This window comes from Haloferax chudinovii, assembly GCF_042663345.1.
Lineage (GTDB): Archaea > Halobacteriota > Halobacteria > Halobacteriales > Haloferacaceae > Haloferax > Haloferax chudinovii.
This window is the reverse complement of record NZ_JBHTAB010000005.1, coordinates 163264-218644: the sequence shown is the minus strand read 5'-3', so window position 1 is coordinate 218644 and position 55381 is coordinate 163264. Positions and strand designations below refer to the sequence as shown.

The window sequence follows — 55381 nt, the reverse complement described above, 5'->3', positions numbered from 1 at the left end:
AGATGGCGGTGGGCCTGTGGGCCGAGCGTCGAACGTGTTTGCTACTCGTGCGGCGCTGTATCCCCTCCCTACTCGCTCGCTCCGCTCGCTCGTTGAGGAAGGGGCCTTAGCGCCTCAATTCAGGTAAGCGGGGGTGACAGTCCGGCGTAGTCCTTCGATTTTCGACGACTCGGAGTCGTCGTAGGAACTAAATAGGGGTATGCCATATCATACCATGTATGGCCTCAGCACCCAGTGACGACTTGTTCGACCAGTTCTTGACCGACCGCGGTCACGAGACAGAACCGGCACGCTGGGACCGATCCTATAACAAACTGCAGTGCCCCGACTGCGGGGCCCTGCACGACATGGGCGCGGCGACCTGCTCCGTCTGCGAGTGGGTCCCGGAGGCCTGACGCGTCCGAACTGACCAAGCCACGAGCACCTGTTCTCGACGGTTTTCACCCGCTCGGTGAGCCGTTCGCGAACGCCCGGCGAGTACGCAACTCCGGGCGCGTTCGCCCTCGTCCGAAGCACGTCGCTTATCACCGATAAGACCGTGAACGTGCACAATGAGCGAATCCGACGTGACCGTCACCCGGCTGTTCGGCGGCCCGGGAAGCGGGAAGACCACGGCCTTGCTCGACAAGGTCGAGGAGATTCTCGAACAAGACGGCGTCACCATCCGCGACATTCTCGTTGTCTCTTACACCCGAGCCGCGGCGGCCGAGGTCCGCGACCGGCTCGCGGAGCGACTCGACATCAACCCGCGCTCGCTGAAGGGGAACGTCTCGACGATGCACGCGAAGGCGTACGAACTGCTGAGCCTCTCGCGGAACGACGTGGTCGGCGAGAGCGACAAACAGGAGTTCTGCGAGGAGTACGGCGTCGAGTTCGAAGACGAGTACGGCGGCGCGGGCCGCCGGACCGCCCGCTCGACCACCATCGGAAACAAGGTCATCGCCACGAGCCAGTGGCTCCAGCGCACCCGCCGCGACGTCTCCGACTGGTACGACGTGCCGTTCCAGTGGAACGTCGAGGAGGTCCGTCTCCCGCCGGAAGTCGACCCGAACGCCCAAGAGGGCAACAAGTACACCCCGACGTGGCCCTCCGACGACGACCGCATCGACATCCCCGAGGCCATCCGCGCGTGGCGCGCCTACAAGGGCGAACACGGGCTCGTCGGATTCGCTGACATGCTCGAACGCGTCAAACAGCGCGCGCTCGTCCCCAACGTCGACTACCTCGTCATCGACGAGTTCCAGGACATCACGACCCTCCAGTACGACGTGTACGAGGAGTGGAAGCCCCACATGGAGGGCGTCCTCATCGCCGGCGACGACGACCAGGTCGTCTACGCGTGGCAGGGCGCGGACCCGAACCTCCTCCTCGACGCGGAACGCGACAACGACGAGATTCTCCCGAACTCCTACCGGCTCCCGTCGAACGTCCTCAACGTCGTCAACCGAGAGATTCGCCACATCGACAAGCGACAGGAGAAGGACCTCAAACCTCGCAAGGAAGGCGGCGCGGTCGAGGCCGTCGAGAGCCCGTCGATGCTCGAACTCGCCCGGAACGTCCGCTACACCGTCGAGAAAGACGAGGGCACCGTGATGGTGCTGTTCCGCGCGCGCTACCAGATGTTCCAGTTCATCGACGAGTTCCTCCCGTCGGGCATCCCCTTCTCGACGCTGACCGACCAGCGCATGTGGACCGACCGGCTCACGCAGTACGTCCGCGCGGTCGAGGCGCTCGACGCCGAAGAGCCCGTCGACGGGCTGGAGGCGCGCCGCCTCGCCGACATGCTCCAGGACTCCGCGTTCGGCACGAACGACCGCGACGACCTCTTCGACGCCATCGACGACAGACAGGAGGAAGTCGGCGTCGACGACATCACGAACATCGAGTTCACGCCGAAGGAGATCAAGAACTTCGCGCCGTTCGCCCCGGACAGTTCGTCCGCCAGCGACATGGTTCGCAAGGTGACGAGCTTCCAGCGCAAGTCCGTCAACGCGTACTTCGGCGGCGACTACGAGGGGATGGACCCCAGTCGCGTCCGCGTCGGCACCATCCACTCCGCGAAGGGTCGCGAGGCCGACCACGTGTTCATGGCGACCGACCTCACCGAGAAGGTCGTCGAGCAGATGGCCGCCTCCGTCTCCGACGAGGAGCTCGAAGCCCGCGGCATCGAGGAGTTCACCGCGACGACGAGCCCCGTCCCGCTCATCACCGACAACGAGCGCCGCGTCTTCTACGTCGGGATGTCCCGCGCCCGCGAGCGGCTCATCGTCCTCGAAAACCTCGTCACCGGCGCGCCGACGCTCCCCATCAGCGTCCTGCTCCACAACGAGATTCGCGAGGCCCCCGCGCAGGACCTCGTCGACGACGCGCAGGAACCGCCCGCGCCCGAACCCGAGGCGTAACGTCCCGTGCGGAGCGGTCCGCGCGGTGGCGACGCCATCGACGCCGCCGTTTCAGCGCGAGACGCCGTCGGCTTCGTCGCCGTCTCCAGCGGCTCCGACCCGACGAGTCGCTACCTCACCGGCCGCGAGTTCGACTGCGACCTCGCGTACGTCCGCGTCGACGGCGAGACGCATCTCCGGGTCCCCTCGACCGTCGAACCGCCGGCGCTGTCGGTCGCCTCGGTCCGCGTCGACGACAGGCCGCCGGGGAAGGCCGCCGCGGCCGTCCTCGCGGAACACGGCGCTCCCGGTGGGACCGTCCTCGCGCCCCGGACGGTTCCGCACGACGCCGCGCTCCACCTCGAATCGGCGGGTTACGACCTCGCGTCGACCGCGGCGGTCGAAGCCGCCCGCGCGGTGAAAGACGCCGCCGAGCGCGACGCGGTCGAGGCCACCCAGCGCGCGGCGACTCGCGGCGTCGGTCGCGCGGCCGCGATACTGGCGTCGACGGTCGAAGGAGCCGACGAGGGCGACGGCGACGGCGGCGACGGTGACGGCGAACCGCCCGTCCTCCACTGGGACGGCGCGCCGCTGTCGACCGAGCGACTCCGTCGGCAGGTGAACGCGAGGCTCGCGGCCGAGGGCGTCGATTCCGCGGGCGCGACGGCGGTTCGCGCGGGGACCCGAGGCGACGCGGGCGAGCCGGTCGAACTCCGGCCGGGAGAGCCGATAGTCGTCTCGGTCGGCCCGCGCGGGCCGACAGGCTACCGCGGCGCGCTGGCTCGCACGTTCGTCGTCGACCCCGACGGCGGGTGGGAGCGCCGGGCGCACGTCGCCTGCGACGCCGCCAGAAAGGTCAGTCTGGTCGAGGCGGACCCCGGCGACGACGCCGGCTTCCTCGGGAGCGAACTCCGCGCGGAGACCGCCGCGTTCGGCTTCTCGATGGCCGACGAGGTGACGAGAGACGTGGGCGGCGGCATCGGCCTCGCGGCCCGTGAGGACCCGCCGCTGGACGGCGACTGCGAACTCGTCGCCGGCAACGTCCTCCGGGTCCGCGCCGCGGTCACCCACCCGGACCACGGGCGGGTCGAACTGACCGACGTGCTGGTCGTCGGCGACGACGGCCCCCGACTGCTCGGCGACGCGCCGACCGGTCTCGACCCGAGTCGCTGGTAGTCGGCTCGCGTCCCGCGGGGCCGGTCACTCCTCGTCGTCCGGCTCTTTCGCGACGCCGCCGACGACTTTCTCGGCCGCGAGCGAGGGGATGTCCTGCGGCATGGTGAGGAACTTCGGGAGTGCGACCATGAGCACCGCGAGAAGGAGCATCGCGCCGCCGAAGACGGTCCGCCCGTCGGCGAGGAGCGTGAGGCCGAAGCCGCCGACGGGGATGGCGAAGATGAGGGTCGCCGCGAGACCGACCATCTCCAGGATTCCGAGTCGCATCGCCCGAGGCTACACCACGGGCGAGTAAAAGCGTCGCGACCGGCGGGCGGACGAGCGCGTCGTTCGGGCGGTGGGAGCGGGGCGACCCGTCGCCGCCGCCGACCGTCGGGCGAGGTAGCATTAAGCCGCCTCCGAATCGACTGCCCGCATGGTCACCGTCACCTCCGGGATGCTCGTCGTCTTCGCGCTCGTCGTCGTCACGATGGCGCTGTTCGTGACGGAGGCGGCCCCGCCGGACGTGACGGCCATCGGCGTCATCGTCGCGCTCGTCGTTCTCGAACCGTGGACGCGGGTGGACCTCCAGACGGGGCTGTCGGGGTTTTCGAGCGCCGCGACCATCACCGTCCTCTCGATGTACGCCCTCAGCGAGGGAGTTCGACAGACCGGCGCGATTCGCGTCCTCGGCGACGCGGTCGCCTCGTTTACGAACGGGAGCGAGAGCCGACTGCTCGCCGCGGTCGTCGGCCTCACCGGCCCCATCGCGGGCGTCGTCAACAACACGCCGGTCGTGGCCGTGTTCGTCCCGATGGTCTCGGACCTCGCCGACCAGGCGAACGTCTCGCCGTCGAAGCTCCTCATTCCCCTCTCGTACGCCTCGATGCTCGGCGGCACGCTCACGCTCGTCGGGACGGCGACGAACCTCGTCGCCAGCGAGGCCTACGCCGAGGCGACGGGACTGCCGCCGTTTTCGATGTTCACGTTCACGCCCCTCGGTGCGGTGGTGTTCGTCGTCGGCGCGGGCTACCTCCTGACGGTCGCACCGCGGCTCCTGCCCGAGCGAATCGAGCCCGGAAACCGAACCGGGAACTACGGCGTCGAGCCGTTTCTCGCCCGCGTGCTCGTCCCCGCGCGGTCGCCCCTCGTCGGCAGCCCGGCGGGAGAGGTCTCGGACGACACCTACCGCGACCTCAACGTCGACATCCTCGACGTGCTCCGCGGCGGTGAGCACTTCATCGCGGCCGACTCCGACCGCGAGGTGACCGCCCGCGACATCCTGACCGTCCGGGGCGACCCCGCGACGATTCGGCGCTTCTGCGACCTCGCGGACCTGCGGTTCCTCCCGCACGCGTCGGTCACCGACGCCGAACTCGACCGCCCCGAGCGCGTGGCGCTCGTCGAACTCGTCGTCCCCCGCGAGTCGGGCCTCGTCGGCGAGACCATCGGCGGCGCGCGACTCCGCGAGCGCTACGACGCGACGGTGCTCGCGGTCCGTCGGCGCGGCGGCGACCTCATCCGCGAGCACTTCAGAGACGTGGACCTCCAAGTCGGCGACTCACTGCTCCTCCAGACGACGGACGAGACGGCGCGGTATCTCCGCGACAGCGGCGACTTCGTCGTGACCAGCGAGGTCGCAGACGAACTCATCGAGGACGACGGCGGACTGTCACCGACGGCGCTCCGGGCGTTCGCCGTCGTCGCGGCGGTCATCGGACTGGCCGCGCTCGGGGTCGTCCCCATCGCCATCGCCGCGCTCGGCGGGGTCGCCGCGATGGTCTCGCTCGGCTGTCTGTCCGCGAGCGACGCCTACGACGCGGTGAGCTGGAACGTCATCTTCCTCCTCGCGGGCGTCATCCCGCTGGGCCGGGCGCTCCAGCTGACCGGCGGTGCCGAGCTCATCTCGGAGTTCGTCGGCGTCGCCGCGACCCACCTGCCCGTCATCGCCGTGATCGCCGCGTTCTACCTGCTCACGGGGCTGTTGGCGAACGTCATCACGCCGGTCGCGAGCGTCGTCCTCCTGCTCCCGGTCGCCATCGACACCGCGTTCGGCCTCGGTGCCGACCCCTTCGGCTTCGCTCTCGCGGTCACCTTCGGCGGGAGCACGGCCTTTATGACTCCCATCGGCTACCAGACGAACCTGATGGTGTACGGACCGGGGGGCTACCGCTTCACCGACTATCTCCGCGTGGGCGCGCCGCTCCAACTTCTTCTCACGGTCGTCACGACGGCCGGTATCGTCCTCATCTGGGGCGTCTAGGGGTCACTCGGCTCGGCTCTCGCCCGCGTTGCGACGCTGGTCAGTCTCCGCCCGGACGCCGTCCTCGCCGTTCGAGGGGTCGTAGGCCGCCGGCCCCGAGGGAAGCGTCTCTGGGTCGTCGACACTCAGGCCCGTGGTGACGAGCAGACGGAGGCCGCGGCGGACCGGCATGTCGAGTTCGCGAATCTCGTCGGAGGAGACCATGATGAGCGCCCCGGCGGTCGGGTTCGGGCTGTGCGGGACGAACACGGTAAACAGGTCGTCGTCGGAGACGTCTGAGACCGACGGCGGAGCCTCGTTGGTGACGAAGCCGATGGAAAACAGCCCCTCGCGCGGGTACTCGACCAACACCACGCGGTCGTAGCCGGCGGTCGGTTCGGTGAGCGACTCCGACACCTGCCGGACGCCGAAGTAGATGGTTCGGACGAGCGGCAGGAGCCGAACGCCGCGCTCGAAGCTCCCGAAGAGCCGCTGGCCGAGGCTCATCGACGCGAGGTAACCGAGAAGCGAGATGGCCACGGCGATGGTGAGCGCCGACAGCACCTGCGAGATGATGGCGATGTCGCCGGAGTAGTTGAGCGCCCCGGCGAGGAAGGGCGTCACCTGGCGGACGACCGGGCGGAGCGCGGCGGTGATGCGGTTGAACACGAACTGGAGGACGAACACCGTCACGGCCAGCGGGGTGACGAGGATGAGGCCGGTGACGAAACTGCTCCGCAGTCGGGCCAGAACGTCCATACCGACTCTCCGGACGACGACGGTAAAATTGTATGGGCGAGAGAGTCACGAAACCGTGATGGGAAACGGAAACGGTAGGGATTAAGTTCAGCCGACCGAAGCCGCGGGTATGTTCACGGGAATCGTGGAGGGGCCGGGCGAAATCGTCGACGTGACCGACGCCGACGGCGGTCGCCGCCTCCGCATCCGGACCGACCTCGCGTTCGACGACCTCCACCACGGCCAGTCGATAGCGGTCTCGGGCGTCTGTCTGACCGTCGAGGCGTTCGGCGACGACTGGTTCGAGGTGTTCCTCGCGGCGGAGACCGTCGAGAAGACCTACCTCGGCGACGCCGTCGAGGGCGACCGCGTCAACCTCGAACGCGCCCTCGCGGCCGACGACCGCTTCGACGGCCACATCGTCCAGGGCCACGTCGACGGCACGACGACGGTCACGAACGTCGAGCGCGTCGGCGACGACTGGTTCTTCGAGTTCGACCTCCCCGAGTCGCTGGCGAAGTACGTCGTCCAGAAGGGCTCGGTCTGTCTCGACGGCATCAGCCTCACCGTGGCCGACCGCCGCGAGGACTCCTTCGCCGTGGCCATCATCCCGACGACCTACGACCTGACGACGCTCTCCGAAAAGGAGGTCGGCGACTCGATTCACGTCGAGGTCGACGTGGTGGCGAAGTACGTCGAATCGATGCTCGACGGCTACGCCGAGCGGTTAGTCGCCGAGTAGCGGGGGCGACGCGGTTCGTCTCGGCTCGCGGTTTCGGCCGTCGTCACGGCCTCAGTCCTCGAACTCCGTCCGTTCGGAGCTGAACGACGCCGCGCTCGGGCCGGGGGCGTGGGCGCGGTGGTACGCCTGACTGTAGCGGCGGAGCTTCCCGATGAGATAGAGCCCGAAGACGCCGTCGTAGATGATGACGTAGACGAGGAAGGCCGCGAGACCGCCGAGGCCGGTTATCCCCGCGATGACGGTCGAGCCGAGGCCGACCGTCGAGTTGTACGTCGCGTGGACCAGCGCCGCGAGGACGAGGCCCTTGATGACGATTGGGCCGGCGTTCTCCTTGTTGAACTTGGCGAGGCCGAGGTAGTAGCCCGCGATGGCCGAGTAGATGACGTGACCCGGCCCGGCGAGCGCCCGGACCGCGGTAATCGTCCCGCCGGCGGCGATGATGCCGACGCCGCCGGAGCCGACGTCGAGCCCCGACGAGGTGAGGTTGCGGGTGATGTACAGGGCGTTTTCGATGGTGGCGAAGCCGAGGCCGGCCATCGCGCCGTAGACCGCGCCGTCGATGACGGCGTTGAAACTGTCGTGGGAGTAGGCGTACAGCCTGACCGCGAGGAGCTTGACGGTCTCTTCGACCGGGCCGACGACGAGGAAGTAGAACACGGCGCTTCCGAGAAAGCCGAGCGCCAACTGGAACTCGCCTGCGATGGTCTGGCCGACATTGCTCAGAATCGAGTTGAGAATCGCGGCGAACGTGGCGGTGAGGACGCCGAGGAGGAACGTCACCACGAGCATCGACAGCGGCTCGTTTTGGGTCACGTCGGAGTAGTAGACGTAGCCCGCGAGCGCGAGCGCCGGGAGCGCCGAAAGCAGGGTGAGCGCGCCGACCTGCGGGTCGGTGAGCGCCGAGAGCCCGCCGATACCGACGAGGATGAGGAGCGCGGCGAGGACGACCAGCGCGCGGGTCGACGCGACCAACACCCGGTAGAGCGCGACCGCGAGTCCGTCAACCGAGGTTCGTTCCTCCCACGTGGCGATGTCGTAGAGGTCGTCCGAGCCGTCGGACGCCTGCTCGACTGGGTCCTGCTGGTCCATCACGTGAGATAAAGGGTATTGCATCTGGTAATAGCTTCGGCCACGACGTCCCGCGACCGGTCGAAGGGCTGGCAGTCGAATGGCCGACGGCCGACCGTACGACGTTAATGCCTCCGCTCCGAAGGGCGGGTATGCACTTCGACCCCCGCGAACAGGCGGCGCTCCGCGAGGTCGGCCTCGACACCGACGACCTCCGGGCCGCGTCGGGCCTCGTGAGCGACGCAGTCGAATCGGACGCAGACGCCATCGCCGCGTTCTTCGGCGACGGCGGTACGGTCTACTCGGACATGGAGCTGGCCCACAGCGCGAGCGACGTGCAGGAACACGCCGTCGACCACGTCGACCTCTACACCCACGGCGCGGACCTTCGGGGCTACCTCAAGTTCGACTCGTGGGGCGTCCCCATCGAGGGCGGTCGCGCCCTCTCGGAGGGGAAAGTCGAACTGACGCTCGGCCCGACCGTCGACGACCGCGTCACCTTCGCCCGCGACGCCGACGAGCTATGAGGGTCCGCGTCCGCGGCATCTACGCCACCGCGCTCACGAGCGCCTTCCTCGACGCCGGCCACGACGTGGTGCAGGCGTCCGGCCCGATTCGCGAGCGCTTCGACGCCGAGTTCGACTCGTCGGACCACGACGTATCGGTCGAGACGACGCGGAACCGACAGGGCGTCGGTGCGACCGGCGCGCCCGAGGCGGTCGCGACCGCCACCGAGCGACTCACCGACCTCGGCGTCGACACCTTCGCGTGGGACGACCCCGCGCCGACCGGCGCGGTGTTCGACGCTCGCGTGACGGACACCCTCGGCGGCGGCGCGGTCTGCGACCTCGGCGAGACCGAGGGCTACCTCTCATACGGCGACATCGACGGCCGCGTGGAGGTCGGCGACGAAGTTCGCGTGCAAGTCGCCGAGTCGGCCCCGCCGTGGGCCTCCCGCCGCGCCGAGCTGACCGGCGACATCCGCGCCGTCGCGGGGCTGGCGACGCTCGACCCCGATTCGGAGGGCGTCCGCGTCGACACCCGCGACGAGGCCGCCGCCCGCGAACTGGCGGGCATGACGGACCTCCTCGGTGGCGACCCACCCGACGGCTGGGGCATCCGCTGGCACCGCGACGCCGTCGACGCCGACATGAGCGCCCTGAACGACGCGCTCGACCGGGCCGCCGAGGTGGCCGCGGAACTCGACGACGCGCTCTCGGACCCCGTCGACGCCCCGCGGGCGGTCGCGGCTCCCACCGCGACGACGTGGGTCTGGTTCGGCCGCGAGACGCGTTTCGAACTCGACGCCCAGCGCCGAGGCGTCGAGACGACGATGCCCGGCCACCACCGGACGAAGGCCGCCTCGCCGAAGGCCTCCGCCGGCGTCGACCTCGCGGAGGCGCTCTGCGAGTCGGCCGGCGACGGCGAGTTCCCCTTCGACGTGGTGACCGCGCAGTTCGGCCCGCTCGAAGGCGACGACGTGGAAATCGGCCACGGCAAGCCCGATGGCCGACTCATCACGCTCGGCTCCGGCGAGGTGACCGAACGCGACCCCGAAGGGACCGTCGAACTCCGGCGCGGCATGACCGGCGGCGGCACCTACGACGCCCTCGGCGTCGACCGCGAGGCCGGCGACGTGGCGGTCACGAAGTTCCGGGAGGGCCGGTGGTGGTACCCGACGGTGTACCGCGAGGCCGACGGCGGTGTCAAGGGAACCTACGTCAACATCTGCACGCCCGTCGAGTGCTTCCCCGACGAGATTCGGTACGTGGACCTCCACGTCGACGTGGTGAAACACGCCGACGGGACGGTCGAACGGGTCGACGACGACGAACTCGACGCGGCCGTCGAGGCCGGGCACATCTCGGAAGAACTGGCCGAGAAGGCGCGGTCGGTGGCGTCGAGTCTGGAGTCGGCGCTGTCGGGGTAATCAGGAGCACTCAGAGAGATGGTAGTTACTGTTGAGAGCTGGTTTCGACTTGCGACTCCAGCCGTTTGAACATACCAAATGAGTTGAGTGCCGGTGCAGGTGCACCTGAGACGGTCCGCGAGCCGGCGGTCACAAGTTCGTGCGCATTGATAGCCGTGGTTTCGGTGTCGACGTCTGCTTTGCTGAACACCCCGGCGAGGGCACCTGCGACGACAGGTGCCGCGTAACTACTACCTTCGTACAGTTCAACGCCGCTGATATCAGCCGTGTCGCGAGGGCTAGGCATGTGTGCGGGCGCAAGAATATCGGGCTTCCCATCAAGCGGCCGTGTGTTGTCTGGCCACTCGCGCAGTGTCTTACTCCGTACGCAGGAGGGCGAATCATCACAACCGTGATGGCCGCAAAAACTCCGCTCTCTCGTGTCGCCCTCAAAACAGTACGGTCCTTCGTCCGTCGTATTATCGACCGGTGACGGGACGACTGGACACAGCGCCTCAAAACCACCGACTGCGACCGCTTCCTCAGCGAGGGCGGGGCTAAATACGTACTGCTTCGGGCCGTCATCGACCTCTCGATTTCCCGCAGCAGCAACGACGATTACGTCGTTTTCGACGGCGTGCTTGACCGGGGGATACTGTGGAGAGCATTCCACCGGAATCCCGTTTGGTGCACCCCACGAGAGATTGAGGATATCGACACCATCGTCAACGGCCTGATGAATTGCCCGAGTGAACGAATCCGTCGGGAGGCGCTTGTCGGAGTCTATCGCCTGATAGAAGCTGAAAGTCGCCTGCGGCGCAACGGCACTCAGCAGTTCAAAAATGGCGACACCGTGGATATGAGTGACGTGGTCGTCCACCTCCAAGAAATTTCTTCGATGTTCGATGTGAGCCGAGCGGGCGAGTGCGGCTGGCGGTGATTTGCACGAATCGACGATTCCGATGTGGACACCGTCTCCGGAACAATCGACCGGGCTGTGGTCGACACTCTCACAGATGGCGTGGAAGACACGGTCTCGAAATGCACGAACCTCATCCTGCCCCGGCACGGTTAGGCGAGCGCACGTGCGTCTCGGTCGGGAGAGACCGACAAGATGTAGTCGGGACGAACGAGCGCAGAGAGGTTCCCAACTGTAACCGAAGCCACGACGACGTCGCCGGGGAGTTCAGAAGAGACCTCGTCGCCGAGTTCTTCGATAGCGCTGGAGACATCTTCGGCCCGATTGTCCTCGCACACGAAGACCAGATTCACGGTCTTCGAACTGTCGAAGCCCTCGATCATCGCTTCGACTTTCGGGTGAATCTGTTGGGCCATTGCTCAGCAGTGAATAGGCGCATAGAATATATCAATCCACCGGAAAAATGAGTTTCGAGCGGTTCTGATTCGAACGAGGTGCACTAGCCAGACCACCCGACGGAGGTCAAACGGTTACTAAAAGTGCCCCGGTCCCTCGTCGCCGTACTGCAGTTCGCCGCCGCGGCCGCCCTCGACGGTGCTGCTGCCGTGGTCGCCGGAACTGGGGACCTTGACCTGCACGTCGGTCACCTCGTCGAACGTCATGATGAGGTCCGACTGGATGTTCTGGGCGGTGATGTTCGAGATGCCGCACCCGGCGCACGCGCCCCCGAGTTCGACGACGACTTCCCCCGATTCCGCATCGGCCTTTCGCACGACGCTGTTGCCGCCGTGCATCTGGATAATGGGCATCTGGCCGACCATCCACGTCTCGACGCGCTCTTTGAGGCTCTCCGACTCGTCGCTCATACCCCAAGGCTTCGAACCCCACGGATTAGAATGAAACGGTTCTCCCACCGCGCCGGCCGGCGAGAGAAAGGCTGTCTCGGACGTTCGTGATAGATTCGACCGGGGAACCACGCGAGTCGGTCACGACCCGACGAGCCGGTGATGCAACGGGCGTCGGTCGACGCGTCGGGCGCTGGAGTCGCTCCCTCAGTCGCGCCGCCCGCGACGGCGGGCCAGCCAGCCGGCGACGCCGAGTGCCGCCGCGCCGACGCCGAGCCCGAAGCCCGGCGCGTCGGTCGCCGAGGTCGACGAGTCGGTGTCGGACGCGGACGGGGGCGTCCCGCTCGCGGTCGGCGTCGGCGTATTGACGAGGGATTCAGTGGTCGTCTCCGGGCCGAGAGACGGCGGGTCGAGCTGGTCGCCGGCGTGGTCGGGGAACGTGTAGAGCGCGGGCGACGCGTCGCCGACGCCGCGGCTCGACGCGACGAAGACGCCCTCGTCGGCGAACGGATAGGCGTACTGCGCCGACCAGAAGCTCGCGCGGTCGGGGTCGCGCCACCACGCGAGTTCGACGGGGTCGGTCGCGTCCGACACGTCGTGGCGCTTGACGCCGCCGCGGTACCACGAGGTGTAGAGCCTGTCGTCGCGGAAGTCGAAGTTGTGCGCCGTGGTCCAGACGCCGCCGAGCCTCGGGTCCGGGCTGGCCGGCGGCTCGATGGTCGAGAGCCTCGTCGGGGCCGCGGGGTCCGACACGTCCCAGAGTTGGACGCCGCCGGGGCCGCCGACGAGTTCGGTCGTGCCGTCGTCGCGGTCGACCTCGACGGCCCACGACTCGACCCCGACGCCGAGGAGGTCGCCGGCGTCGTCGGTGGCGACGTAGTGGTGGTTGCCGGGCGGCGTCCGTCTCTCGCGGTGGCGGCCGCGAGGGGTCAGCGCGGCGAGTTCCTCGGGGTCACCGGGCGAGACCGCGCCGAGGACCGACGGCGACGCGGGGTCCGAGAGGTCGACGAGCCACGTCCCGGCGTCCCAGAGGGCGACGTGCGCGACGCCCTCGCGGACCCACACGTCGTGGACGGAACGAACCGAGGGGGACACGTCGGTCCAGCGGTCGTCAGCGGCGACGACCGACCAGCGGCCGAGTTCGTCACCGGAGTCGATGTCGAGGACGACGAGCGGGTTTCGGTCGCCGTCGTTGGCGGTCAGATACGCCCGGCCGTCGGCGGCAAAACAGTTGTGGATGGGAAATCCCGTCTCGTGGAACGCGATTTCGTCGGGGTTGGCAGGGTCGGACACGTCGACGACGAGAACGCCCGCCGGCGCGCCCGGAATCGGATTGGCCGGGCCGACGACCAGAAGCGTGTCCCCGTCGAGTTTCGCGTCGTAGAGGCCGCGGAAGGGGCCGTCCTCGCGGTCGGAACGCGGGTCGCGGCGGTCGGCGAGGAGTTCGGGGCGGTCGGGTGCGGAGATGTCGACGGCGGCGTAGCCGTCGGTCGCGGCGACGAAGACGGTCTCGCCGTCGGCCGACACGACGGCCTCTTTCGCGCCGTCGATGTCGATTCGGCCCAGCGGCTCGAACGGGCCGGGGTGTGCGGTAGCGGGACGGGAACCGGCGACGGAGGCAGTCGAGGCGGCGAGCGCGCTCGCACTGACGGTGCGGAGGAACTGGCGGCGGTCCACGGTGAGTCTGCGAGTGCCGAGGAGAAAAATCGGACGGAGGCGCGGAACCGAACTGAGCGGGGACCGCTCAGTCTGCACTGGGTTGCGTGAGAACTGAAGCGACGCCGGTGGGGATGGGTGGGTGGGTGGGTGGGTGGGTGTGGGATATCCCCGCCGGCGTCGGTCGGTCGACGATGGTGGTGGGGGGTGTCGACCGGTCCCGTTCTAGGCTTCCGGTGGAACGCCCGTGCACCGTGCGGTTCGACGAGAACGGGAACGCGCCGACCGATGCGCCGAATAACTCGGCGTCGTCGGGTGCACGTCATCGCGTTTCTCGACCGGGCTTATAAGACTGCGCCACCGAGTATCAATCGAGATAATTCGCTGACAGCGGCGCGGACTGCCGTGTTGCAATCGCGGGCGGTCACCGGCCCCGCCTGCGCCGAAACTGGCGAATCCTCGCGGCCTCACAGCCGCGAGCGGTCGCCAGTTCCACCTGCGCGGCCACCGGTGAGTCGTCTCGACATCACAGTCGAGACCGGTCACCGGTGCCACCGGTCATCGCGCTCGCCAACGCCCCCTCGACCACGACCTCGTCGCCGAGTGTCGTCAGTTGAATCTCGGGGATGTTCGACATGACCATCTCGCTCATCTGCTCGCGGATGGGTGCTAACACGAGGTCCGGGTTGTTGAGCGCGACCGCGCCGCCGACGTAGATGATGAGCGGCGCGTACGCGTGGACGATGTTGGCGACACCCATCGCGTTCCAGTGGCCCAGTTGGCTGATGATGTGGTCGGCGAACTCGTCCTCGCCGGCGTGTTCGAACACGTCGACCGCGGAGAAGTCGGGGTCGGAGACTGGAAGGGCGGTGTCGACCGGGTCCTCCTCGTGGAGTTCGCGGGCGTACTTCGGGATGTTGTTGCCCGAGCAGTAGCCCTCCCAGTGACCGTTGTGACCGCACCCGCACGTCATGAAGCCGTGCGGGTCGAGCGTCAGGTGGCCGACCTCGCCGGCGTTGCCGTCCCAACCGGCGAGAACGTGCCCGTCGACGCAGACGCCCGCGCCGATACCCGACGAGATGGTGAGATACACCATGTCGTCGGGGTTGCGGTCGGAGTGGAACCGCTCGCCGATGACGCCGGCGTTCGTGTCGTTGTGCAGGTACACCTCGTCCGTCTCCAACAGCACCGAGAGGGGACCGGTCAACGGGATGCGGTCGATGGTGTCCGGGAGGTTCGCCGGGTTCTCGACCGCGCCTTCGGCCAAGTCGAGCGGGCCGATTGCGCCGATGCCGGCCGCGACCGCGTCGCTCGGGTCGATGCCCGCCTCGGCACACGCCTCGCGGACGACGCCGAGGACCGCCTCGGTGACCGCGATTCCCGTCGGGCCGCGCGGAGTGTTGTCACGGGCCTCTCCGAGGATCGTTCCCTCGTCGTCGCCCACCACGGAGCGGACGTTTGTCGCCCCCAAGTCGACGCCCACGTAGTACGCCATCGTTCCCATAGGGATGCGCCCATCACTTAACTAAGCGGGATTTTGGGCAGATTTACTCGCCGCAATGTAACTCCCGGCTCGGGGTCACGCGGAGTTGTTGGTCGGGAGTTTGGGGATGAGCCACGAGAGGAACGAGTCCATGCTACGCGACTGCGTCCAGACGGTCCCCGGTCCGGTGAAGGTACAGACGAGTCCCTCGCCGCTGAACAGGGTGGACTTCAGGCCGCCGACGCGCTCGACCGAGAAGTCCGTCGTCTCGTCGAAGGCGACGATGTGACCGGTGTCGACCGTGTAGCGCTCGCCGTCGTCGAGTTCGACCTCGTGGATGGCCCCGTAGCTCGACAGGAAACAGTCGCCGGTGCCGGTCAGTTTGAGCAGGAACAACCCCTCGCTTCCGAAGAACGTCTTCGCCCCGCCGAAGGAGGTATCGAGGTCGAGCGCGGGGTCCGAAGCGAGGTACGACCCGGACTGGACGTACAGCGTCTCGTCGGCGAGGCCGTGATGGACGATGTCGCCCGGAAGCGGGGGCGCTAACGAAATCTCGCCCGCCTGTCGCGCGCTGAACGTGTTCTGGAAGAACGACTCGCCGCCGAGGACGCTCCGCTTGAGCGACCCGAAGAGACCGCCTTTCGCGTTCGTCTCGATGTCGATGCCGTCTGAGTAGCTGACCATTGCGCCGGCCTCCGACCGGACCGACTCGCCCGCGTCGAGCGAGACGGTGAGGAGAGCGAACGACGGGCGGTACTCGATGGAGTGGTCCATGCGGAAGCTGACGGCGCGCTAAGATATGTAGTTGCCTCCGAAAATCGGGAATCGGGGGTCGCGCCGCCCGCGACCCGTCACTTCGTGTCCGCGCGGACGAACGTCACGGGGCACGGTGCTTCGAGCATGACCTCTTGGGCGACGCTCCCGAAGACGGCCTTGCCGGCCGGCGAGCGCTTCCGACCGCCGACGACGAGTCGGTCGGCGTCGACCTCGCCCGCGAGCTCGACGAGTTCCTCGCCGTGGTGGCCGACTCGGCCGTGGACGATGTAGTCGACGTCGGCGTCGTCGAAGCGGCGCGTGAGTTCGCGGACGGTGGCGTGTCGTCGGGCCACGTCGTCCGGCGAAACCTCCTCGGCCGTGATGTCGAAATCGAGGTTGTCGAGCGCGTCGTCGTACTCGTCTCTCGTGAAAACGTGTCCGATGACGACCGTCGCGCCGGTCGGTCCGGCCACGTCGATGGTCTCTTCGGCGAGTCTGTCGATTCGGCTGGAGTCGCTCGCGCCGATAGCGAGCAGAATAGTTTCGATAGCCATATCGGTCAGTTCACCCCGTCGGCACTTAACCGTGCCGGAATTTTTACTCACAACCGAAATAAAAATTTGTGTCCAAGCGTGTCGCGGTCGCAGACGGTCAGCGTGACACGCGGTACCACCATGTACGTTTCGCCGGCGGCGCGGCCGCTCGGCGGACGAGATGTGCGAGAAAACCAGAGCGCGACGGACGGCTCAGACGTCGGGCGCGTCGTCTTCGACCGCGCGCTTCATCGAGTCGCGGCGGGACTTCGCGTCGCGGCCCGTCGCCTCCAGAAGGAAGTCGTTTTTCGCGCTGACGGCCTCGCCCGCGGCTTCGAGGTCTTCGGGAGCGAGGTCGGCCGGGTCGGCCTCCTCGAAGTTGACCGCGAGCTTGTCCTTCTTGCCGCTGTACTTGACCGCGCCGGCGACGATGCGGGTGAACACGGGGTTCTTGGGTTCGCCGATGACGTAGAGGTCGCTTCCCTTGAACTCCTCAGTACTGGTGATGGGGCCGAAGTAGTCTTCGACCGTCGCTTTCATGTCCGGAATTCGCTCTTCGAGCGTCTCCCCACGACGCATCTTGTACTCCTTCATGGACGCCTTTTCGACAGGGGATGGTTTACCTGTTTCGCGACTCTGCGACGCCTGCGAGGCCGTGCCGCGGTCAGGACTCCCGCTCGGCGATGTAGCCCTTTTTACACTCGGGGCAGATGTCGCCGGCCCGCATCGACGACGAGGACGCGCCGCGGGCGTGCCCGCAGTTCGGGCAGTAGTACTCGACGGCGTCGTCGGGGGCCTCGTTGCCGACGTTCGAATCGTCGGCGCGGACGAACTCGTCTTCGGCTTCCGCCTCGACGTACTGGCCGTTGGACTGCCGGCTCTGCGGGGCGCTCTCCTCCGGCGTCAGCCCGCCGCCGAACGAGACCGAGACGGGCTCGCCGTCGTCTGGCTGGGCGTTCCAGCCCTCGTCGTCGCCCGGCGCGTCGGGCCACGCCCCGCGTCGTCGGGTCTGGCCCTGTTCGGCCTCCGCCTCGGCGTCGGCCTTGGCGTCGGCCTCGGCGGCCGCCTCTGCGTCCGCGTCGATGAACTCCGCGTCGTCGCCGTCGGCCGGCGGCGTCGGGTCGTCGGTCTCCACCTCGTCGACCTCGTCGGGCCACTGCGTCCGGTCGCGGGGTTCCGACTGCGATTCGTCGTCGTCGAGGATGATGCCGTCGTCGGTCACCGGCGGGGCGTCGGCGCTTTCGGCGCTTCCGGCGTGGGCGCTCGCGTCCGACTCGTCGGCGGACTGGGCGTCGGTCGCGCTCGCCGCCTCGCTCGGCTGTTGGGCCGCGGGGTCAGCGTCCGCGCCCGCGTCCGTCTCAGCGTCGTTGGCCCCGGCGTTGGCGGCATCGACCTCGGCCCGCGTCTCCGCGTCCGGAGCCGTCTCGATGGCGGCGTCTTCGGCCTCGGAGACGCCGGGTTGCGGCTTCGCCGGTTCGAAGCCCGCGGCCGCGGTCTCGACTTCGCCCTCCGTCATCCCGACCTCCTCGGGCGTCCGGATGGCCGTGACCTCCTTGTTCTCGCTGATTACCTGTTCGTGTCCGCACCGCGAACAGACCTGTATCTCCCGAATCGAGACGACCACCTCGTCGCCGCGTTCCTCGCGCTCCCGTTCCGTCTCGGGGTCTCCGTAGGAGTGCCCGAGAAGACGGCAAGTAAGTCCCATTACGCGAGGATTCCGGGGTTCGGAAACAAAAAGGTACCCCCTGCCCGTCCGACGCCCGTCAGACGGGCGGTACAAGTAAACAGGAGGCGAACGATGTACCGCTATGAGAGCGAGGCGGGAGTTTCGGAACCGCCGCGACATCGAGGTCGCGGTGCTCGACGCGCTCGTCGACCGCCACGACGAGGGGATGACGGTGTTCGAACTCCGTGCCGCCGTGGACGCCGACATCGACACCATCGAAGAGGCGCTGTCAGCGCTCAAAGACGAGAACCTCATCGTGGTCGAAGAGGCCGATACGCGGGTACTTATCCACGCCGACGAGCGCGTCGTTCCGGACCCGAGCGAAGCCGTCGAAGAAGACGCGTCGCTGTTCGAGAGACTCCGCGAGCGGTTCGGACTCTGAGTGCGGCGACGCGGACCACAGACTCGTTTTGACTACCCGTCCGCCGGGCCGTGACCGACACCGGGTCGGTCCCGCGCCGAAACCCGGAGAGCCCCGTGCCGAAAGCCGGGGGAGTCGTCCGGGAGTGGGAGGGTTTTACGCGCCGAAGGCGAAACGGGGGTAATGACACTCGTCGCCGACATCCACGAGGCACACGGTGCGACGTTCGAGACGCGCGGCGGAATCGAGGTCGTGAGCCACTACGGCCGACCCGAACGGACCCACCGCGCCGTCAGAAACGGCGTCGGCGTCATCGAACACGGCTACGGCGTGGTCGTCGTCGAGGGCGAAGACCGGGTCGACTACGTCGACAACGCGGTGACCAACACCGTCCCGGACGAGGACGGCGAGGGCGTCTACGCCCTCCTCCTCGACCCCGACGGCCGCATCGAGACGGAGATGTACGTCTACAACGCGGGCGAGCGCCTGCTGATTTTCACCCCGCGGGACCGCGCCGAACCGCTCGTCGAGGAGTGGCGCTCGAAGACGTTCCTCCAGCGCGTCAAGATACGCGACGCCTCCGACGAGTTCGGCGTCTTCGGCGTCCACGGCCCGCAGTCGACCGAAAAGGTGGCGAGTATCCTCTCGGGGGCGGGCGCGCCGGAGCCGGAGCTCTCGTTCGTCCGCGGCTCCATCGGCGGCGAACTCGGCGTCACGGTCGTCGCCTCCGACAACCCGACCGGCGAGGAGGGCTACGACGTCATCTGTCGCGCGACGGACGCGGGAGACGTGCTCGACGCGCTCCTGTTCTACGGCAACCCCTCGGTCCCCGTCGGCTATCGGACGTGGGACAGCCTCACCGCCGAGGCCGGCACGCCGCTTTTCGAGTCTGAGCTCCGCGGCAACGTCCCGAACGTCGTCGGCGTCCGCAACGCGCTCGACTTCGATAAGGGCTGTTTCGTCGGGCAGGAACTCGTCTCGAAGATAGAAAACCGCGGGCGACCGTCGCGCCGGCTCGTCGGCTTCCGCGCCGACGCCCTCCCCGACTCCGGTGCCGAGGTTTCGGCGGACGGCGAGTCGGTCGGCACCGTCACCCGCGCCGTCGAGAGCCCGATGCTCGATGCGCCCATCGGCTTCGCGCTCGTCGACTACGGCCTCGATACCGACGCCCTCGAAGTCGCGGTCGGTGACGACCGCGTCGGCGCGACCCGCGAGTCGCTCCCGTTCGTCGAGGGGAGCGCGGTGTCGGCGCGGATTCCGACGTATCCGGGCGATACTTAGAATCGGTGTGTTTGGCGGGTCCCAGCCGCCTCAGAGCAGTTTCTTCAGGTGCTCGCGCGAGAAGAACGAGCTCGGCTTGTCCATGTGGACGCCGATTTCGCCCGACAGCGACCGGAGGCCGACCCGCTGGAGCCACTTCGGAAAGGAGTAACACCGGCGCACAAGGTGACCCAGCCGAATCTCCCGGGAGAGCTCGTCGCGCCACGCCGACTCGTAGGCCGAGGGCGTCTCGGGGTCGTCGGGGTCGATTGTCGACGCGGCGATGTCGGCCGCGGTCATCCCGTAGAGGATGCCGCCGCCGGTGAACGGCTTGGTCTGAGCGGCCGCGTCGCCGACGAGGAACGCCCGGCGGGTCGTCGTCCGGTCCGGCGGGCCGATGGGGATGGCTCCCGAACAGAAGTGCTCTGTCTCCACGTCGTAGGTGTTCGTGAGCGCGTCGAACAGCTCGGTGACCTCCGCGCCCGGCGGGGCCGCGAGGCCGTACTCGACGCCGGCGTCGCCGCGGGGGATGCGCCACGCGAAGAATCGCGGGACCGTGAGGTGCACGTCCACGAAGTCGCCGTCGTCCGGCTCGGGGTCGAACGCGAGGACGCCGTGGAGCGTCTCCGACGGTTCGGGGAGGTCGAGCGCCCGACGGACCCGCGAGGTCGGGCCGTCACAGCCGGCGATCATCTTCGCCTCGAACTGGACGGTGCCGTCCTCGCCGGCGACGCTCACGGTCAGTCGGACCCGGTCGTCGAGCTCCTCGACGGCGGTGACGGTGTGGCCCTCGCGCACGTCCGCTCCGGCGTCGCGGGCGCAGTCGGCGAGGACGCGGTCGAGTTCGACGCGGTCGATGACGTTCGAAACCTCGCGTTGCTTGTAGAACGGGTAGGCCTTCGAGTTCGGCCCGCCGACGCGGAAGTTCGCCCCGTAGATGCGGTTCTGAAACAGGCGGTCGCGCGCCTCGTCGGGGACGTACTCCCAGATGTCGGTGCTGACGTGGCCGGAGCACGCGAGGGGCGTCCCGACCTCGCCTTTCTCCAGTGCGAGCACGTCGTAGCCCGCGTCGGCCGCGCGACGGGCGAACCGCGCGCCGGCGGGACCGACGCCGACGACGGCGAAATCGTACATGGTTGGGTGTCGCCGCGCCGACCAATGAATCTTCTCGCTTCGGACGAGGGGACCGCTCCGACGGAAACTCCCGCGACTACGCGACGACTGCCAGCCCCCCCGCGGTCCGCCGTGTTCGGTCCCACGGGACGTCGAGTCGGTCCCACGAGTCACCGACGTCGGTCGTCCGGTAGAGGCCGCGGTCGTTCGCGGCGTAGCACTCGCCGCCGGTTCGCCCGGCGGCCAAGACCGCGCGCGTCGCGCCCGGCCCGGTCGGCAGTCCGGTCTCGTCGAGGCGTTCCCACGAGCCGCCGTCGTCGTCACCCCGAGACACTCGGCGGTAGAGGTACGCCGCCGCCGACTCGACACGGTGGGCGCGCATCGGCCCGGAGGCGGCCGTCAAGAGCACCGACTCCGGGTCCGCGGGGTCGACGACGACGCTCCAGCAGTAGCCGTGGCCCAGCCCCGCGGTCGGCGTCGTCCACGTCTCGCCCGCGTCGTCGGTCTCGGCGTAGCCGTCGCCCGCGGCGGCCCAGACGCGGCCCGGCCGGTCGGGGTGCGTCGCCATCGAGTGCGTGTCGCGCTTGCTCGACGGCACGCGGTCGAGCCACGTCTCGCCGCCGTCGAGAGAGCGGACGAGCGCCCCGGCTTCGACCGCGACGAACAGCCGGTCGGGGTCGGTCGGGTCCGGCTCTATCCAGCGGACGTGGTGAGTGTGCGGACGGGGTGGAAACGCCCACGACGACGCCGAATCGAGGTCCGAAAGCGGCGCGAGTTCGGCCCACGTCTCCCCGCCGTCGCGGGAGCGGAAGACGGCCGAGGGCTCGGTGCCGGCGTAGACCACGTCGGGGTCGGCCGGGGAGACCGCGAGGCTCGTCACCGACTCGGGAAGCGCGTCGGTGCCGACCGCGGACCACGACGCCCCGCCGTCGGTCGTCCGGAAGACGCCGGCGTCGAAGGTCCCGCAGAACGCCCGGTCCGGCGCGCGCGGGTCGGCCGCGACGCACTCGATGCGGCGCTCGCCGAGTCGCCGGCGGGCGGTTGCGTCGTCGGGTCCCCCCGAGACCGAGAGAACCGCGCCGTTGGCGGCGGCGTAGAGGTGCATGGGGGACGTAGGCGCTCGACGGTGAAAAAGCGGGCGCGGGCGGCTCGAGGGCGCTCGCGGTACTCGTGCGGGCCGCGTTCGGGGCGGCGGGACGACGACTACGAGAGGTCGCGTCGCTCGAACACCTCGGCCGCGAGGACGACGAAGGCGCACGTCACGGCGACGAGCACGGCGACGCCGCCCCAGTCAACGTCGCCGGCGACGAGGAGTTCGCCGGGGTCGAGATAGCGCGTGAGCGACAGCGAACCGAGGAACTCGTAGTCGGTGTCGACCGTCAGGGAGTCGAGGAGGAACGTCCCGAAGACGACGCCGATGGCCGCGCCCTGCGCCCGGCGGACCCGTCCGAAGAACGCCGACGCGAGGAGGCCGACGGCGACGCAGGCGACGAGGTAGAGGCCGCCGACGGCGTGGACCGCGAGGAGGCGATAGAGGTGAATCTCCTCGTCGATGAGCCCCGCGCCGACGACGACGGCCGCGAGGAGCGCGAGGTCGACGACTGCGACCGCGGGGAGCATCGAGAGGAACTTGCCGACGACGAACCGGGTGCGCGAGACGGGCCGGACGAGGACGAGTTCGACCGACTGGCGGTCGACCTCGCCGGCGACGAGCGACCCCGCGGCGTAGGCGAAGTAGCTCCCGACGATGAGGAGCCAAACGAGCTGATAGAGCTCGATGACGAGATAGCCTTCGAGCGAGGAGATGTCGGTGACGCTCCCGACGAACGCCGCTTGGAGCTCGTCGGGATACGACTCCAGCAGTTCGGCGAAGTCGACGTCGGACTCGCCGAACGACGGGAAGACGGCGATGGTGAGCCCCGCGGTCGCCACGAGAAGCACGCAGACGACGAGGAGGCCGCGCCGTCGCCGGGCGAACTCGAAGGCCGCGATGTCGAGTTCACGCATCCGCGGACTCCTCGGCGTCCCCGCGTTCCACCTCGCTCTCGTCGTAGAAGTGCAGGAACACGTCTTCGATGGCCGTCTCGCGGACTTCGAGGTCGTCGATGCGGTAGCCGTCGAGGGCGTCGACGAGGGCGTCGTAGTCGCCCGAGGTGACGAGTCGGAGCGAGCCGTCCGGTTCGATACTGGCGTCGATGGTCTCGGGGAAGTCGAAATCCGCGAGGTCGATGGCGTCGGGCGACCGGACCGTGACGACCTTCCCGCTTCGGGCGAGCAGGTCGTCGATGTCCTCGACGGCGACGAGCCGACCGTCGCGGATGATGGCGACCCGGTCGCAGACCTCGCGGACCTCCCCGAGGATGTGCGTCGAGAAGAACACCGTCACCCCGCGGTCGCGCTCCTCGCGGAGGAACTCGTAGAACTCCTGTTGGACCAACGGGTCCAACCCAGAGGTCGGTTCGTCCATCACGACCACCCGCGGGTCGTGCATGAACGCCTGCACGATGGCGAGCTTCTGCCGGTTGCCGCGCGAGTAGGCCCGGACCGGGCGGTCGAGCGGCACCGGAAAGCGGTCGAGGAGTTCGTCGCGCCGGGCGTCGCCGGAGAGCCCGGCGAAGTAGTCGAGGGTCTTGCGGCCGCTCACGTCGTCGTAAAAGCGCGGGTCGCCGGGAATGTGGCCGACGCGCGCGAGCACGTCGAGGAAGGCCGCGCGGTCGTCCACCGGGACGCCGAGAATGCGGGCCGTGCCGTCGGTCGGTTTGAGCAGGCCGAGAAGCAGGCGAATCGTCGTGGACTTCCCCGCGCCGTTGGGACCGAGAAAGCCGAACAGCTCGCCCTTCGGGACCGAAAACGAGAGCGCTTCGACCCCGCGAACGTCCCCGTAGAACTTCGTCAGACCGTCGATGTCGATGGCGGGGACGGACATACTACACGTAGGCGCGCCCCGAACGTATCCCTTGCGTGACGTTACCGCCGGCCGAGAGCCGAGCGTGTTGTTAAGATTACATGCCGCGTATCTATGGTGACTGACGCGGGGTCGCCCGCCGGTCACCTCACCATGACTCCTTGCGGCCGGCGCGCGAGCGCGGCGCTCCTCGCCACCCTACTGGTCGTGTCCGCCCTCCTCGGCGCAACGGGGAGCGCCGCGGCCGTCAGTCAGGTGGCCGGGAGTCCCGACCTCGCGATTATCGCGCCGGAGAACCGACTCGTCGCCGGCACCGAGACCGCGGTCGAGGTGTTCGTCGTCAACAGCGGGACGGTCACGAAGGACGGTCCCGAGGAGTACGAGGCGCTCGTCCAGACGGCCCGCGCGCTGACCATCAGCGGGGATTCGAGAGGGCCGATTACGGTCCTCAGCGGCGAGATTCCCGTCGGAACCGTCCCCGAGGGCGTCTCCGGGCCGGTGTCGCTCCGGCTCCGCGTCGCCGAGGACGCTCGCCCCGGCACCTACGACATCCCCGTCACGTTCACCTACGACTACACCGCCTCGGTGTTCGTGGACGGCGACGACGTCGACGCGTCCCACCGGAGCCGAACCGTCACGCGGGACCTCGAAGTCGTCGTTGAGCGCCGCCCCGCGTTCGAAGTCCGGGCGGTCGACGCCGCCCTCGCGGTCGGCGATAGCGGGACCCTCGCAATCGATATCGAGAACGTCGGCCCCGTCGGGGCCGCGGATGCGACCGTGACTGTCGCCTCGACCAACCCGGAGATAACGTTCGGGAGCGGCGTCGCCACCGCCGAGACGTTTGTCGGCGAGTGGGACGCGGGCGCGACAGAGCGCGTCGAGTTCCGCACCCGTGTCGCCGACGACGCCATCGTCCGCGACTACTCGGTCGAATTGACCGTGAGCTACCGCGACGAGGACGGCCAAGCGCGGACCTCGCGGGCGTTCGTCGCCGGCGTGCGTCCGACCCGCGGGGCCGACTTCGAACTCGCGGACGTGGACGCCGCGGTCGCCGTCGGCGACACCGGCACGCTGACGCTCGAACTCGTGAACGTCGGCGACGCGACCGCCGCGGCGACGACCGTCGGCGTGGCATCTTCCGACTCCGAGGTGACGTTCGGAGCCGGCGCGCCCGCCGCGGAGGCCTACGTCGGCGCGTGGGAGCCCGGCGAGACGAGGCGCGTGAGCTTCCGCACCCGGGTCGCCGACGACGCCCTCGACCGCCCCTACTCGCTGGACGTGACCGTCTCGTTCCGCAACCCCGGCGGCGACCGGAAGACCCAGTCGCTCGTCGCCGGTCTCGACCCCGGTGCCGGCCCGGCGTTCGCCGTGACGGTCGAAGAGAGCACGCTCAGGGTCGGCGGCGTCGGTCGGGTCGTCGGCACCGTCGAGAACGTCGGCGGGACCGAGGCCCGCGACGTGGTGCTCCGCCTCGAAACCGAGGACCCGGCGCTGACGCCGACGGACGTCGACGTGACCGTCGGCACGCTCGCGCCCGGTGAGTCGGCCGAGTTCGAGTACGCCATCGGCATCGCCGCGGGGTCGACGCCGGGGACGCGTCGGCTCCCGTTCGTCGTCGAGTACCGGCCGCCGGGCGACGAACTGCGCGCGGCCGACCGGACCGACGTGCTCGCGGCGGTGCGCACGGACACGCCCGCCGTCGCGGTCGAACCGCGGAACGCGACGTTCGAGGTGGACTCGACCGGCCGACTCGTCCTCGCGGTGACGAACACCGAAGCGACCCCGCAGACCGACGTGACGGTGCGGCTCGTCGCCGAGGAGCCGCTTTCGAGCGAGGACGCCGTCGCGTTCGTTCCGCGACTCGACGCCGGCGAGACGCGTCTCGTCGTCTTCGACCTCGAAGTGAGCGGCGACGCGGTCCCGAAGACGCAGGTCGTCGGCGTCGACGTGAGCTACGAGGACGACGCCGGCAGACAGCTCTCGACGGGCACCCAGCAGGTCGCCGTCGAGGTGGTCCAACCGGCGACGACGTTCCCCGTCCTCCCGGCACTCGTCGTGGCGCTCGCGCTCGCGGGCGTCGGCTACTGGTGGTACCGGCGGCGCTGAGGACACCGGCGTCGCTGAGAGCACGCGGTCGCCGAAAAAAGTCGAAGCGCGCGTTCAGTCGTCGGCCGGCGACGCGGGACCGGGCATCCCGCCGGGCGTCGTCGGCTCGCTGACCCACGCCTGCCACGCCATGATGAGCATGGCGACGATGAGACAGAGCCCCCACAGGAACGTCGTCGGAATCAAAAAGAGCAGTCCGAACCCGACGCCGACCCAGATGGTGAGCGGCAACAGCCACTGCCCGACGACGAACAGCCCGCTCACCGCCGCCCGGAGTCGCCCCGTCAGCGCGAACGCGTCCACCGCGAACCCCATCACGACCGCGAGAATCGAGAGCACGCCCAAGTGCGCGTGGCCGCCCACCAGCCACGACGGCACGCCCCCCGATTCCAGTAGTGTGTACTGGTACAACCCCACCACCATCATCGTCGCGAGCCCGAGGAATCCCGACGTTTTGAGTATGCGTGACATACGCATAGCCAGATGTGAAACGGCCGGAAATGTCTTTCCCCAGAGTAGTTTGATTGGCGAACGCGTCTCGGCCGGGGAGGGCGTGTCGGGGCGTCGGCGCGAGTATCGAAAACGAGCGTCCGCGGCGACGCGCTCAGTCGTCGTTCGCCACTTTCGCGGGCTTGCGGCGGTCCGACCGCGGGCCGTCCTCGTCCACGTCGGGGAGGTAGTCGCGGAGGTACCGGCCCGTGTGAGAGTCGGGGTTCTCAGCGATTTCCTCGGGCGTGCCGCTGGCGACGATAGTTCCGCCGCCCGCGCCGCCCTCGGGACCGAGGTCGACGATGTGGTCGGCGTTCTTCACGAGGTCGAGTTCGTGTTCGACCACGAGGACGGTGTTGCCGTTGTCGACGAGGCGCTGGAGCACCTCGATGAGCTTCCGCTCGTCTTCCTTGTGGAGGCCGGTCGTCGGCTCGTCGAGGAGATAGAGCGTGTCGCCGGTCTGCTTCTTGCCGAGTTCTTCCGCCAGCTTGACGCGCTGGGCCTCGCCGCCGGAGAGGGTGGTCGACGGCTGGCCGAGTTGCATGTAGCCGAGGCCCACGTCGTGAAGCAGTTGGAGGCGGCGGCGAATCTGCGAGTTCGCCTCGAAGAAGTCGAGCGCCTCGTCGACCTCCATGTCGAGCACGTCGGCGATGGTCCTGTCCTTGTACGTCACGTCGAGCGTCTCGGCGTTGTAGCGCGCGCCGTTACACTCCTCGCAGGGGACGTACACGTCCGAGAGGAAGTTCATCTCGATTTTGACGTTGCCCTGTCCCTTGCAGGCCTCACAGCGGCCGCCCTTGACGTTGAACGAGAACCGGCCCTTCTCGTAGCCGCGCTGTTTCGAGAGCTTCGTCTCGGCGAACAGCTCGCGGACGTAGTCGAAGACGCCGGTGTACGTCGCCGGGTTCGACCGCGGGGTGCGGCCGATGGGCGACTGGTCGATGAGCCGCACCGTCTCGATTTCGTCGTAGCCCTCGATGGCGTCGTGCTCGCCGGGGTCGACGGAGGTGTTGTCGTTCATCCGGCGCGCGAGCCCCTTGTAGAGAATCTCGTGCATCAGGGTGGACTTGCCCGACCCCGAGACGCCGGTGACGGCCGTGAACGTCCCGAGAGGAATCGGCACGTCGAGGTCGTCGAGGTTGTGCTGGCGCGCGCCGCGGACGACGAGTTCGCCGTCGCCCTCGCGCCGCGTGTCGGGCACGTCGATGTCCTTGCGGCCCGAGAGGTAGTCGGCCGTGATGGAGTCGTCGGCCGCGACGATGTCGTCGAAGTCGCCCTGCGCGACGACCTCGCCGCCGCGCTTGCCCGGGCCGGGGCCCATGTCGATGACCTCGTCGGCCCGGCGCATCGTCTCCTCGTCGTGTTCGACGACGATGAGCGTGTTGCCGAGGTCGCGGAGGCCTTCGAGCGTGTTGAGCAGTTTGTCGTTGTCGCGCTGATGGAGGCCGATAGACGGCTCGTCGAGGACGTAGAGGACGCCCACGAGCCCGGAGCCGACCTGCGTGGCGAGGCGGATGCGCTGGGACTCGCCGCCCGAGAGCGTTGCGGCCTCGCGGTCCAAGGTGAGATATTCGAGACCGACCTCGGTCATGAAGCCGAGACGGGCGCGAATCTCCTTGAGAATCTCCTGTGCGATGGTGCGGTCGCGCTCCGAGAGCGCTGTTTCGAGGCCCTCGAAGTGTTCGAGCGCGCCCGCGATGGTCATGCGGTTGACCTCGGGGAGCGTCGTGTCGCCGACGCGGACGTGGCGGGACTGCTCTTTGAGCCGCGAGCCGCCGCAGTCGGGGCAGGTCGTGACGGCCATGAACTCCTCGATGTGGTCGCGCGTCCGGTCGGAGTCGGTCTCGACGTGGCGGCGTTCGAGGTTGCCGACGACGCCCTCGAAGGGGTGTTCCTTGTGGCGCGTGCCGTTCTTCGTCGTCCACTCGAACACCACGTCCTCGGTGGTGCCGAACAGGAAGGCGTCCTGTATCTCGTCGTCCAGTTCCTCGAACGGCGTGTCCACGCTGACGCCGAAGTGGTCGGCGACGTTGTCGAGCTGGCGGCGGTAGTACGTCCGGTTGTAGCTCCACGGCTCGAAGACGTGCTTGAGCGGCTTCGACGGGTCGGTGACGACGAGGTCGGGGTCGACCTCTTTTGCCTTGCCGAGCCCCTCACATTCCGGGCACGCCCCGTGGGGGCTGTTGAACGAGAACGACCGCGTCTCGATTTCCGAAAAGCGGAACGACGAGTTCGGGTTGCCGAGTTCCTCGGAGAACTCGACGACGAGGCGGTCGTCCCCCTCGCCAGCGAGCGACCCGGTCGACCGGGTGTTGGAGGCGAAGGGGAGGTCCTCCGGCGGGTCGGGGACGATGAGTTTGAGGACGCCGCCGGCCTCTTCGAGCGCGGTCTCGACGGAGTCGGCGATGCGCGAGCGCGCCTCGGGCGCGACCTTCACGCGGTCGACCACCACGTCGATGGTGTGGTCGTAGTTCTTGTCGAGTTCGGGCGTCTCGAACGAGAGGTCGAACTCCTCGCCGTCGACCTCGACGCGGGCGTAGCCCTCGGAGACGAGGTCCGAAAACAGGTCTTTGAACTCGCCTTTCTGGTCGCGGACGACCGGCGCGACGACCTTCGCGCGGGTGCCCTCGGGGAGTTCGAGAATCTGGTCGACCATGTCCTGTGCGGACTGCTCGCCGACCTCCTCGCCCGTGATGGGGTCGTACTGAGTGCCCACGCGGGCGTACAGGAGGCGGAGGTAGTCGTGGAGTTCGGTGACGGTCCCGACGGTCGACCGGGGGTTGTTGGCCCCGTTCTTCTGGTCGATGGAGATGGCGGGCGAGAGGCCCTCGACGGCCTCGACCTTCGGCTTGTCCATCTGGCCGAGGAAGTTCCGCGCGTAGGCCGAAAGCGACTCGATGTACCGCCGCTGGCCCTCCGCGTAGACGGTGTCGAACGCGAGGGAGGACTTGCCTGACCCCGACAGGCCGGTGACGACGGTGAACGTCTCGCGGGGGATGCGAACGTCGAGGTTCTTGAGGTTGTGCTCTTCGGCACCGCGAACCTCGATGTAGTCCTTGCTCATTCGGACGACTCTAGGAACGAGAGGACCGAATAGCCATCGGTTCGGGCCGTTTGAACCGCATCGCTCGCGTCGGCGAGTCGGGGAGAAATCGGAGTGGAATGGAGGTGTCGTCCGCCGGCGTCAGCCGTTGAGCTTCTGCCGCGAGATAGAGATGCCCGTGGGCGTGATGACGATTTGGTCGTCGCCCTTCTGGACGATGTCGCCGTCGACCTCGCGCGCGACCTGTCGGAGGTCGTCGATGATGTGTTCCATCGTGTTGTCGGAGGTCGTGTGGCGGGTGATATCCGCGATGACCAGATTGCCGTCGTAGACGGCGTCTTTGATGGCGATAACGTCCTGCTGGCCGCCGATTTCGGCGATGTGAACCGAGAGACCGGCGTCGCCGCGAGCGGTGTCGAAGTCGTCGAGGTCGAGTTCGACGTAGTCCTCGGTCGTTCGGGAACCACCACCACCGAGAATCTTACTCATGATACCCATAGGACGTAGAGAGGCCACAACGGGGTTAGTTCTTACGTCAGACGATTATCGGTTTTCAGACACTTCTCGCTCGCCGACCCGACGAATCGACGGCAGTACCGCCACACGAGGGTGGTGTCGCGGGAGGCGTCGATTCCGGCGGACGTCCGACGCGCGCGCCGGCCGCGACGTTTCGACGGGTGTTTTTAGCTCGCGGCGCGCGGGAGTAGACGAACACGATGACCTTCAGCATCTGCGTCCGCGAGTCGTACGTCGACGCCGACGGCGACGACCAGCACCGCTTCGGCGTCGCCGTGACGACCCGCCTGCCGGGCGTCGGGGCCCTCTGCCCGTTTGCAAGTGAACACGGCGCGGTGGCGACACAGGCGCTGACGAACGTCGAACTCGGTCGAAGGGGAATGGACTACCTCGAAGACGGGCTCGCCGTCGACGACGCCCTGCGGGCGCTGTTGAACGCCGATGACGGCCGGGCGGAGCGACAGCTCCACGGCGTCGACTCCGAGGCGACGTTCGCCTTCACCGGCGACGACTGTCTCGGCTGGGCGGGCCACCGCGAGGGCGACGACTACACCGTCGCTGGCAACCTGCTCACGGACGAGGGCGTCGTCGAGGCGACCGCCGACGCTTACGAGCGGAACGCCGACGGCGACGAACCGCTCGCGAAACGGCTCATCGACGCGCTCGGCGCGGGACACGCCGCGGGCGGCGACAAGCGCGACGACCTCGCTATCCAGAGCGCGGCCGTCGTCGTGACCTCCACCGAAGACCGCGAGATGGAGCCGTACTACAACGACCTCCGGGTCGACGCGACGGAGACGCCGCTTCGCGACCTCCGCGAGACGTTTTCGATGGCGCGAGAGGGGTACGAGGCGGCGCTGGAGAAGTACGCAGAAGCGTAGCGAGAGTCCTGAGTGCCGAGTTCTGGGACCGAGACAGTCGGCTCAGACCGAGAACTCGAAGAGGTCGTCGCCGACGTGGTGGATGGACTCGACGACCTTGCCGGAGTCGCCGACGAGGTCCCCCCCGTCTTCGAGCGCGCGCCCCACGGCGAGCACCTTGCCGTGAGTCTCTTCCGCGATGACGACGAGGTCGCCCGCCTCGATGGTGTCGTCGGCCTCGGTGATGCCGGGGCGCATCACGTCGGCCCCGCTGGAGACGAACGAGACCGCGCCCGCGTCGACCGTGACGACGTTCGTCGTCGGCGGGAACTGGTTCGCGCCCTTGACCGTGAGAAACGGCTGGTCGTCGACGTACATGACCGCCGGTTCGCCGTCGACGAGGACGACCTCGTAATCGGCGTCGGCGAACTCGACCGCCTCGAACGCGTCGCCGTCGAGGGCGACGCCGAGAGACGATTCGATGGAGTCGCACAGCGCGTCGATCTCGTCGCTTCGGAGGTGGTGGCGAGACTTAACCTTCATACCGGGTCGTGGACGCTCACGGCCGATAAATCGACCGCTCCGCGTCGAGTGGTTGGTGACGCCGCCCGGCGGCCGGTCGAGCGCGAGTCGAGTCGAACTGGCCCGAGCCGCGTCGGCGTCGGACGCGCGTCAGACCGCGACAGGATAAACTGCTAAGTACGATTGGGTACACTCCAACGATATGTGGCGCTCCCGGACGAACCGGGACCGGAAGCGTGTCGTGTGCATCGCATGCGGTGACGCGGTCCTCCGGTCGGCGGCGCGCGAGTACGACAAAGAGGGGAACCGCTGGGAACGACACGGCAAGCGGTTCGAACACCTCTGTAAGTCCTGTTACCGCGGGCTCTGTCACCAGCCCCGCGAGGAGCTCGAAGGCCTCCTCGTCGACATCGAAGAACACGGCATCTCCAACGAGGAGTTCCTGCTTCGCTACTTCGACGCGGTCAAAGAGCGGTACGAATCGCCCGGTGAGCGCGGGCGCTGAGGCCGGTTCCGCCAGTCCGTCACCGAACCACGCGAACGCGCGCTGACGAGCGACGTCGTTTTCTCCTCGTCGCGGCTCGTGCCCGACACTCATTTCTCCCTGCCCCGTCTAGTCGGGGCTATGTCAGACGACGCGCAGGCGTACGCCGGAACCGCCGAAGGGCAAGGACCGGTGGAGATAGACGCCGAACTCGCGCGACACCTCCAGAACAAGCGCGAGGACCTGTTCGAGGAGTTCGAGATTCGTGACGCGTTCCCACCGGAAGTCCTCTCGGAGGCGCGTGCGCGCACCGACGGCGTCCACGAGGAGATCGAAGACGAGCTCGAACACCGCAAAGACCTCCGAGACCTCACGACGTGGACGACCGACCCCGTGGACGCCCAGGACTTCGACGACGCCCTCAGCATCCGCGAGAACGAGGAGACGTACACGCTGTGGGTCCACATCGCCGACGTGACCCACTACGTCCACCCCGGGTCGGAGATGTGGGCCGAGGCAGTCAAGCGCGGCAACACCGTCTACCTCCCCGCCTACACCATCCACATGCTCCCGCCGGCGCTGGCCGAGACGGTCTGTTCCCTCGTCCCCGAGGAGGACCGCCTCGCTCACACCGTCGAGATGGAGATCAAGAAGGACACGCTCTCGTTCGAGTCTATCGACATCTACAAGTCCGTTATCCACTCCAACGAACGGCTCACCTACACGCAGTGTGAAAACCGGCTGGAAGACCCCGACCTCCCCCTCCACGAGGAGAACGCACTGGTGTTCGACCTCGCCGACCAACTCCACGAACAACGCAAGGAGGACGGCTCGCTCGTCCTCAACCCGAGCCGCGACCGCGCCCACACCATCATCGAGGAGTGCATGCTGAAGGCGAACAAGGCCGTCACGCACGAACTCATGTGGAACCGCGGCGTCGAGGCGATGTACCGCGTCCACCCGCAACCCACTCCCGACCAGTGGGACAAGGCGCTCCGCGAAATCACCGAACTCGACGGCGTGAGCATCAACTCCACGTCGTGGGACGAACCCCGGAAGGCCGTCAACGACGCCTTGGAGAGCGCGAACTCCCGCACGCTCAACAAGATTCAGCGCGCCGTGCTGAAGGTCATGCCCCGCGCGAAGTACATGAACGACCCCTTCGGCGGCCACTACGCGCTCAACTTCGACATCTACGGACACTTCACCTCGCCCATCCGCCGGCTGTCGGACCTCATCAACCACTGGATCGTCCACGAGAACGACGTGCCCGAAGACCTCATCGAACTCTGCGACCGCGCCTCGGACCGCCAGAAGGACGCCGAGACGGCCGAGCGGCTCTACAAGCAGTTCCTCCAAGAAGTCGGCTTGGATCCCTACGCGGTCAACAACCGCGGTATCGTCACCGTCGACGACGACGGCGAGGTCATCGACGAAAACGGCCTCCCGCCGCAGGAATAACCGGGCGGTCGCTCCCGTTCGACCACTCGCGTTCGACCGACCGGTGCCAACGGAGTCGGTTCGACTCAGTTCGACCGGGACCCGCCAGCCGTGACTGACGAGACGGACGCGGAGCTACGGAGCCGACCGAACGGGAGAGCGAAACGCCGACTTCGCTCCCGCGGCGACCGCTCAGTCCTCCTGTTTGTGCGTGAACAGCAACACGTCGCCGTCGTGCTGGGTCACACAGAGGTCGAGCATCATGCTCAGTTCGAGACTGTTGTAGTCGTTCTCGCAGACGACCAAGTCGTCGAACGGCTCCTCGCACGCCGGACAGGCGATAGAAACGGTGTTCTGGTAGGTGGTGACGCCGCCGCTGGATTCGTAGGGCGTGAGCGACGACCGGAGTTCGTCGAGTTCCTCGTCGTTCATGAACGTGTTGTGCGCGGGGCGTGCGTATAATTCTTCACGGTCGGACACCGACCGCGGTCGGACGCGACGACGGAGTACCGACTCACAATTACCGACTCACGACCACCCGGCGTCGTCCAGCCCACAAACCCACCGGAAGTGCGGGTGAACCCACGACAGCCCCGCGGCGTTGGCTTCGACCCACGACGACGGGTCGCTCAGCCGACGCGACAGCACCTCCGCCCGCTCCTCGTGAGTCCCCTCCCGGTCGAACGGTATCAGTTCGAGCGTCCGCGACGCAGGGTTGAAAAAGACCGCCCGCTCGGTGTCCGCGTCGAGTCCGACCAGCCGCGAGCCGTTGGCGTCCTTCTGGAGGAGCGCCTGCGCCATGCGGTGTTGGTGGACACCGCCGCGCGTCTCGCGGAGTTTCGAGACGATGGCTCGAAAGAGGGCCGTCGGGTCCGACGGGGGTTCGCCTCGTCGTGTTTCCATACCGACGGCCTCGGTGCGAGAGGGTAAGAGGGTCCGCCATGAGCGGAGTGAAAGTGTCGGGTTCGGCGGAAGTGAACGCGTGTCAATGAGCTAAACGACCCCCACGGCGGCGTTCTCCGTGCGCGTCACAGAACACAAGGCGAGTGCTACCGAGTTCCCGACGTATGGAACGGAGCTCGTCTCCGTGAAACTGGAGAATTAAACTCGGGACTGGCCCAACAAGGCCGCCCGCAGACGAAGCGAACGGGGGCAAGCGAGTTCATTGACTGAGGAAGTGAAACGACCGAAGGAGATGGACTCGCAGGATATTGAACCACGGTCGCTCCCGTTCGCTCGCGGTGCTCGCTCACCTCTCGCTCCCTGCTCAAATCCCCGCTCGAACAGACACGATTACACTCGACACCGGCGGTACTCGCAGGGCACCTGACGGAGCCACTGCTCGAAAGTGTGGTGTCGAGAGAAAGTAGTGGACTCGCGGGGTCCCCGTGAGCAGTGCGAGACGACACAGTCGTCTCGCTGGCCATGCGGGCGACTCACGAGTCGCCCGCAGACGAAGCGAACGGGGGCAAGCGAGTCCATTGACTGAGGGAGTGAAACGACCGAAGGAGATGGACTCGCGGGGATTTGAACCCCGGGCCTCTTCCTTGCGAAGGAAGCGATCTGCCACTGATCTACGAGCCCTCATTCCCACGGAGTCGTGGGATACACTTATACCCTATGTTTTGTCCGCGGTCGGGCATGCGATAGCATCCCGTTCCGTCGGGCGGTTCTGCGGGCGTCTGCTCGCGTGTCGAACGGAAGGTGAGATGACACGCGCCTTAGCGCTGAAAGTCAGCTCGGAGGCAGAGTCCTCCGGACGCGCGCCTCGACAACCGCGAGTGTGACGGGCGGGCCGTCACGAACAGGCGGTCCGGAGGTCCGGACAGCGCCGTCGTTAGTCTTCGAGGACGATCTCGATGCTGACGTCGTTCGGAACCTGAACGCGCATCAGCTGGCGCAGAGCGCGTTCGTCAGCGTCGAGGTCGATGAGACGCTTGTGGACGCGCATCTCCCAGTGCTCCCACGTCGCCGTCCCCTCGCCGTCAGGCGATTTGCGGGCGGGGACTTCGAGCGTCTTCGTGGGCAGCGGGATCGGCCCGCTGAGGTTGACGCCCGTCTTGTTCGCGATCTCGCGGACGTCGTCGCAGATATCGTCGAGGTCTTCCGGACTCGTGCCGGCGAGCCGAACGCGTGCCTGTTGCATCGTTATCGCTCGTTGACTTCGAGCACTTTGCCGGCCGCGATGGTCTGACCCATGTCACGGACAGCGAAGCTTCCGAGCTCCGGAATCTCGGAGGACGGCTCGATGCTGAGCGGTTTCTGCGGACGGACGGTCACGATAGCGGCGTCGCCGGACTTGATGAAGTCCGGGTTCTCTTCAGCAACCTCGCCCGACGCGGGGTCGAGCTTCTGGTCGATCGACTCGATGGTACACGCGACCTGCGCCGTGTGGGCGTGGAAGACCGGCGTGTAGCCAGCGGTGATGACCGAGGGGTGCTGCATGACGACGACCTGCGCCTTGAAGGTCTCGGCGACCTTCGGCGGGTCGTCGGCCGGGCCACAGACGTCGCCGCGGCGGATGTCGTCCTTGCCGACGCCACGGACGTTGAAACCGACGTTGTCGCCAGGACCGGCCTGGTCGACTTCCTCGTGGTGCATCTCGACGGTCTTGACCTCGCCGCCGACGTCAGAGGGCTGGAAGCTCACGTTGTCGCCGGGGTTGAGGGTACCCGTCTCGATACGGCCGACCGGGACCGTCCCGATGCCGGAGATGGTGTAGACGTCCTGGATGGGCAGGCGCAGCGGCGCGTCCGTCGGCGGCTGCGGTGCCGGCAGGTTGTTGAGCGCTTCGAGGAGAATGTCGCCGTCGTACCACGACGTGTTGTCGGAGCGCTCGGCGATATTGTCGCCCTCGAAGGCCGAAATCGGGACGTAGGTCGCGTCGTCGGAGTTGAAGCGGACCTGCTTGAGGAGCTTGTTGACCTGCTCCTTGACGTCCGTGTACTTGTCTTCGCTGTAGTCGACGACGTCCATCTTGTTGACCGCGATGATGAGTTCGCCGATACCCAGGGTGCGGGCGAGGAAGACGTGCTCGCGGGTCTGCGGCGCGACACCGTCGTCGGCGGCGACGACGAGAACCGCGTTGTCAGCCTGCGAGGCACCGGTGATCATGTTCTTGACGAAGTCGCGGTGGCCCGGGCAGTCGACGATGGTGAAGTAGAACTCGTCCGTGTCGAACTCCTGGTGGGCGATGTCGATGGTGACACCGCGCTCGCGCTCTTCGGCGAGGTTGTCCATGACGTAGGCGAATTCGAATCCGCCCTTGCCCTTCTCCTCGGCTTCCTCTCGGTGCTGCTCGATGACGTGCTCCGGGACGGAGCCGGTCTCGAACAGGAGTCGGCCGACGAGCGTACTCTTACCGTGGTCGACGTGGCCGATGATGGCCAGGTTCTGGTGGGGTTTGTCGCTCATTGATGTGTTCACGCGCTAAGGCGCTCTGTGGGGAATGTTTTTCCTGAAACCCCTAAAACGGTTTCGATACGCGCTACGGGCCGTCTAACCGCCGTACTGCGATTTGCGGAACCATACCACGGTCTCGGAACGGAACGCTCGGTCAGTGTCGGCTGTCAAAGAAAACAAGGGTACAAGCGGTCTCTCGGCCTATTCAAGGCGAGAGACGTCAGACAGGACGGCCGTCGCCGTCTCGGGACCGCCCGCTCCGCGGCCGCTGATGTTCAGTTGCCCCGCGTGTTTGGTCTCCAACTGGACGATGTTCTGTGTGCCCGTGACCGACAGCGTGGAGCCCTGCGGAATCAACCGCGGGGCCACGCGGACACCGTCGGCGGTCGCCTCGCCGATGAGGCGGACCGTCCGGCCGTCCTCGGCGGCGAGGTCGAGCGCCGTCCCCGGCACGTTGCGGATGCCCTCGACCTCGGCGTCGTCGAGCGCGTACTCCGTCTCGCCGTCGGAGAGGACGTTCGCGAGGATGACGAACTTCAGCGCGGCGTCGATGCCGTCCACGTCGAAGGTCGGGTCGGCCTCGGCGACGCCGAGGTCCTGTGCCTCCGCGAGCACGTGTTCGTAGTCGAGTCCCTCGGCGGCCATGCGCGAGAGGACGAAGTTCGCCGTCCCGTTCAGCACGCCGCGCGCGGCGGTCACGTGGGGCGCACCGAGGTCCGAGATGGTCGAGAGGACGGGAATCGCACCGCCGACCGCCGCCTCGAACTGGACGGTCCCCTCGCTTTCGGCTTCGAGCGCGCGCAGGTCGGCGTAGCGTTCTGCGACCGGTCCCTTGTTCGCGAGCACGACGTCGCGGTCGTCGGTCAGCGCCCGCTCGACGTGCGAGAAGCCGGGTTCGGCGTCGCCGAGCGTCGTCGGCGTCGCCTCCACCAACACGTCGTAGTCGGCGTCGAACACCGACTCGGGGTCCCCGTCGCCGACTACGCCGTCGCGTTCTTTGCGGTCGTGGACCGCCTTCGGGTCGAGTCCGGCGGAGTCGACCGCGGAGGAAGACGAGTCCGCGAAGGCGACGACGTCGTGGCCGTAGTCACCCGCGAGGTCGAGGACGGAGCCGCCGACCGCGCCCGCGCCGAGCACGGCGAGCCTGAGGCTCATTGGGAGCCCTCCGCGAGCGGTTCGACGACGTGCAGACCCTTTTCGGCGGCGAGGTCGCGAACGACCGCGAGCGTCTCGTCGACGCGGCCGGAGCGGACCGCGAGTCGGAGCCGGGCACTCGACGCCTCGTTGGTCCCCTCGCGAGCGGACAGCGACAGGTCCTGTAAGGTCGCGTCAGCCGAGGACTCGATGCGGTGGAGCGTGTCCGAGAGGTCGGAGTCGACGGTGTCGCCGACGAGGATGACCATCACCTCCTCGCCGAAGTGCTCCGCGCCGGCGCGGATGACGTTGACGCCGGCGCCGCGGAGCGCGTCGACGATTCGCTCGAAGCGGTCGGGCGGACATTCGAGGTCGACCTCCACGGGGATGTGTCCGCGCGGCGTCAGGCTCCCCCGCTCGTGGAATATCGAAAGCAGATTGCCGCCGTTGTCGGAGATTGGCGCGAGCGCGGCCAGCAACTGTCCGGGCTCGTCGGCGAGTTCGAGCCGAATCGTGTGCGGCTTCGGCATCTCGCCGCTCCCGTCGGCCTCGGCGTCGCTCTCGCCGTCGAGGTCCTGTGCGCTCATCGCCCCACCCCCGTGGGCCGTCCCGACGCTGTTGTCCGCGACGCGCGGCTCGGTCGTGGTTTCGCGTCGTCGCGCCAGGAGTCGAGAGACGTGCCCTTACGCATATCTACCCGTGATTCGGCCACGCGGTATAAGCCTTCGCAGCCGACACGGTTTGCCGACGCCGGAAGCGTGCTGGCATGTGTCACAGACGGAGACCGACCGCGACCGGGAACTCGGAACAATAGGGGTCGACCACAGAGCGGTGAAGCGGGGGAGACGGGAGATACGGCGCGGGGAGGGGCCGACGGACCGGGGCTATCGCTGTCCAGGTAAAAAACGAAAGAGGGCGCGGAGAGACGCGCTTAGATGTAGTCGATCGCCTGCGAGAGTTCGAGCTTCATACCCTTGCGCTCGCGGATCTCCATGATCTTCTCGCGCTGGAGGTTGTCCGAGAGCACGCGGAAGCCGGCGTTCTCCGTGTTCCAAGAGGCGCGACCTTCCGTGGCCGAACGGATGTCCGACGAGAAGCCGATCATCTCTTCGACGGGCGCGATGCCCTCGATGACCATGAGGTCACCTTCCTGATACATGTCGTCGACGCGGCCGCGGCGACCCTGAATCTCGCCGGAGGCCGAGCCCATGTATTCGGAGGCGACGTCGATGCGGACGTTCTGGATGGGTTCGAGGAGCTTCACCTGACCCGCGATGAGCGAGCGGTGGACCGCGTCACGCGTCGCAGGGATGACCTGGGCGGGACCGCGGTGGATGGTGTCCTCGTGGAGTCGCGCGTCGTGGAGGCGCAGGAGCGTCCCCTGAACGGGCTCCGCGGCGAGCGGACCGTCGTCGAGCGCCTCTTCGAGACCCTCGATGACGAGTTCCATCGTCTCGTTGAGGTGCTGGATACCCTTCGTGTCGTCGATGAGGATGTTCGTCCCGTGGATGTGTTCGACGTTCTGGGAGGTGTCCTTGTCCATGCCGGCTTCCTGGAGGGCCTCGCGGCGCTCCAGTTCGGGCATGTCCATCGAGATTTCGCCGAGCTTGATGGAGTCGACGATGTCCTGCGAGAGGGGTTCCGCCGTGATGTAGAACTTGTTGTGGCGGTTCGGGGAGACGCCCTCGACCTCGTGGGACTGGCCCTGAACCTGCTCGCGGTAGACGACAATCGGCTCACCGGTGCGGACCGGAATGCCCTGGTTGTCGCGGATGCGCTGGGTGATGACTTCGAGGTGGAGTTCGCCCTGACCGGAGATGAGGTGCTCGCCCGTGTCCTCGTTGATCTCGATGCGGATGGTCGGGTCTTCCTTCGCGACCTGCTGGAGCGTCTGGATGAGCTTCGGCAGGTCGTCCATGCGCTCTGCCTCGACGGACTTCGTGATGACCGGCTCGGAGATGTGTTCGATGGACTCGAACGGCGTCATCTCGACCGACGAGACGGTGGAACCGGCGATGGCGTCACGGAGACCCGTGACGGCCGCGATGTTCCCCGCGGGGACGCCGCGGTCGAGTTCCTCGCGCTCGCCGCCCATGAAGACACCGACGGACTGGACGCGGTTCTTGCCCGCGGTCCCGGAGACGTAGAGCTCCTGACCCTTGCGGATGGTTCCGGAGAACAGGCGACCCGTGGCGATTTCGCCCGCGTGGGGGTCCATCGAGATGTCGGTCGCCATGAAGACGACTTCGCCGTCGTCGTCGACTTCGCGCATCTGTCGCGCGATGTCAGACTCGGAGTCACCGCGCCAGACCGTCGGGATACGACGGGGCTGGGCGTCGAGCGGGTCGGGGAAGTGCTCTGCGACCATGTCGAGGACGACGTCCGAAAGCGGCGTGCGCTCGTGGAGTTCCTGGCGGTCGCCACCGCGCTCGAGTTCCATGATGTCGCCGAAGGAGATACCGGTCTCCTCCATCGACGGCATGGAGACGCCCCACTTGTAGAGGGCGGACCCGAACGCGACGGTCCCGTCTTCGACGGAGACGGTCCAGTCGTAGTCCTTCTCCTCGGTCATCCCGCGGATGAGCTCGTTGACGTCGGTGATGACGTCGACGAGGCGCTGTTGCATCTCCTCGGGACCTTCCTGCAGTTCGTTGATGAGGCGGTCAACCTTGTTGATGAAAAGCGCCGGCTTGACGCCCTCGCGGAGCGCCTGACGCAGGACCGTCTCGGTCTGCGGCATGGCACCCTCGACGGCGTCGACGACGACGAGCGCGCCGTCGACGGCACGCATCGCGCGCGTCACGTCGCCACCGAAGTCGACGTGGCCCGGCGTGTCGATGAGGTTGATGAGGTGGTTCTCGCCTTCCCATTCGTGGGTCATCGAGACGTTCGCGGCGTCGATGGTGATGCCGCGTTCCTGTTCGTCTTCCTTCGTGTCCATCGCGAGCTGCTGGCCGGCAGTCTCGTCAGAGATCATGCCCGCACCCGCGAGGAGGTTGTCGGAGAGGGTCGTCTTACCGTGGTCGACGTGAGCGGCGATGGCGATGTTCCGGATCTGCTCCGGCTTGTCCATCAGTTTCTCACATTCCTGGACGATCTTCTTTCGTCGGCCCATTATACAGGGCTCTACCGGCAGGAGGGTCAAAAGAGTAGTGTTTTTGCCGAGCGGATTTCCCATTTTCAGCCGCCCTACCGCCGGGGTATGAGCATTTTTGTCACGATAGGTGCGACAGTCCGCCGGACGCGAATCTCGTCGCCGCACTCGGCGCAAGAGTCATGTTGGTTGATAGCATTACTCAATTTGAATGGACCTCCGAGTCGTCGGGGGCGCACCGGCAGACCCGTTCTTGAGCGCCGCCGACCTGTTCGAAACCGAGTTCGAGCTTTCGTACCCCGTGTTCGTGCGCGTGCGCGACGACCCCGACTCCCGCACGTGGGCCGGCCACTATCAGGACCACCACGTCCTCAACATCTCTCGGCAGGCCGCCACCAGCGCGATGGCCCGCGAGCTCGCGCTCCACGAGCTATCGCACATGGCCCGAAACGAGGAGGGCCACGTCTCGCACTATCAGTCCACGCGCGAGGCGGTCTTTCTCGCGCTCGCGGGGCGCACCGTCGAGCGCCGAAAGCTCGCGCACTGCTACCAGATCGCCAACCACTGCAAGGACATCTACGCCGACGACCTGACGCTGTCTGTCGCGCCCGCGGACAAACTCGTCCAGTTCCTCGAATCGCAACTGGCCGCGGCGCTCGCCGACCGACCGCAGGCGTCCGGGCGGCCCGGGTCCCGGCTCGTCACCGCTGGGTCGGACCCCGAAATCACGGCCGTGAACGCCGCGTTCGCCCTCGCGCTCGTGGAACGGCACGACCTCGTCGAACCGGACCACCGGCTGTACGACCTCGCGCACGCCGCGGCCGACGACGCGCCGTCGGTGTCGCTCGACACGTTCAAAGAGCGGTTCCGGACGCTCGCCGCCGACCCCTCGAAAAGCGAGTACCGCCGGACGCTCGTCGACGTCGTGAAACACTACGTCGTCAACCCGGAGATGGCCGCCGACTGAGCGCCGCGCGCCGACCGCGGGAAAGCGGGCGAACGAACCAGCGAGCCCGCGGTGCGGCATCGCCACTCGACGCGCTGAAAAACGAAAGAGAGTGGAGAGATTACCGGGCCGCTTCGGCGACGCGCTCTTTCTCCTCTTTCTGGGAGATAGCGTACGTCTGGACGTCGTAGTCGGCCGCGCCGATGAGCTGTTGTGCGAGCGCCTCGGCGGCGGTGGTCGTCGTCTTGTAGGAACCGCTGAGGGTACCCTGTGCGATGAACTTCAGCGCCTCGTCGACGCGGCGCTGCGGGGCGACGTCGACGGCCTGCGGGACCGAGATACCGCCGTACTTGAGGCGGACGGTCTCCTCGCGGGGACCGGCGTTCTCGACCGCGCTGATGAGCACCTGGACGGGGTTCTCCTCGGTGCGCTCGTTGACGATTTCGAACGCTTCCTTGACGATTTTGCTCGTCTTCTGTTTGTGTCCCGTGTTGTCTTCGGTCTGCATCAGGCGGTTGATGAGCCGCTCGACGATGCTGATTTCGGACTTCTGGAACTGCTTCGAGGCGTGACGACCCATCGTGTGGGCGATGGGCGTCGCCTTGATGTACCGGCTCATGCTGGGGTCGGTGTACTCCATCTCGGAGACGTCCCAGACGCCGAACAGAAGCGCGTTCTCCTTTGCTTCCTCGCTACTCGCGGGGGACTCGGGCTCGGGTGCGTCGCTTTCCGACATGGTTAGCGCACCGGCTTTTCGGCGTTTCCGCGGACGAGTTCGATCATCGAGACGCCGTTGACCTTCTCGACCTTGTAGTTGACGCCCGAAAGGTCACCCATCGCACGACCCTTCGCGCCACCGATACCGGCGATGGTGACTTCGTCGTGCTCGTCGATGAACGAAATCGCGCCGTCACCGGGACAGAAGGCGGTGACCTGCTTTCCGTTCTTGATGAGCTGAACACGGACGCACTTCCGAATCGCCGAGTTCGGCTGCTTTGCTTCGATACCGACCTTCTCGAGGACGATGCCGCGACCCTGCGGGGCACCCTCGAGCGGGTCGGACTTCTTGCCGAGACCGCGCTCACGGCGCGCGTACTCAGAGTCGGACCAGCGGCGCTTCTGCCGGTCCTTCTTGAGCTTGCGCGCGGCGTATTTGCCGTTCGCCATAGTGAACAACAGTTCCAGATGGAGGTACTTAAGCCTCCCTTTTCGAATCCGGCGAGACGGCTTCAGGAGCGATTAGCGGCCCCTAAGAAGGAATCTGAGGTCGTTTCTTCGATTCGAACGACGGCCCCTCTGCGTCGAAGAGCGACTAAACCGCCCGGAGATGGTGTCGTTTCTCCCCACCGTGTAAACTGTCGCCACACTGGGCGTCGTCGCCCCCGTTCGGCCGGGTCACTCGCCGCCGCGCCCCCCGACGAGGTCCACGCCGAGGCGGCCGCTGACCTCCCGTCCCGACGCCGGCCCGAGCGTCAGTCCCTCCCCGTCGAACCGTCGCTTGACGCGCCGTCGGTACTGCGAGCGAACGTCGACGAGGTTCACGTCCATCGGCAAGGCGACCCAGAACTCCGCCTGCAGTCCGACCGAACTCCCGGCGAATTCGAGGATGCGCGCGGTCGGCTCCGGCTCGTCCAGCACGCGGTCGTCCTCCCGCGCCGTCTCGACGAGTTCGCGGAGCGCCAGCTCCGTGTCATCGTCGTACGCGACGTCGACTCGCTCGGTGATTCGGTACCGCTCTCGGCCGTACGGCCGGGTGAGCGCGTTCGTCGTGAGCTCCGTGTTCGGCACGGAGATGGTCTCGTTGTTCACCGTCCGCACGCGCGTGACCCGGAAGTCGACCGCCTCGATGACGCCCTCGCCGCCGGGCCACGATATCCAGTCGCCGACGTTGAAATCCGGGTCGGCCACGAGAAAGAGGCCGCTGATGAGCGCGCCGATGACCTCCTGCCCGGCGACGCCGACGACGAGCGTCAGCGCCGCGACGACGAGCGCCGTGTCGGTCAGCACAGAGGGGTAGCCCGCGCCGACGACGCCGGCGACCGCGGCGACGACGATGACGAAGGCGTGCGCGTAGGTCTCTGTCGCCGACTTCAGCGTCGGGTTGTTCCGGTTCCGAGCGCTGACGAGCCGCGTCACGCCGGGGACTATCAGGAGCCGGCCGACGAGATAGACCACGACCGCCGCGGCGGCGAACCCCGCAGTCGCGCTCGCGAGCTCCTCGTACTCCGAAAACTGCGTCGGGTCGAGTTGCCCGACCGCGACCCCGAGCGACTGTCGTATCGGCGACATGCGTAGCTCGCCGTTCGGTGGGGACAAAAACGTGTGGTCGAGTCGACCGCCGCGTTACGTCAACTGGATGTCGTCGATGTCGTAGTGGCGACGCGCCAGCTCGCGGGCGGTGTCGATGGTGTTCCCGCCCGCGCCGATGGCGACGCCGCGGTCGGCTTCGGCGACCTCGACGTACGCGACGGTGTCGTTCTGCCGCGAGAGAGTCACGTGTCGGACGGCCGCCGGCGCGAGCGCGCTCGCGACGAACGCCTCGGGCGTATCGGCGTCCTCGACCAGTTCGACCGTCCGGCCGAGCTGGCGCTCGACCGACTGGACGGTCCGCCCGCCGGGACCGATGGCCGTCGCCATGTCGCCCGCGGCGACGAGGAAGACGACCCGGTCGTCGAAGACGAGGCAGTCGTGGGCCGTCGCCTCCGTCTCCTCCTCGAAGAGGGCGATGAAGCGGCGAGCCGTATCCGACAGCGTAACTTTCATCGTCAGTCGTCGGACGGTTCGGGTGCCGCGTTGGCGTCCGCGTCCTCGACGTCGAGCGAGCCCATGCGGAGGTCCACGTCGCCGGTGCCGATAGCAATCGGCTTGCCGACGATGACGTTCTCGATGACGCCGTCGAGGTCGTCTTCCTCGCCGTGGATGGCGGCGTCGAGCAGGTGGTTGACCGTGACCTCGAACGCGGCGCGGGCGAGGACGGAGTCCTTCGACCCGGAGATACCGTGACGGCCGATGGACTCGATGGTCCCGTCGTTCGTCATGATGTCCGCGACGAGCATCAGGTGGCGGATGTTCACGTCGTCGAGACCCTGCTCGCGAAGCGTGTTCATCGTCTCGTCGATGATGGACTCGCGGGCGGCCTCGATGCCGAGCTGTTTGTGCACCTCGTGGATGTTGTTCGAGGTGGTCCGGGAGGCGTCGACGCCCTCGATGGCGAGCGCGTCGCCGAACGCCGAGCCCTCGGTGTAGAGGACGAACTCCTCACCGTCGGTGTTCTCGTTGTCCTCCTTGCGGATGACGACGCGGGAGACCTCCTCGATACCCTTGAACACGATGTCGCGCAGTTCCTCGACGAGCTGGAGGAGCCGGCGGTAGCTCGGGCTCTCGGGACCGAACTCGATGAGCGTCCCCTCGCGGCGGGTCTTGATGCCGAGCGCGTCCTCGATGGTCTCGGCGATTTCGCTCGCGATGACGCCCTCGTCGTCGTACGTCGGCCAGCGTTCGAGGAGCGTCTCGTCGTTGAGGTTGACCTGCACGACCATGTCGGCGACGTTCGTCGAGATGTCGCCGAGCGCCAGAACCTTCGTGGACTCGATGTTCCAGACGACCTGGTGGGCGAGTTCGCGGTTGTTCGCGTACTCGTCTTCGAGGTACACCGTCATCATCGGCGTGTCGGGGGTCTTCCGCGCGTCCACCAGTTCGATGAGCCGCGGTAGACCCTGCGTGACGTCGATTTCGGCGACGCCCGCGTAGTGGAACGTGTTCATCGTCATCTGCGTCCCCGGCTCACCGATTGACTGCGCCGAGACCGTCCCGACGGGGTCGAGCGGGTCGACGCGGGTGTCGAGGTAGCGCGCCTCGACGGCCTGCGCGATCTCGCCGGCCTGGCCGAGGGTGACGCCCTCGCGCTCTTCGATGGTCTGGTAGATGCGGTCCTTCAGTCGTCGAGACAGCTCTTTGGACTCGACGATGTCGACGACGTCGTCGTCGACGAACTCGTAGTCGGCGGTTGCGTCGGTTTCAGTCATCGGATTCGACCCCCGCACGGGCGTCGACACGCGGTTCGGCGTGCTCGGAGAGGTTGGTCGGCGGTTCGCGCTCGCCGAGGAAACGCTCCTTTTCCTCCTCGGAGCTGAACTCCGAGGTGAGGACGCGGTCGGCGATGTTCTCGACGTCGATGGGCATCTCGTCGTCGGACGAGACCTTCACCGGGCTCGTGCCGTCCTCGCCGAACTCGAACTGCACGATGGTCCCCGACGTGTCGCGGACGGAGCCGTCGTACTGCGCTTCGAGCTCGGAGAGGGCGTTGATGAGCCGACGCTGTAGGTAGCCGGACTTCGAGGTCCGGACTGCCGTGTCGACAAGCCCCTCGCGGCCACCCATCGCGTGGAAGAAGAACTCACGCGGCGTGAGGCCGGCGCGGTAGGAGTTCTCGACGAAGCCGTGGGCCTCGGCCGAGAGGTCGCCTTTCTGGTAGTGGCTCAGGGTACGGCCCTCGTAGCCGCGGTTGATGCGCTCGCCCCGAACCGCCTGCTGGCCGACACAGCCGGCCATCTGGGTCAGGTTGAGCATGGACGCACGCGCGCCGGACTTCGACATCACGACCGCCGGGTTGTCCTCCTCGAAGTGGTCCTCCGCGATTTCGCCGGCGGAGTCGCGCGCCTTGCCGAGGCGCTGCATGATCTTCATCTCCAGCGTCTCGTCGACGGAGCGACCCGGCAGGGATTCGAGTTCGCCCGCCTCGTAGATCTCGATGAGCTCCTGAATCTTGTCGTAGGCGGCGTCGATGGCCTCGTCGACCTGCGCCGTCGCCTCGTCCGGGATGGACTCGTCGTCGATACCGATAGACAGCCCGAAGTGCATGATGGCGCGCATCGCGAGCGAGGCGATCTCGTTGATGAAGATGCGCGAGCGCGTCTTCGAGTAGTCCTTGGCGAGGGCGTCGACGATTTCGCCGCCGAACGCGCCGACGGCGTCCTCGTCGATAGTGCCCTGCGTGAGCTGGCCCTCTTCGATGGTGACCGTGTCGCCGACCTTCGAGGTGAACTCCATGTCCAGGTCGTCCGGCAGGAGTTCGGAGAAGATCTGCTGGCCGGTCCAGTAGGGCTGTCCGTCCTCGTTCTCGCCCGCGGGTTCGGGGAGCGTGTCCACGCGCGTCGCGCGGAGCAGGTCGAGCGCCTGCGTCTCGACGAACTCGGGGTTGTCGTGGGTGAGCAGGTAGGTGCCCGAGATGTGGTCCTGAATCGCGCCGATGATGTTCTCGCCGAAGCGCGGCGAGAGAATCTGCTCTTGGACGCGCATGAGGACGCGCGCCTCGGCACGGGCCTCCTCGTTCTGGAGGGCGTGCATGTTCATCTCGTCGCCGTCGAAGTCAGCGTTGTACGGCGGACAGACGACCGTGTTCAGGCGGAACGTCTTGTACGGCATCACGACGACTTCGTGCGCCATGATAGACATCCGGTGCAGCGACGGCTGTCGGTTGAAGATGACGATGTCGCCGTCGACGAGGTGGCGGTTGACCTCCCAGCCGAGTTCGACCTTCTCCGCGAGTTCCTCGCAGTTCTTCTCGGTCACCTTCAGCCGGCGGCCGTCCGGGCGGCGGACGTAGTTCGCGCCGGGGTGGCTCTCGGGGCCGTTACGGACGTACTGGCGAGCCTCGTCGATGTTGCGCTCGGTGACGTTCATCGTCTGGGTCATCTCGGACGCGACGCGGTCCGGGACGCCGACCTCGTTGAGCGACAGGGTCGGGTCCGGCGAGATGACGGTACGCGCCGAGAAGTTGACGCGCTTTCCGGACAGGGAGCCGCGGAAGCGACCCTCCTTGCCCTTCAGGCGCTGGCTGAGCGTCTTCAGCGGGCGGCCGGAGCGGTGGCGCGCCGGCGGCGTGCCCGAAATCTCGTTGTCGATGAACGTGGTGACGTGGTACTGCAGCAGTTCCCACAGGTCCTCGATAATCAGCTGTGGCGCACCCGCCTCGCGGTTCTCCATGAACCGCTGGTTGATGCGGATGATGTCCACGAGCTTGTGAGTCAGGTCGTCCTCGGAGCGCTGGCCGTTGTCCAGCGTGATGGAGGGACGCGCCGTGACCGGCGGGACAGGGAGGACGGTTAGAATCATCCACTCGGGGCGCGACCGGCTGGGGTCGATGCCGAGCGTGACGAGGTCATCGTCCGGGATGTCCTCGAACCAGTCGCGGATGTCCGAGGGCATCAGCTTGTTCATGTCCTCTTCTGTGAGGTCGAGGTCGAGCGCCTTTTCGAGCGCCTTGCGGTCGTCGCCGACCGGGCGGAACTCGCCGGCGAGCACCTGATTGACGCGTTCGGCGTCGAGGCCGGTCTCGTTGGCGAGGGTGACGGGGTCGACGCCCTCGTCGTCCTCGTCGTCGGGGTCGGGCTGCATCGCTTCGGCGATGCGCTCGGAGTAGTCCCCGGCGAGCACGTTCTGGACCTCGTAGTAGGTCGTCGGCTTCTCGTGTTTGATGTCGTGCTGCGGCGAGCCGCAGTGGGGACAGCGCTTGGCCTTGCGGGCCTGCCGGACCGCCGACTTCATCACGTCGCTCCAGTCGTCGCCGAGTTCCTTCGTGCGACCGAGCTTGTCGCGATACTCGTCTGCTTCCTCGTCCGTGAGCGAGAGCCGACCGCACTCTCGACACGTCGAGCGGAGCAGGCGGCGGATGAGCTTCGTGAAGCCGACGTGGATAACGGGCGCGGCCAGTTCGATGTGGCCGAAGTGCCCGTTACACGACCCGGAGTGCTGGCCGCAGGTGCGGCACTGCAGACCGGGGTCGATGACGCCCAGCCGCGGGTCCATGAGACCCATGTCGATTGGGTAGCCGTCGTCGTCGTAGGTGTCCGCGGTGATGACCTTCGTCGCGGACATGTCTCGGTACGTCTCCGGGTCCATCAACCCGAACTGGATACTGCCGATTTCTTTGGGTGTCTGCATTGACATGAGTGGTTAGACCGCGTCCTTCAGTTCGATTCGCGGGCGGACGCCGAGCGCGACCATCTCGTCGAGAAGCAGTTTGAAGGCGTAGCTGATCTCGATTTCGTGGATGTTGTCCTCGTCGCCGGTGACCGGGTCGTAGATGCGGCGCTGGTCGCGGTCCTCGACGGCGACCATGCCGGTGTCGGCGGAGATGTAGACCGTCTCCTTGTCGGAGGAGTCGAGGAGGCGCTCCTGGAGCACCATCGCGGCACCGTGTCCGATAACGGTGTCGCGCTCCATCTCCCCGAGACGGAGGCCACCCTCGCGGGCACGACCCTCCGTCGGCTGGCGGGTGAGCACCTGTACGGGACCGCGCGAGCGGGCGTGCAGTTTGTTGCTCACCATGTGGTACAGCTTGTGGTAGAAGATGATGCCGACGAAGATTTCGGCCTCGATCTTCTCGCCGGTGACGCCGGAGTACATGACCTCCTTGCCGGAGGACATGAACCCGCGCTCTTCGAGCGCCGAGCGGAGCTCTTCTTCGTTTTCGCCCTGGAAGGCGGTGCCGTCGACGCGGCGGCCTTCGAGCGCGCCGACCTTCCCGCCGAGCATCTCCAGCACGTGGCCGACCGTCATGCGCGACGGCAGGGCGTGCGGGTTGAGCACGAGGTCGGGGACGACGCCGTCGGCGGTGAAGGGCATGTCCTCCTGAGGTGCCAGGTGGCCCACGACGCCCTTCTGTCCGTGGCGGGACGCGAACTTGTCGCCGAGTTCCGGAACGCGCTGGTCGCGGACGGACACCTTGGCGAGCTTCGAGCCGTCTTCGCCCTCCATGAGCGTGACCGTGTCGACGACGCCGGATTCGCCCGAGCGCATCGTGACGGAGGTCTCGCGGCGCTTCTGCGGCGAGAGACCGGCCATGTCGTCGGGTTCTTCGAGGAACCGCGGCGGCGAGGTCTTGCCGAGCAGGACGGAGTTCTCGTCGACGACCGTCTCGGGGTTGACGAGGCCGTCCTCGTCGAGGTGCGAGTAGGCGTCTTCACCGCGCGCACCGCGAACGTCCTGGGACGGAATCTCGAAGCGGTCTTCCTGCCCGCCGGGGTAGCGGCGCTCTTCGCCCTCGTAGGTGCGGAAGAAGTGCGAGCGGGCGAGGGCGCGTTCGACGGAGCCCTTGTTCATGACGAGCGCGTCCTCGATGTTGAAGCCCTCGTAGGACATGACGGCCACGACGAAGTTCTGGGCCGCCGGTCGCTCGTCGAACCCGATCTGCTCTGTGGTCTGCGTTTTGACCATCGAGAGCTGTGGGTAGTGCATGAGGTGCTGGCGGGTGTCCGGGCGGATGCGGTAGTTCGCCGCGGGCAGTCCCAGCGACTGCTTCATCATCCCTGCACCCATCGTAATGCGGGGCGAGGCGTTGTGCTCCGGGTACGGAATCATCCCGGCACCGATGCCGAAGATGAGCTGTGGGTCGATTTCGAGGTGCGTGTGGTCCTCGTTGAGTTCGTCCTCGTCGACCGCGACGTAGATGTCTTCTTCCTCCTCGGCGTCGATGAACTCGACGAGCCCGCGCTCGACGAGGTCGTCGAAGTCGAGTTCGTCGTTGTCGAGCGCCTCGACGTGGTCGTCGTCGAGGAGCGGCTCGCCGTCTTCGACGACGATGAGCGGACGGCGGGCGCGGCCCGCGTCGGCGTTGATGATGACTTCGCGGGTGCGCTCTTTGACGGAGACGTTCACCATCTGGCTCACGTCGCCGCGGCGGCGCGCCTCTCGAATCTGTGCCGCGAGTTGGTTGGGGTCCGGGTGGGTCCCGACGAGACTACCGTTGACGTATACTTTCGCTTCTCGCTGTGCCTGAGCCATGTTAGTCGTCCGCGGGTGTGGCGTCGACGCTGTCGATGCCGGGGATACCCTCGACACCCATCGACGCGAGTTCTCGTTTCAGCGACTGTTCGTCTTCGACGTTCTGGGAGAGCTCCATCGCCTGCGCGAAGTTCTTCACCAGACCGCAGTTCGGTCCCTCGGGAGTCTCGGAGGGACAGATGCGACCCCACTGGGTCGCGTGCAGGTCGCGCGCCTCGAAGTGCGGCTGTGACCGCGACAGCGGACTCCGGAGGCGGCGAAGGTGCGACAGCACACCCATGTAGTCGGTGCGGTCGACGAGCTGGGAGACACCGGAGCGGCCGCCGACCCAGTTACCCGTCGCGATGGGGTGTTCGAGCCGCTCTGTGAGCACGTCGGACCGAACGACGGTGTTGACCGTCAGGTTCCGGTTCCGCATGTTAGCGCGTTCGAGCTGGTACTTCACGTCGCGCGCCAGCTTGTTGAGCGCCGTCCGGAAGAGGTCCTTCATGAGGTCGCCAGAGACCTTCAGGCGCTTGTTGGCGTAGTGGTCCTTGTCGTCGGAGTCGCGGCGCTGGAGTGCGAGTTCGAAACACGCCTCGGCCATGCGACAGAGGTAGTACGCCTTGTTCATGCGCACTTCCTCTTCTTCCGCGCCCTCCTCGTGGAGGTGCGGAAGCAGGTAGCGGTCGATGACGTAGTTCGCGCGCTTGAGCTGGTAGTTCTTGCCCTGCCCGCCGGCGACGCGCTTACCGAGCGCCTCGATGGCCTGCTCTTGGGTCTGGACCTCGGCCTCCTCGAGGTTTTCGAGCATGAACTTCACAATCTCCGGGTCGTCGGAGACGCGGTGGACGATTTCCTCGTCGGATTCGAGGCCGAGCGCACGCACGAGCGTGACGAAGTTGACGCTCCCGGAGACCGAGGGGAACGACACTTCGAGGAGTCCCTCGCGGTTTCGCTCACAGAGCACGAGCGCCCGGTAGCCGCGGCGCTGGCTGAACGTCTTCGCGACCTGAATCTCGTCGCCGTACTTCGTGTCGTACTCGGCGAGAATCTTGTTCGGCGCGAGGTCCTCCGAGGTCATGAGCACGCGCTCGGAGCCGTTGACGATGAAGTAGCCGCCGGGGTCGACGGGGTCCTCGCCGATTTCGACGAGGTCCTCGTCGGAGAGCTCCGCGATGTTGCACTTCGAGGAGCCGACCATGATTGGCATCCGGCCGACCTTCGTCTCCGCGGTGTCGACGACGACCTCCTCTTCCTCCTCGCCGCCGCGGACGATGGACATCTCCATGAACACGGGGGCGGAGTAGGTGATGTTGCGCAGGCGCGCTTCCTGCGGGAAGAGCAGTTCCTCGGAGCCGTCGGCCTCGCGGACGCGGGGCGTCTCCACGCGGACGCCACCGAGTTCGACGTAGACGGGTTCCTCGCCCTCCTTGTCGCCGATGTCGGTCTCGATGGTCGCCTTCTCTTCGACGACGTCCATCATGCCGCGTTCGAGGAACGCGTTAAACGAGCGGAAGTGGTGTTCAGCGAGCCGTTCTTCGGAGAAGTACTTGCGAGAGACCTCGCGTCGCGCTTGTCGGTTCATTCAATCACCAGTCGGTATACGACTGCTTTGTCTGTCGTTCGAGAGTTCCGAACGATCTTGATGACGTCGCCGGGCTCTGCGTCCTCGGGGAGCGCCGGGTCCTTCAGCTTGATCTTCGGGAGGTTCGTCTTCTCGACGTTGTACTCTTGTAACACGTCCTCGACGGCCTCGTCATCGAGTTTCGTGTGTTCCGGAACCAGTTTGTGTTGGCTTACGTCTACCATGTATGGTGCTGCTGGGTGCTGGAAGAAGCTGTCACGGGATACTACGGCTGATTTTGGGACGCATCCATTTAACACTTGTTAACTGCGTCGAAGAAAGGCGGCGCTATCGGCAGTCACGCACCGGAGATGCGCGAATCGTCACACGTTGGCATGGGGTGTCACGATATAAATGTCTTCGGGGCGAGAATCGCGGTACCGCGGGCCAAGGACAACCCAGATGGTAAGTCTTATCTATAAACCTCGGCTACGAATGAGTGCAGACGGAGGGCCCGGGTGGTGTAGTGGCCCATCATACGACCCTGTCACGGTCGTGACGCGGGTTCAAATCCCGCCTCGGGCGCTCTCCGTACCGCAAACTCACTTCAGTAAGCCCGGGTGGTGTAGTGGCCCATCATACGACCCTGTCACGGTCGTGACGCGGGTTCAAATCCCGCCTCGGGCGCTTCTCTGATTTCAACTCCTCCAGCGAGGCGTCTCGTCGCCGAGCGACAGCGAGTGAAATCTGCAAGCGGTGACCGGCGGGATTTGAATCAGGGAGCGACGCGAGCGGTATAGCGAGCGGAGCGACCGAGGTTCAAATCCCGCCTCGGGCGTACTTTTCGATGAATTACTCGCCGAGCGCCGAGTCTCGTCTCGGCGCGAGCGTAATTCTCATAAATACCCCAAAGGGATTGAACCCGACGACGAGCGAGTGAAAACGAGCGAGTCGGCACGGTTCAAATCCCGCCTCGGGCGCTTCTCTGATTTCAACTCCTCCAGCGAGGTGTCTCGTCGCCGAGCGACAGCGAGTGAAATCTGCAAGCGGTGACCGGCGGGATTTGAATCAGGGAGCGACGCGAGCGGTATAGCGAGCGGAGCGACCGAGGTTCAAATCCCGCCTCGGGCGTACTTTTCGATGAATTACTCGCCGAGCGCCGCGCTCCTCACTCAGCCAACCAAGCCGCCGACTGCTCCACCGATAGCCACGCCGACCAGCGCCGCCACGAGCGTCCCGAACGCGTACCGGGCCGCCGTGTCGTAGTCGCCCGCTTCGGCGAGTTCCGCGACGCCGACCGCGAACGACGAGAACGTCGTGAACGCCCCGCAGAACCCTGTTCCGGCGAGCGTCGCGGCCGCGTCGCCGACGGGCGCGGTGGCGAGAACGCCCAGCGCGATGCTCCCGAGGACGTTCACCGTGACGGTGCTCCACTTGCCGACGACTCGTTGGTCGACGGTGTGTCGGGAGACAGCGCCGGCCATCCCGCCGACGCCGACGAGGACGGCCGAGAGAAGCGAAGTGGTCATCGCCGCCCTCCGAACGCGAGGCCGAGCGCGGCGGCGACGAAGCCGAGCACGTAGTTCGCGCCGACGTTGAGCGCGCCGCCCATCGGCGACAGCGACGCGGTCTGGACGGCAAACGTGCTGTACGTCGTGAGCGACGAGAGCAGGCCGGTCCCGAAGAACAACTGCGCTCGACGGGAGGAGACCGACGTGATGAACGTCCCGAGGAGGAAGCTCCCGAAGACGTTCACCGCGAGCGTGCCGCCCGCACCGGGAATCGCGACGGAGACGCCGTAGCGCAGTATCGCGCCGGCGAAGCCACCGAGCGCGACCAGCGCCAGTTCCGAGCGGTCCATACGGTCCTTCTCCAGCCAGACTACTCTACGGTTTCGGAACGGTCGTGCTCAGGGACCGCCCTCGGTGTCGCGCCGCCGTCGGGGGTCTCTCGGGGACGGACTCGCACGTCGTGGACGGCCTCCGTGGTGTCGTCGACGACGAGCGCGCAACCGCGTTCCCGCGGGAGCCGAGCGCGGAGCGATTCGTCGAAGTACGTCGGGTCGGCGGCGGCCATCGCCGACACGTCGGGACCGGCGGTGAGCCGGTGGACGACCCGAAGGTCGGCCTGTGAGACGGCGACCTCGGGGAGCGCCGAGGGGCGCTGGGTCGCGAGGACGACGCCGACGCCGGGAGCGCGTCCGCGCGTGAGAAGCGTTTGAAGCGCTGGCTCGGCGAGTCCGCCGGCGAACGCGTGGGCCTCGTCGAGAAGCAACCACGGGATGCGGGAGACCGAACCCGCGACGCGGGCGTCGTAGAGGCCGCGAGCGACGACGCGGGCGACGGCGTTCGCGGGGGTCGCGTCCATCCCCGAGAGGTCGAGCACGTCGGGCGCGGAGCCACAGAGCGACCCCGGGTCGAGGCCGTCGGGGGAGAACACGTCCCACGAGTCGGCGAGCGCGAGGTGATTCGCCGCGGCCCTGCGCACCTCGGACGCGGCGTCCGCGGCTTCGACGGCCCCGCGCATCGCCGACAGCGAGTCCTCGTCGGCCGCGAGTCGCCAGACGAGCGACCCCGCGGGGGCGGTCGGGTCGAGTCCGAGCAGGTCCGGCCACGCGCTCGGCGGGAGCGCGTCGGCGCGGACGCTCGGCGAGTCGTGAACCGTGCCGGCTATCGGCGGCGCTTCGAGCCCTCCAAAGACGCCCATCGGGTCGAGTACGACCGGCGCGACGCCGCTAGCCCGCGTCAGCCCCTCGGCCACGACGCCGAGCGTGTGGGACTTCCCGCTCCCGCGTTTGCCGACGACGACAGCCGCGTGCGGGCGGTTCACGTCGAGTCCGACGGCCGCGCCGTCGCTCCCGTCGCGGGCGCGGTAGCATCCGAACCGACAGACTGGGCCTTCGTCCTCAGAATCGCGGCCGATAATATGCATGGCGCTCACTGGCCGCGGGATACGACTTGAACCCCCGGACGAGGGTTTATATACGAATCCGCGGCCAGACGGTCCATGCTCGATACGTTCCGGTCAGACACGCGCGCTATCGAAGGTCTCCCCGTCCGCCTCGTCATCGCCCTCGTGGTCGGCGTCGCCAGTATGAGCGTCATGCTCAACATGCTCTCTGGGGTGCAGGGACTCGCCACCTCGGAACTCGACGTGAAGCCGACGCCCGACGTGGTCGGCCCGGGCGAACAGGCGCTGGAGTTCACCGTCGTCGACCACGAGG

The 55381-nt window shown here is 67.2% G+C and carries 54 protein-coding genes and 3 tRNA genes (1 of these 57 cut by a window edge); 17 read left to right on the top strand and 40 right to left on the bottom strand.

The window, feature by feature from the left end; translation table 11 throughout:
- The first annotated feature begins 218 nt into the window (after nt 1–218).
- The 3 genes from ACFQI8_RS11760 (at nt 219) to ACFQI8_RS11750 (ending at nt 3557) form a co-directional block, all read left to right on the top strand.
- Entirely contained in the window at nt 219–395 is a 177-nt protein-coding gene (locus ACFQI8_RS11760) for an HVO_0416 family zinc finger protein (protein ID WP_390244966.1), read from the top strand.
- 156 nt (nt 396–551) lie between these two features.
- Nucleotides 552–2402 carry a UvrD-helicase domain-containing protein gene (locus ACFQI8_RS11755; RefSeq protein WP_390244964.1) on the top strand — a complete coding sequence of 617 codons (1851 nt, stop codon included), beginning with the start codon at nt 552–554 and terminating at the stop codon, nt 2400–2402.
- 6 nt (nt 2403–2408) lie between these two features.
- Complete coding sequence (locus ACFQI8_RS11750; protein ID WP_390244962.1) at nt 2409–3557, top strand: M24 family metallopeptidase; 1149 nt, start codon at nt 2409–2411, stop codon at nt 3555–3557.
- 24 nt (nt 3558–3581) lie between these two features.
- On the opposite strand, the gene ACFQI8_RS11745 is transcribed toward ACFQI8_RS11750, so the two are convergent.
- Complete coding sequence (locus ACFQI8_RS11745; protein ID WP_390244960.1) at nt 3582–3824, bottom strand: DUF7533 family protein; 243 nt, start codon at nt 3822–3824, stop codon at nt 3582–3584.
- A gap of 148 nt (nt 3825–3972) precedes the next feature.
- Between ACFQI8_RS11745 and ACFQI8_RS11740 the strand changes: the two genes are divergently transcribed.
- Nucleotides 3973–5799, top strand: coding sequence for an SLC13 family permease (locus tag ACFQI8_RS11740; protein ID WP_390244958.1), 1827 nt, complete (start codon nt 3973–3975; stop codon nt 5797–5799).
- Between the two features lie 3 nt (nt 5800–5802).
- Here the strand turns inward: ACFQI8_RS11740 and ACFQI8_RS11735 are convergent, their stop codons facing one another.
- On the bottom strand, nt 5803–6537 hold the full coding sequence (locus ACFQI8_RS11735) for a DUF502 domain-containing protein (protein ID WP_390244956.1): 735 nt from the start codon (nt 6535–6537) through the stop codon (nt 5803–5805).
- Between the two features lie 109 nt (nt 6538–6646).
- Here ACFQI8_RS11735 and ACFQI8_RS11730 point away from each other — a divergent pair, with 109 nt between their 5' ends.
- Entirely contained in the window at nt 6647–7258 is a 612-nt protein-coding gene (locus ACFQI8_RS11730; RefSeq protein WP_390244954.1) for a riboflavin synthase, read from the top strand.
- 51 nt (nt 7259–7309) lie between these two features.
- Here ACFQI8_RS11730 and ACFQI8_RS11725 read toward each other — a convergent pair whose 3' ends face one another.
- Nucleotides 7310–8347 carry a PrsW family intramembrane metalloprotease gene (locus ACFQI8_RS11725; RefSeq protein ID WP_390244952.1) on the bottom strand — a complete coding sequence of 346 codons (1038 nt, stop codon included), beginning with the start codon at nt 8345–8347 and terminating at the stop codon, nt 7310–7312.
- A gap of 131 nt (nt 8348–8478) precedes the next feature.
- On the opposite strand from ACFQI8_RS11725, the gene ACFQI8_RS11720 reads away from it, so the two are divergent.
- Nucleotides 8479–8853, top strand: a complete 375-nt coding sequence (locus ACFQI8_RS11720) for a DUF7532 family protein (protein WP_390244950.1) — start codon at nt 8479–8481, stop codon at nt 8851–8853.
- Nucleotides 8850–10256 carry a ribonuclease FAU-1 family protein gene (locus ACFQI8_RS11715; RefSeq protein ID WP_390244949.1) on the top strand — a complete coding sequence of 469 codons (1407 nt, stop codon included), beginning with the start codon at nt 8850–8852 and terminating at the stop codon, nt 10254–10256. The genes ACFQI8_RS11720 and ACFQI8_RS11715 overlap by 4 nt, the downstream gene beginning before the upstream one ends.
- Nucleotides 10257–10281: 25 nt before the next feature.
- On the opposite strand, the gene ACFQI8_RS11710 is transcribed toward ACFQI8_RS11715, so the two are convergent.
- From ACFQI8_RS11710 to ACFQI8_RS11670, 9 genes are all read right to left on the bottom strand, one after another.
- Nucleotides 10282–11304, bottom strand: a complete 1023-nt coding sequence (locus ACFQI8_RS11710) for a S8 family serine peptidase (RefSeq protein ID WP_390244948.1) — start codon at nt 11302–11304, stop codon at nt 10282–10284.
- A gap of 2 nt (nt 11305–11306) precedes the next feature.
- A complete protein-coding gene (locus ACFQI8_RS11705; RefSeq protein ID WP_390244947.1) occupies nt 11307–11570 on the bottom strand; it encodes a hypothetical protein in 264 nt (87 codons plus the stop codon).
- Nucleotides 11571–11687: 117 nt separating this feature from the next.
- On the bottom strand, nt 11688–12020 hold the full coding sequence (locus tag ACFQI8_RS11700; RefSeq protein WP_004969091.1) for a NifU family protein: 333 nt from the start codon (nt 12018–12020) through the stop codon (nt 11688–11690).
- A gap of 186 nt (nt 12021–12206) precedes the next feature.
- A complete protein-coding gene (locus ACFQI8_RS11695; protein WP_390244946.1) occupies nt 12207–13676 on the bottom strand; it encodes an LVIVD repeat-containing protein in 1470 nt (489 codons plus the stop codon).
- Between the two features lie 505 nt (nt 13677–14181).
- Nucleotides 14182–15150: an ROK family protein gene (locus tag ACFQI8_RS11690; protein ID WP_390244944.1), complete on the bottom strand. Its 969-nt coding sequence runs from the start codon at nt 15148–15150 to the stop codon at nt 14182–14184.
- Nucleotides 15151–15234: 84 nt separating this feature from the next.
- A complete protein-coding gene (locus tag ACFQI8_RS11685) occupies nt 15235–15912 on the bottom strand; it encodes a TIGR00266 family protein (RefSeq protein ID WP_390244942.1) in 678 nt (225 codons plus the stop codon).
- Nucleotides 15913–15989: 77 nt separating this feature from the next.
- A complete protein-coding gene (locus tag ACFQI8_RS11680; RefSeq protein WP_390244940.1) occupies nt 15990–16448 on the bottom strand; it encodes a universal stress protein in 459 nt (152 codons plus the stop codon).
- Nucleotides 16449–16640: 192 nt separating this feature from the next.
- Nucleotides 16641–17021 (bottom strand): DUF5611 family protein, encoded by a 381-nt coding sequence (locus ACFQI8_RS11675; protein WP_390244939.1) that lies wholly within the window; start codon nt 17019–17021, stop codon nt 16641–16643.
- 70 nt (nt 17022–17091) lie between these two features.
- On the bottom strand, nt 17092–18132 hold the full coding sequence (locus ACFQI8_RS11670; protein ID WP_390244937.1) for a DUF7093 family protein: 1041 nt from the start codon (nt 18130–18132) through the stop codon (nt 17092–17094).
- 103 nt (nt 18133–18235) lie between these two features.
- Here ACFQI8_RS11670 and ACFQI8_RS11665 point away from each other — a divergent pair, with 103 nt between their 5' ends.
- Together ACFQI8_RS11665 and ygfZ are read left to right on the top strand one after the other, a co-directional pair.
- Nucleotides 18236–18535 (top strand): DUF6432 family protein, encoded by a 300-nt coding sequence (locus tag ACFQI8_RS11665; RefSeq protein ID WP_390244936.1) that lies wholly within the window; start codon nt 18236–18238, stop codon nt 18533–18535.
- Between the two features lie 162 nt (nt 18536–18697).
- Entirely contained in the window at nt 18698–19795 is a 1098-nt protein-coding gene (ygfZ, locus tag ACFQI8_RS11660) for a CAF17-like 4Fe-4S cluster assembly/insertion protein YgfZ (RefSeq protein ID WP_390244934.1), read from the top strand.
- 30 nt (nt 19796–19825) lie between these two features.
- Here the strand turns inward: ygfZ and ACFQI8_RS11655 are convergent, their stop codons facing one another.
- From ACFQI8_RS11655 to ACFQI8_RS11640, 4 genes are all read right to left on the bottom strand, one after another.
- On the bottom strand, nt 19826–20908 hold the full coding sequence (locus tag ACFQI8_RS11655) for a geranylgeranyl reductase family protein (protein WP_390244932.1): 1083 nt from the start codon (nt 20906–20908) through the stop codon (nt 19826–19828).
- Nucleotides 20909–20984: 76 nt separating this feature from the next.
- A complete protein-coding gene (locus ACFQI8_RS11650) occupies nt 20985–21992 on the bottom strand; it encodes a WD40/YVTN/BNR-like repeat-containing protein (RefSeq protein ID WP_390244930.1) in 1008 nt (335 codons plus the stop codon).
- A gap of 98 nt (nt 21993–22090) precedes the next feature.
- Nucleotides 22091–22894, bottom strand: a complete 804-nt coding sequence (locus ACFQI8_RS11645) for an ABC transporter permease subunit (protein ID WP_390244928.1) — start codon at nt 22892–22894, stop codon at nt 22091–22093.
- A complete protein-coding gene (locus tag ACFQI8_RS11640; protein WP_390244926.1) occupies nt 22887–23813 on the bottom strand; it encodes an ABC transporter ATP-binding protein in 927 nt (308 codons plus the stop codon). The genes ACFQI8_RS11645 and ACFQI8_RS11640 overlap by 8 nt, the downstream gene beginning before the upstream one ends.
- A gap of 132 nt (nt 23814–23945) precedes the next feature.
- On the opposite strand from ACFQI8_RS11640, the gene ACFQI8_RS11635 reads away from it, so the two are divergent.
- Complete coding sequence (locus ACFQI8_RS11635) at nt 23946–25898, top strand: COG1361 S-layer family protein (RefSeq protein ID WP_390244981.1); 1953 nt, start codon at nt 23946–23948, stop codon at nt 25896–25898.
- 54 nt (nt 25899–25952) lie between these two features.
- Here ACFQI8_RS11635 and ACFQI8_RS11630 read toward each other — a convergent pair whose 3' ends face one another.
- The 3 genes from ACFQI8_RS11630 to ACFQI8_RS11620 form a co-directional block, all read right to left on the bottom strand.
- On the bottom strand, nt 25953–26375 hold the full coding sequence (locus ACFQI8_RS11630) for a DUF8059 family membrane protein (protein WP_390244925.1): 423 nt from the start codon (nt 26373–26375) through the stop codon (nt 25953–25955).
- A gap of 127 nt (nt 26376–26502) precedes the next feature.
- Nucleotides 26503–29451 carry an excinuclease ABC subunit UvrA gene (gene uvrA, locus ACFQI8_RS11625; RefSeq protein WP_390244923.1) on the bottom strand — a complete coding sequence of 983 codons (2949 nt, stop codon included), beginning with the start codon at nt 29449–29451 and terminating at the stop codon, nt 26503–26505.
- Between the two features lie 120 nt (nt 29452–29571).
- Complete coding sequence (locus ACFQI8_RS11620; protein ID WP_004969075.1) at nt 29572–29928, bottom strand: cell division protein SepF; 357 nt, start codon at nt 29926–29928, stop codon at nt 29572–29574.
- Nucleotides 29929–30146: 218 nt separating this feature from the next.
- Here ACFQI8_RS11620 and ACFQI8_RS11615 point away from each other — a divergent pair, with 218 nt between their 5' ends.
- The gene (locus tag ACFQI8_RS11615; protein ID WP_390244921.1) at nt 30147–30827 is read left to right on the top strand and encodes a DUF1028 domain-containing protein; all 681 of its coding nucleotides are present in this window, start codon (nt 30147–30149) and stop codon (nt 30825–30827) included.
- Between the two features lie 42 nt (nt 30828–30869).
- On the opposite strand, the gene ACFQI8_RS11610 is transcribed toward ACFQI8_RS11615, so the two are convergent.
- Complete coding sequence (locus tag ACFQI8_RS11610) at nt 30870–31349, bottom strand: RNA-binding protein (RefSeq protein ID WP_390244919.1); 480 nt, start codon at nt 31347–31349, stop codon at nt 30870–30872.
- 181 nt (nt 31350–31530) lie between these two features.
- Between ACFQI8_RS11610 and ACFQI8_RS11605 the strand changes: the two genes are divergently transcribed.
- Together ACFQI8_RS11605 and ACFQI8_RS11600 are read left to right on the top strand one after the other, a co-directional pair.
- Nucleotides 31531–31833, top strand: a complete 303-nt coding sequence (locus tag ACFQI8_RS11605) for a DUF7562 family protein (RefSeq protein WP_390244917.1) — start codon at nt 31531–31533, stop codon at nt 31831–31833.
- A 120-nt stretch (nt 31834–31953) separates the two neighbouring features.
- Nucleotides 31954–33273: an RNB domain-containing ribonuclease gene (locus ACFQI8_RS11600; RefSeq protein ID WP_390244915.1), complete on the top strand. Its 1320-nt coding sequence runs from the start codon at nt 31954–31956 to the stop codon at nt 33271–33273.
- 171 nt (nt 33274–33444) lie between these two features.
- On the opposite strand, the gene ACFQI8_RS11595 is transcribed toward ACFQI8_RS11600, so the two are convergent.
- From ACFQI8_RS11595 to ACFQI8_RS11560, 8 genes are all read right to left on the bottom strand, one after another.
- The gene (locus ACFQI8_RS11595; RefSeq protein ID WP_390244913.1) at nt 33445–33684 is read right to left on the bottom strand and encodes a DUF7385 family protein; all 240 of its coding nucleotides are present in this window, start codon (nt 33682–33684) and stop codon (nt 33445–33447) included.
- Nucleotides 33685–33780: 96 nt separating this feature from the next.
- A complete protein-coding gene (locus ACFQI8_RS11590; RefSeq protein WP_390244911.1) occupies nt 33781–34155 on the bottom strand; it encodes a hypothetical protein in 375 nt (124 codons plus the stop codon).
- Nucleotides 34156–34764: 609 nt separating this feature from the next.
- Nucleotides 34765–34836: transfer RNA gene (locus ACFQI8_RS11585), tRNA-Ala, on the bottom strand.
- A gap of 253 nt (nt 34837–35089) precedes the next feature.
- The gene (rpsJ, locus tag ACFQI8_RS11580; protein WP_004044563.1) at nt 35090–35398 is read right to left on the bottom strand and encodes a 30S ribosomal protein S10; all 309 of its coding nucleotides are present in this window, start codon (nt 35396–35398) and stop codon (nt 35090–35092) included.
- A gap of 2 nt (nt 35399–35400) precedes the next feature.
- The gene (tuf, locus tag ACFQI8_RS11575; RefSeq protein ID WP_042663874.1) at nt 35401–36666 is read right to left on the bottom strand and encodes a translation elongation factor EF-1 subunit alpha; all 1266 of its coding nucleotides are present in this window, start codon (nt 36664–36666) and stop codon (nt 35401–35403) included.
- A gap of 189 nt (nt 36667–36855) precedes the next feature.
- The gene (locus ACFQI8_RS11570; RefSeq protein WP_390244909.1) at nt 36856–37809 is read right to left on the bottom strand and encodes a homoserine dehydrogenase; all 954 of its coding nucleotides are present in this window, start codon (nt 37807–37809) and stop codon (nt 36856–36858) included.
- Entirely contained in the window at nt 37806–38375 is a 570-nt protein-coding gene (locus ACFQI8_RS11565; RefSeq protein ID WP_390244907.1) for an amino acid-binding protein, read from the bottom strand. The genes ACFQI8_RS11570 and ACFQI8_RS11565 overlap by 4 nt, the downstream gene beginning before the upstream one ends.
- A gap of 344 nt (nt 38376–38719) precedes the next feature.
- Complete coding sequence (locus ACFQI8_RS11560; protein ID WP_390244905.1) at nt 38720–40903, bottom strand: elongation factor EF-2; 2184 nt, start codon at nt 40901–40903, stop codon at nt 38720–38722.
- Between the two features lie 190 nt (nt 40904–41093).
- On the opposite strand from ACFQI8_RS11560, the gene ACFQI8_RS11555 reads away from it, so the two are divergent.
- Nucleotides 41094–41849 carry a DUF5781 family protein gene (locus ACFQI8_RS11555; protein WP_390244903.1) on the top strand — a complete coding sequence of 252 codons (756 nt, stop codon included), beginning with the start codon at nt 41094–41096 and terminating at the stop codon, nt 41847–41849.
- A gap of 100 nt (nt 41850–41949) precedes the next feature.
- On the opposite strand, the gene ACFQI8_RS11550 is transcribed toward ACFQI8_RS11555, so the two are convergent.
- The 9 genes from ACFQI8_RS11550 to ACFQI8_RS11510 form a co-directional block, all read right to left on the bottom strand.
- Nucleotides 41950–42564, bottom strand: a complete 615-nt coding sequence (locus tag ACFQI8_RS11550; protein WP_390244901.1) for a 30S ribosomal protein S7 — start codon at nt 42562–42564, stop codon at nt 41950–41952.
- A 2-nt stretch (nt 42565–42566) separates the two neighbouring features.
- Nucleotides 42567–42995: a 30S ribosomal protein S12 gene (locus ACFQI8_RS11545; protein ID WP_004058161.1), complete on the bottom strand. Its 429-nt coding sequence runs from the start codon at nt 42993–42995 to the stop codon at nt 42567–42569.
- 228 nt (nt 42996–43223) lie between these two features.
- On the bottom strand, nt 43224–44117 hold the full coding sequence (locus tag ACFQI8_RS11540) for a mechanosensitive ion channel family protein (protein ID WP_390244899.1): 894 nt from the start codon (nt 44115–44117) through the stop codon (nt 43224–43226).
- Between the two features lie 54 nt (nt 44118–44171).
- Nucleotides 44172–44591, bottom strand: coding sequence for a NusA-like transcription termination signal-binding factor (locus ACFQI8_RS11535; protein WP_390244897.1), 420 nt, complete (start codon nt 44589–44591; stop codon nt 44172–44174).
- A 2-nt stretch (nt 44592–44593) separates the two neighbouring features.
- Nucleotides 44594–45853, bottom strand: coding sequence for a DNA-directed RNA polymerase subunit A'' (rpoA2, locus tag ACFQI8_RS11530; RefSeq protein WP_390244895.1), 1260 nt, complete (start codon nt 45851–45853; stop codon nt 44594–44596).
- Nucleotides 45846–48770: a DNA-directed RNA polymerase subunit A' gene (locus ACFQI8_RS11525; protein ID WP_390244893.1), complete on the bottom strand. Its 2925-nt coding sequence runs from the start codon at nt 48768–48770 to the stop codon at nt 45846–45848. Before ACFQI8_RS11525 ends, rpoA2 begins: the two co-directional genes overlap by 8 nt.
- 12 nt (nt 48771–48782) lie before the next feature.
- The gene (gene rpoB / locus ACFQI8_RS11520; RefSeq protein WP_390244891.1) at nt 48783–50612 is read right to left on the bottom strand and encodes a DNA-directed RNA polymerase subunit B; all 1830 of its coding nucleotides are present in this window, start codon (nt 50610–50612) and stop codon (nt 48783–48785) included.
- Between the two features lies 1 nt (nt 50613).
- The gene (locus tag ACFQI8_RS11515) at nt 50614–52179 is read right to left on the bottom strand and encodes a DNA-directed RNA polymerase subunit B'' (RefSeq protein ID WP_004969057.1); all 1566 of its coding nucleotides are present in this window, start codon (nt 52177–52179) and stop codon (nt 50614–50616) included.
- Nucleotides 52176–52403, bottom strand: a complete 228-nt coding sequence (locus tag ACFQI8_RS11510; protein WP_004044577.1) for a DNA-directed RNA polymerase subunit H — start codon at nt 52401–52403, stop codon at nt 52176–52178. Before ACFQI8_RS11510 ends, ACFQI8_RS11515 begins: the two co-directional genes overlap by 4 nt.
- Nucleotides 52404–52670: 267 nt before the next feature.
- Here ACFQI8_RS11510 and ACFQI8_RS11505 point away from each other — a divergent pair.
- Together ACFQI8_RS11505 and ACFQI8_RS11500 are read left to right on the top strand one after the other, a co-directional pair.
- Nucleotides 52671–52743 (top strand) — tRNA-Asp (locus ACFQI8_RS11505).
- A gap of 29 nt (nt 52744–52772) precedes the next feature.
- A tRNA-Asp gene (locus ACFQI8_RS11500) sits at nt 52773–52845 on the top strand.
- A gap of 485 nt (nt 52846–53330) precedes the next feature.
- Here ACFQI8_RS11500 and ACFQI8_RS11495 read toward each other — a convergent pair.
- The 3 genes from ACFQI8_RS11495 to ACFQI8_RS11485 are packed head-to-tail and all read right to left on the bottom strand — an operon-like array spanning nt 53331 to nt 55089.
- On the bottom strand, nt 53331–53687 hold the full coding sequence (locus ACFQI8_RS11495; RefSeq protein WP_390244888.1) for a fluoride efflux transporter FluC: 357 nt from the start codon (nt 53685–53687) through the stop codon (nt 53331–53333).
- Entirely contained in the window at nt 53684–54019 is a 336-nt protein-coding gene (locus ACFQI8_RS11490; RefSeq protein WP_390244886.1) for a fluoride efflux transporter FluC, read from the bottom strand. Before ACFQI8_RS11490 ends, ACFQI8_RS11495 begins: the two co-directional genes overlap by 4 nt.
- A 20-nt stretch (nt 54020–54039) precedes the next feature.
- Nucleotides 54040–55089: an ATP-binding protein gene (locus ACFQI8_RS11485; protein ID WP_390244885.1), complete on the bottom strand. Its 1050-nt coding sequence runs from the start codon at nt 55087–55089 to the stop codon at nt 54040–54042.
- Nucleotides 55090–55164: 75 nt separating this feature from the next.
- On the opposite strand from ACFQI8_RS11485, the gene ACFQI8_RS11480 reads away from it, so the two are divergent.
- Nucleotides 55165–55381, top strand: partial view of a DUF7382 domain-containing protein gene (locus ACFQI8_RS11480; RefSeq protein WP_390244883.1) — the start only. The gene runs 227 nt beyond the window's last position; only the first 217 of its 444 coding nucleotides appear in the window; it begins with the start codon at nt 55165–55167; its stop codon lies off the right edge, out of view.

Coding starts and splice junctions, on each gene's coding strand:
- ACFQI8_RS11760 (WP_390244966.1), top strand. CDS start 219: ATGGCCTCAGCACCCAGTGACGACTTGTTCGACCAGTTCTTGACCGAC.
- ACFQI8_RS11755 (WP_390244964.1), top strand. CDS start 552: ATGAGCGAATCCGACGTGACCGTCACCCGGCTGTTCGGCGGCCCGGGA.
- ACFQI8_RS11745 (WP_390244960.1), bottom strand. CDS start 3,824: ATGCGACTCGGAATCCTGGAGATGGTCGGTCTCGCGGCGACCCTCATC.
- ACFQI8_RS11740 (WP_390244958.1), top strand. CDS start 3,973: ATGGTCACCGTCACCTCCGGGATGCTCGTCGTCTTCGCGCTCGTCGTC.
- ACFQI8_RS11735 (WP_390244956.1), bottom strand. CDS start 6,537: ATGGACGTTCTGGCCCGACTGCGGAGCAGTTTCGTCACCGGCCTCATC.
- ACFQI8_RS11730 (WP_390244954.1), top strand. CDS start 6,647: ATGTTCACGGGAATCGTGGAGGGGCCGGGCGAAATCGTCGACGTGACC.
- ACFQI8_RS11725 (WP_390244952.1), bottom strand. CDS start 8,347: ATGGACCAGCAGGACCCAGTCGAGCAGGCGTCCGACGGCTCGGACGAC.
- ACFQI8_RS11720 (WP_390244950.1), top strand. CDS start 8,479: ATGCACTTCGACCCCCGCGAACAGGCGGCGCTCCGCGAGGTCGGCCTC.
- ACFQI8_RS11715 (WP_390244949.1), top strand. CDS start 8,850: ATGAGGGTCCGCGTCCGCGGCATCTACGCCACCGCGCTCACGAGCGCC.
- ACFQI8_RS11705 (WP_390244947.1), bottom strand. CDS start 11,570: ATGGCCCAACAGATTCACCCGAAAGTCGAAGCGATGATCGAGGGCTTC.
- ACFQI8_RS11700 (WP_004969091.1), bottom strand. CDS start 12,020: ATGAGCGACGAGTCGGAGAGCCTCAAAGAGCGCGTCGAGACGTGGATG.
- ACFQI8_RS11690 (WP_390244944.1), bottom strand. CDS start 15,150: ATGGCGTACTACGTGGGCGTCGACTTGGGGGCGACAAACGTCCGCTCC.
- ACFQI8_RS11685 (WP_390244942.1), bottom strand. CDS start 15,912: ATGGACCACTCCATCGAGTACCGCCCGTCGTTCGCTCTCCTCACCGTC.
- ACFQI8_RS11680 (WP_390244940.1), bottom strand. CDS start 16,448: ATGGCTATCGAAACTATTCTGCTCGCTATCGGCGCGAGCGACTCCAGC.
- ACFQI8_RS11675 (WP_390244939.1), bottom strand. CDS start 17,021: ATGAAGGAGTACAAGATGCGTCGTGGGGAGACGCTCGAAGAGCGAATT.
- ACFQI8_RS11670 (WP_390244937.1), bottom strand. CDS start 18,132: ATGGGACTTACTTGCCGTCTTCTCGGGCACTCCTACGGAGACCCCGAG.
- ACFQI8_RS11665 (WP_390244936.1), top strand. CDS start 18,236: ATGAGAGCGAGGCGGGAGTTTCGGAACCGCCGCGACATCGAGGTCGCG.
- ygfZ (WP_390244934.1), top strand. CDS start 18,698: ATGACACTCGTCGCCGACATCCACGAGGCACACGGTGCGACGTTCGAG.
- ACFQI8_RS11655 (WP_390244932.1), bottom strand. CDS start 20,908: ATGTACGATTTCGCCGTCGTCGGCGTCGGTCCCGCCGGCGCGCGGTTC.
- ACFQI8_RS11650 (WP_390244930.1), bottom strand. CDS start 21,992: ATGCACCTCTACGCCGCCGCCAACGGCGCGGTTCTCTCGGTCTCGGGG.
- ACFQI8_RS11645 (WP_390244928.1), bottom strand. CDS start 22,894: ATGCGTGAACTCGACATCGCGGCCTTCGAGTTCGCCCGGCGACGGCGC.
- ACFQI8_RS11640 (WP_390244926.1), bottom strand. CDS start 23,813: ATGTCCGTCCCCGCCATCGACATCGACGGTCTGACGAAGTTCTACGGG.
- ACFQI8_RS11635 (WP_390244981.1), top strand. CDS start 23,946: ATGACTCCTTGCGGCCGGCGCGCGAGCGCGGCGCTCCTCGCCACCCTA.
- ACFQI8_RS11630 (WP_390244925.1), bottom strand. CDS start 26,375: ATGCGTATGTCACGCATACTCAAAACGTCGGGATTCCTCGGGCTCGCG.
- uvrA (WP_390244923.1), bottom strand. CDS start 29,451: ATGAGCAAGGACTACATCGAGGTTCGCGGTGCCGAAGAGCACAACCTC.
- ACFQI8_RS11620 (WP_004969075.1), bottom strand. CDS start 29,928: ATGGGTATCATGAGTAAGATTCTCGGTGGTGGTGGTTCCCGAACGACC.
- ACFQI8_RS11615 (WP_390244921.1), top strand. CDS start 30,147: ATGACCTTCAGCATCTGCGTCCGCGAGTCGTACGTCGACGCCGACGGC.
- ACFQI8_RS11610 (WP_390244919.1), bottom strand. CDS start 31,349: ATGAAGGTTAAGTCTCGCCACCACCTCCGAAGCGACGAGATCGACGCG.
- ACFQI8_RS11605 (WP_390244917.1), top strand. CDS start 31,531: ATGTGGCGCTCCCGGACGAACCGGGACCGGAAGCGTGTCGTGTGCATC.
- ACFQI8_RS11600 (WP_390244915.1), top strand. CDS start 31,954: ATGTCAGACGACGCGCAGGCGTACGCCGGAACCGCCGAAGGGCAAGGA.
- ACFQI8_RS11595 (WP_390244913.1), bottom strand. CDS start 33,684: ATGAACGACGAGGAACTCGACGAACTCCGGTCGTCGCTCACGCCCTAC.
- ACFQI8_RS11590 (WP_390244911.1), bottom strand. CDS start 34,155: ATGGAAACACGACGAGGCGAACCCCCGTCGGACCCGACGGCCCTCTTT.
- rpsJ (WP_004044563.1), bottom strand. CDS start 35,398: ATGCAACAGGCACGCGTTCGGCTCGCCGGCACGAGTCCGGAAGACCTC.
- tuf (WP_042663874.1), bottom strand. CDS start 36,666: ATGAGCGACAAACCCCACCAGAACCTGGCCATCATCGGCCACGTCGAC.
- ACFQI8_RS11570 (WP_390244909.1), bottom strand. CDS start 37,809: ATGAGCCTCAGGCTCGCCGTGCTCGGCGCGGGCGCGGTCGGCGGCTCC.
- ACFQI8_RS11565 (WP_390244907.1), bottom strand. CDS start 38,375: ATGAGCGCACAGGACCTCGACGGCGAGAGCGACGCCGAGGCCGACGGG.
- ACFQI8_RS11560 (WP_390244905.1), bottom strand. CDS start 40,903: ATGGGCCGACGAAAGAAGATCGTCCAGGAATGTGAGAAACTGATGGAC.
- ACFQI8_RS11555 (WP_390244903.1), top strand. CDS start 41,094: ATGGACCTCCGAGTCGTCGGGGGCGCACCGGCAGACCCGTTCTTGAGC.
- ACFQI8_RS11550 (WP_390244901.1), bottom strand. CDS start 42,564: ATGTCGGAAAGCGACGCACCCGAGCCCGAGTCCCCCGCGAGTAGCGAG.
- ACFQI8_RS11545 (WP_004058161.1), bottom strand. CDS start 42,995: ATGGCGAACGGCAAATACGCCGCGCGCAAGCTCAAGAAGGACCGGCAG.
- ACFQI8_RS11540 (WP_390244899.1), bottom strand. CDS start 44,117: ATGTCGCCGATACGACAGTCGCTCGGGGTCGCGGTCGGGCAACTCGAC.
- ACFQI8_RS11535 (WP_390244897.1), bottom strand. CDS start 44,591: ATGAAAGTTACGCTGTCGGATACGGCTCGCCGCTTCATCGCCCTCTTC.
- rpoA2 (WP_390244895.1), bottom strand. CDS start 45,853: ATGACTGAAACCGACGCAACCGCCGACTACGAGTTCGTCGACGACGAC.
- ACFQI8_RS11525 (WP_390244893.1), bottom strand. CDS start 48,770: ATGCAGACACCCAAAGAAATCGGCAGTATCCAGTTCGGGTTGATGGAC.
- rpoB (WP_390244891.1), bottom strand. CDS start 50,612: ATGGCTCAGGCACAGCGAGAAGCGAAAGTATACGTCAACGGTAGTCTC.
- ACFQI8_RS11515 (WP_004969057.1), bottom strand. CDS start 52,179: ATGAACCGACAAGCGCGACGCGAGGTCTCTCGCAAGTACTTCTCCGAA.
- ACFQI8_RS11510 (WP_004044577.1), bottom strand. CDS start 52,403: ATGGTAGACGTAAGCCAACACAAACTGGTTCCGGAACACACGAAACTC.
- ACFQI8_RS11495 (WP_390244888.1), bottom strand. CDS start 53,687: ATGACCACTTCGCTTCTCTCGGCCGTCCTCGTCGGCGTCGGCGGGATG.
- ACFQI8_RS11490 (WP_390244886.1), bottom strand. CDS start 54,019: ATGGACCGCTCGGAACTGGCGCTGGTCGCGCTCGGTGGCTTCGCCGGC.
- ACFQI8_RS11485 (WP_390244885.1), bottom strand. CDS start 55,089: ATGCATATTATCGGCCGCGATTCTGAGGACGAAGGCCCAGTCTGTCGG.